Annotated in this window: 49 protein-coding genes (1 of these 49 running past the window's edge); 16 read left to right on the forward strand and 33 right to left on the reverse strand. The window is 72.5% G+C overall.

The genetic code is table 11. From position 1 onward, the window contains the following. The 3 genes from LEL83_RS07140 to LEL83_RS07150 all read right to left on the reverse strand — a co-directional run. Nucleotides 1–1,694: glycosyltransferase family protein (locus LEL83_RS07140; RefSeq protein ID WP_372454446.1), on the reverse strand; the 1,694-nt coding region annotated here is incomplete at its 3' end. A gap of 109 nt (nucleotides 1,695–1,803) precedes the next feature. Next, complete coding sequence (gene rfbA / locus LEL83_RS07145) at nucleotides 1,804–2,667, reverse strand: glucose-1-phosphate thymidylyltransferase RfbA (protein WP_225558291.1); 864 nt, start codon at nucleotides 2,665–2,667, stop codon at nucleotides 1,804–1,806. A gap of 10 nt (nucleotides 2,668–2,677) precedes the next feature. Then, on the reverse strand, nucleotides 2,678–3,286 hold the full coding sequence (locus tag LEL83_RS07150; protein ID WP_225558292.1) for a dTDP-4-dehydrorhamnose 3,5-epimerase family protein: 609 nt from the start codon (nucleotides 3,284–3,286) through the stop codon (nucleotides 2,678–2,680). 87 nt (nucleotides 3,287–3,373) lie between these two features. On the opposite strand from LEL83_RS07150, the gene LEL83_RS07155 reads away from it, so the two are divergent. The 6 genes from LEL83_RS07155 to LEL83_RS07180 all read left to right on the forward strand — a co-directional run bounded on the left by LEL83_RS07155 (nucleotide 3,374) and on the right by LEL83_RS07180 (nucleotide 10,876). Beyond that, the gene (locus LEL83_RS07155; RefSeq protein ID WP_198656256.1) at nucleotides 3,374–4,315 is read left to right on the forward strand and encodes a glycosyltransferase family 2 protein; all 942 of its coding nucleotides are present in this window, start codon (nucleotides 3,374–3,376) and stop codon (nucleotides 4,313–4,315) included. Nucleotides 4,316–4,379: 64 nt separating this feature from the next. After that, nucleotides 4,380–5,930: a glycosyltransferase family protein gene (locus tag LEL83_RS07160; RefSeq protein ID WP_225558293.1), complete on the forward strand. Its 1,551-nt coding sequence runs from the start codon at nucleotides 4,380–4,382 to the stop codon at nucleotides 5,928–5,930. Then, complete coding sequence (locus tag LEL83_RS07165) at nucleotides 5,927–7,696, forward strand: glycosyltransferase family 39 protein (protein WP_225558294.1); 1,770 nt, start codon at nucleotides 5,927–5,929, stop codon at nucleotides 7,694–7,696. Before LEL83_RS07160 ends, LEL83_RS07165 begins: the two co-directional genes overlap by 4 nt. After that, on the forward strand, nucleotides 7,693–8,679 hold the full coding sequence (gene rfbB / locus LEL83_RS07170) for a dTDP-glucose 4,6-dehydratase (RefSeq protein WP_198656259.1): 987 nt from the start codon (nucleotides 7,693–7,695) through the stop codon (nucleotides 8,677–8,679). Before LEL83_RS07165 ends, rfbB begins: the two co-directional genes overlap by 4 nt. 11 nt (nucleotides 8,680–8,690) lie before the next feature. Beyond that, the gene (gene rfbD, locus LEL83_RS07175; protein ID WP_225558295.1) at nucleotides 8,691–9,542 is read left to right on the forward strand and encodes a dTDP-4-dehydrorhamnose reductase; all 852 of its coding nucleotides are present in this window, start codon (nucleotides 8,691–8,693) and stop codon (nucleotides 9,540–9,542) included. A gap of 191 nt (nucleotides 9,543–9,733) precedes the next feature. Then, nucleotides 9,734–10,876, forward strand: a complete 1,143-nt coding sequence (locus LEL83_RS07180) for a glycosyltransferase family 4 protein (protein WP_198656261.1) — start codon at nucleotides 9,734–9,736, stop codon at nucleotides 10,874–10,876. 15 nt (nucleotides 10,877–10,891) lie between these two features. Here the strand turns inward: LEL83_RS07180 and LEL83_RS07185 are convergent, their stop codons facing one another. The 6 genes from LEL83_RS07185 to LEL83_RS07210 all read right to left on the reverse strand — a co-directional run bounded on the left by LEL83_RS07185 (nucleotide 10,892) and on the right by LEL83_RS07210 (nucleotide 16,930). Continuing rightward, nucleotides 10,892–11,647 (reverse strand): glycoside hydrolase family 16 protein, encoded by a 756-nt coding sequence (locus LEL83_RS07185; RefSeq protein ID WP_225558296.1) that lies wholly within the window; start codon nucleotides 11,645–11,647, stop codon nucleotides 10,892–10,894. Nucleotides 11,648–11,831: 184 nt separating this feature from the next. Continuing rightward, on the reverse strand, nucleotides 11,832–12,188 hold the full coding sequence (locus LEL83_RS07190) for a hypothetical protein (protein ID WP_225558297.1): 357 nt from the start codon (nucleotides 12,186–12,188) through the stop codon (nucleotides 11,832–11,834). Continuing rightward, nucleotides 12,185–12,652 carry a 5-(carboxyamino)imidazole ribonucleotide mutase gene (gene purE, locus LEL83_RS07195; RefSeq protein ID WP_225558342.1) on the reverse strand — a complete coding sequence of 156 codons (468 nt, stop codon included), beginning with the start codon at nucleotides 12,650–12,652 and terminating at the stop codon, nucleotides 12,185–12,187. The genes LEL83_RS07190 and purE overlap by 4 nt, the downstream gene beginning before the upstream one ends. A gap of 54 nt (nucleotides 12,653–12,706) precedes the next feature. Further along, on the reverse strand, nucleotides 12,707–13,804 hold the full coding sequence (locus tag LEL83_RS07200; protein ID WP_225558298.1) for a glycosyltransferase: 1,098 nt from the start codon (nucleotides 13,802–13,804) through the stop codon (nucleotides 12,707–12,709). A gap of 55 nt (nucleotides 13,805–13,859) precedes the next feature. Further along, nucleotides 13,860–15,545, reverse strand: a complete 1,686-nt coding sequence (locus LEL83_RS07205) for a glycoside hydrolase family 6 protein (protein WP_225558299.1) — start codon at nucleotides 15,543–15,545, stop codon at nucleotides 13,860–13,862. Between the two features lie 248 nt (nucleotides 15,546–15,793). Next, nucleotides 15,794–16,930, reverse strand: a complete 1,137-nt coding sequence (locus LEL83_RS07210; protein ID WP_225558300.1) for a 5-(carboxyamino)imidazole ribonucleotide synthase — start codon at nucleotides 16,928–16,930, stop codon at nucleotides 15,794–15,796. A 112-nt stretch (nucleotides 16,931–17,042) separates the two neighbouring features. Between LEL83_RS07210 and LEL83_RS07215 the strand changes: the two genes are divergently transcribed. Both LEL83_RS07215 and LEL83_RS07220 read left to right on the forward strand, forming a co-directional pair. Continuing rightward, nucleotides 17,043–17,546 (forward strand): GtrA family protein, encoded by a 504-nt coding sequence (locus tag LEL83_RS07215; RefSeq protein ID WP_198656267.1) that lies wholly within the window; start codon nucleotides 17,043–17,045, stop codon nucleotides 17,544–17,546. Between the two features lie 15 nt (nucleotides 17,547–17,561). Beyond that, nucleotides 17,562–19,124 (forward strand): DUF2142 domain-containing protein, encoded by a 1,563-nt coding sequence (locus LEL83_RS07220; RefSeq protein WP_225558301.1) that lies wholly within the window; start codon nucleotides 17,562–17,564, stop codon nucleotides 19,122–19,124. A gap of 96 nt (nucleotides 19,125–19,220) precedes the next feature. On the opposite strand, the gene LEL83_RS07225 is transcribed toward LEL83_RS07220, so the two are convergent. Together LEL83_RS07225 and LEL83_RS07230 are read right to left on the reverse strand one after the other, a co-directional pair. After that, a complete protein-coding gene (locus LEL83_RS07225; RefSeq protein ID WP_225558302.1) occupies nucleotides 19,221–20,252 on the reverse strand; it encodes a lysylphosphatidylglycerol synthase domain-containing protein in 1,032 nt (343 codons plus the stop codon). 84 nt (nucleotides 20,253–20,336) lie between these two features. Further along, complete coding sequence (locus tag LEL83_RS07230; RefSeq protein WP_225558303.1) at nucleotides 20,337–22,199, reverse strand: ArnT family glycosyltransferase; 1,863 nt, start codon at nucleotides 22,197–22,199, stop codon at nucleotides 20,337–20,339. Between the two features lie 116 nt (nucleotides 22,200–22,315). Between LEL83_RS07230 and LEL83_RS07235 the strand changes: the two genes are divergently transcribed. Both LEL83_RS07235 and LEL83_RS07240 read left to right on the forward strand, forming a co-directional pair. Continuing rightward, on the forward strand, nucleotides 22,316–23,668 hold the full coding sequence (locus tag LEL83_RS07235; RefSeq protein WP_198656271.1) for an acyltransferase family protein: 1,353 nt from the start codon (nucleotides 22,316–22,318) through the stop codon (nucleotides 23,666–23,668). A gap of 102 nt (nucleotides 23,669–23,770) precedes the next feature. After that, nucleotides 23,771–24,859: a GH25 family lysozyme gene (locus tag LEL83_RS07240; protein WP_225558304.1), complete on the forward strand. Its 1,089-nt coding sequence runs from the start codon at nucleotides 23,771–23,773 to the stop codon at nucleotides 24,857–24,859. Nucleotides 24,860–25,025: 166 nt separating this feature from the next. Here the strand turns inward: LEL83_RS07240 and LEL83_RS07245 are convergent, their stop codons facing one another. Then, nucleotides 25,026–26,249, reverse strand: coding sequence for a polysaccharide pyruvyl transferase family protein (locus LEL83_RS07245; RefSeq protein WP_225558305.1), 1,224 nt, complete (start codon nucleotides 26,247–26,249; stop codon nucleotides 25,026–25,028). A gap of 48 nt (nucleotides 26,250–26,297) precedes the next feature. Here LEL83_RS07245 and LEL83_RS07250 point away from each other — a divergent pair, with 48 nt between their 5' ends. Further along, nucleotides 26,298–27,500 carry a glycosyltransferase gene (locus tag LEL83_RS07250; protein ID WP_198656274.1) on the forward strand — a complete coding sequence of 401 codons (1,203 nt, stop codon included), beginning with the start codon at nucleotides 26,298–26,300 and terminating at the stop codon, nucleotides 27,498–27,500. Here the strand turns inward: LEL83_RS07250 and LEL83_RS07255 are convergent. The 4 genes from LEL83_RS07255 to LEL83_RS07270 all read right to left on the reverse strand — a co-directional run bounded on the left by LEL83_RS07255 (nucleotide 27,467) and on the right by LEL83_RS07270 (nucleotide 31,724). Further along, nucleotides 27,467–28,987, reverse strand: coding sequence for a hypothetical protein (locus tag LEL83_RS07255; RefSeq protein ID WP_225558306.1), 1,521 nt, complete (start codon nucleotides 28,985–28,987; stop codon nucleotides 27,467–27,469). The genes LEL83_RS07250 and LEL83_RS07255 overlap by 34 nt on opposite strands. A gap of 8 nt (nucleotides 28,988–28,995) precedes the next feature. Next, entirely contained in the window at nucleotides 28,996–30,303 is a 1,308-nt protein-coding gene (locus LEL83_RS07260) for a UDP-glucose dehydrogenase family protein (protein WP_225558307.1), read from the reverse strand. A gap of 70 nt (nucleotides 30,304–30,373) precedes the next feature. Then, complete coding sequence (locus LEL83_RS07265) at nucleotides 30,374–30,919, reverse strand: PH domain-containing protein (RefSeq protein WP_198656277.1); 546 nt, start codon at nucleotides 30,917–30,919, stop codon at nucleotides 30,374–30,376. A gap of 4 nt (nucleotides 30,920–30,923) precedes the next feature. Beyond that, the gene (locus LEL83_RS07270; RefSeq protein ID WP_225558308.1) at nucleotides 30,924–31,724 is read right to left on the reverse strand and encodes a biotin--[acetyl-CoA-carboxylase] ligase; all 801 of its coding nucleotides are present in this window, start codon (nucleotides 31,722–31,724) and stop codon (nucleotides 30,924–30,926) included. Between the two features lie 74 nt (nucleotides 31,725–31,798). On the opposite strand from LEL83_RS07270, the gene LEL83_RS07275 reads away from it, so the two are divergent. Both LEL83_RS07275 and LEL83_RS07280 read left to right on the forward strand, forming a co-directional pair. Continuing rightward, the gene (locus tag LEL83_RS07275) at nucleotides 31,799–33,394 is read left to right on the forward strand and encodes an acyl-CoA carboxylase subunit beta (protein WP_198656279.1); all 1,596 of its coding nucleotides are present in this window, start codon (nucleotides 31,799–31,801) and stop codon (nucleotides 33,392–33,394) included. A 28-nt stretch (nucleotides 33,395–33,422) separates the two neighbouring features. Further along, complete coding sequence (locus LEL83_RS07280) at nucleotides 33,423–33,677, forward strand: acyl-CoA carboxylase subunit epsilon (protein WP_198656280.1); 255 nt, start codon at nucleotides 33,423–33,425, stop codon at nucleotides 33,675–33,677. 726 nt (nucleotides 33,678–34,403) lie between these two features. On the opposite strand, the gene LEL83_RS07285 is transcribed toward LEL83_RS07280, so the two are convergent. The 4 genes from LEL83_RS07285 to LEL83_RS07300 form a co-directional block, all read right to left on the reverse strand. Further along, nucleotides 34,404–35,453, reverse strand: a complete 1,050-nt coding sequence (locus tag LEL83_RS07285) for a DUF8320 family protein (RefSeq protein WP_198656281.1) — start codon at nucleotides 35,451–35,453, stop codon at nucleotides 34,404–34,406. Continuing rightward, entirely contained in the window at nucleotides 35,450–36,703 is a 1,254-nt protein-coding gene (locus LEL83_RS07290; RefSeq protein ID WP_225558309.1) for a sensor histidine kinase, read from the reverse strand. The genes LEL83_RS07285 and LEL83_RS07290 overlap by 4 nt, the downstream gene beginning before the upstream one ends. Nucleotides 36,704–36,708: 5 nt before the next feature. Then, nucleotides 36,709–37,428, reverse strand: a complete 720-nt coding sequence (locus LEL83_RS07295; RefSeq protein ID WP_198656283.1) for a response regulator transcription factor — start codon at nucleotides 37,426–37,428, stop codon at nucleotides 36,709–36,711. Between the two features lie 220 nt (nucleotides 37,429–37,648). Beyond that, a complete protein-coding gene (locus LEL83_RS07300; RefSeq protein WP_225558310.1) occupies nucleotides 37,649–38,908 on the reverse strand; it encodes a class I SAM-dependent RNA methyltransferase in 1,260 nt (419 codons plus the stop codon). A 14-nt stretch (nucleotides 38,909–38,922) separates the two neighbouring features. On the opposite strand from LEL83_RS07300, the gene LEL83_RS07305 reads away from it, so the two are divergent. Then, entirely contained in the window at nucleotides 38,923–39,729 is an 807-nt protein-coding gene (locus LEL83_RS07305; protein ID WP_225558311.1) for a Maf family protein, read from the forward strand. A 79-nt stretch (nucleotides 39,730–39,808) separates the two neighbouring features. Then, on the forward strand, nucleotides 39,809–41,590 hold the full coding sequence (locus tag LEL83_RS07310) for an acetyl/propionyl/methylcrotonyl-CoA carboxylase subunit alpha (protein WP_225558312.1): 1,782 nt from the start codon (nucleotides 39,809–39,811) through the stop codon (nucleotides 41,588–41,590). Nucleotides 41,591–41,753: 163 nt separating this feature from the next. Here LEL83_RS07310 and LEL83_RS07315 read toward each other — a convergent pair whose 3' ends face one another. From LEL83_RS07315 to LEL83_RS07375, 13 genes are all read right to left on the reverse strand, one after another. Continuing rightward, entirely contained in the window at nucleotides 41,754–42,707 is a 954-nt protein-coding gene (locus tag LEL83_RS07315) for a hypothetical protein (RefSeq protein ID WP_225558313.1), read from the reverse strand. Between the two features lie 273 nt (nucleotides 42,708–42,980). Further along, nucleotides 42,981–44,669 (reverse strand): phospho-sugar mutase, encoded by a 1,689-nt coding sequence (locus LEL83_RS07320; RefSeq protein ID WP_225558343.1) that lies wholly within the window; start codon nucleotides 44,667–44,669, stop codon nucleotides 42,981–42,983. 113 nt (nucleotides 44,670–44,782) lie between these two features. Then, nucleotides 44,783–45,610, reverse strand: a complete 828-nt coding sequence (locus LEL83_RS07325) for a purine-nucleoside phosphorylase (RefSeq protein ID WP_198656288.1) — start codon at nucleotides 45,608–45,610, stop codon at nucleotides 44,783–44,785. 53 nt (nucleotides 45,611–45,663) lie between these two features. Continuing rightward, nucleotides 45,664–45,942 carry a PTS sugar transporter subunit IIB gene (locus LEL83_RS07330; protein WP_198656289.1) on the reverse strand — a complete coding sequence of 93 codons (279 nt, stop codon included), beginning with the start codon at nucleotides 45,940–45,942 and terminating at the stop codon, nucleotides 45,664–45,666. Next, the gene (locus LEL83_RS07335) at nucleotides 45,939–46,385 is read right to left on the reverse strand and encodes a PTS sugar transporter subunit IIA (RefSeq protein ID WP_198656290.1); all 447 of its coding nucleotides are present in this window, start codon (nucleotides 46,383–46,385) and stop codon (nucleotides 45,939–45,941) included. Before LEL83_RS07335 ends, LEL83_RS07330 begins: the two co-directional genes overlap by 4 nt. A 3-nt stretch (nucleotides 46,386–46,388) precedes the next feature. Then, on the reverse strand, nucleotides 46,389–47,501 hold the full coding sequence (locus tag LEL83_RS07340) for an adenosine deaminase (RefSeq protein ID WP_225558314.1): 1,113 nt from the start codon (nucleotides 47,499–47,501) through the stop codon (nucleotides 46,389–46,391). Nucleotides 47,502–47,788: 287 nt separating this feature from the next. Then, nucleotides 47,789–49,084: a thymidine phosphorylase gene (locus tag LEL83_RS07345; RefSeq protein ID WP_225558315.1), complete on the reverse strand. Its 1,296-nt coding sequence runs from the start codon at nucleotides 49,082–49,084 to the stop codon at nucleotides 47,789–47,791. Nucleotide 49,085: 1 nt separating this feature from the next. Beyond that, nucleotides 49,086–49,508 carry a cytidine deaminase gene (locus tag LEL83_RS07350; protein ID WP_225558344.1) on the reverse strand — a complete coding sequence of 141 codons (423 nt, stop codon included), beginning with the start codon at nucleotides 49,506–49,508 and terminating at the stop codon, nucleotides 49,086–49,088. A 130-nt stretch (nucleotides 49,509–49,638) separates the two neighbouring features. Beyond that, nucleotides 49,639–50,931, reverse strand: a complete 1,293-nt coding sequence (locus tag LEL83_RS07355) for an ABC transporter permease (protein WP_225558316.1) — start codon at nucleotides 50,929–50,931, stop codon at nucleotides 49,639–49,641. Then, entirely contained in the window at nucleotides 50,928–52,283 is a 1,356-nt protein-coding gene (locus LEL83_RS07360) for an ABC transporter permease (RefSeq protein ID WP_198656294.1), read from the reverse strand. Before LEL83_RS07360 ends, LEL83_RS07355 begins: the two co-directional genes overlap by 4 nt. Continuing rightward, nucleotides 52,280–53,800, reverse strand: coding sequence for an ABC transporter ATP-binding protein (locus tag LEL83_RS07365; RefSeq protein ID WP_225558317.1), 1,521 nt, complete (start codon nucleotides 53,798–53,800; stop codon nucleotides 52,280–52,282). Before LEL83_RS07365 ends, LEL83_RS07360 begins: the two co-directional genes overlap by 4 nt. Before the next feature lie 87 nt (nucleotides 53,801–53,887). Then, on the reverse strand, nucleotides 53,888–54,952 hold the full coding sequence (locus LEL83_RS07370; RefSeq protein ID WP_198656296.1) for a BMP family lipoprotein: 1,065 nt from the start codon (nucleotides 54,950–54,952) through the stop codon (nucleotides 53,888–53,890). A 200-nt stretch (nucleotides 54,953–55,152) separates the two neighbouring features. Continuing rightward, on the reverse strand, nucleotides 55,153–56,268 hold the full coding sequence (locus tag LEL83_RS07375; RefSeq protein ID WP_198656297.1) for a mannose-1-phosphate guanylyltransferase: 1,116 nt from the start codon (nucleotides 56,266–56,268) through the stop codon (nucleotides 55,153–55,155). A gap of 226 nt (nucleotides 56,269–56,494) precedes the next feature. On the opposite strand from LEL83_RS07375, the gene LEL83_RS07380 reads away from it, so the two are divergent. Further along, on the forward strand, nucleotides 56,495–57,671 hold the 5' portion of the coding sequence (locus LEL83_RS07380; protein WP_198656298.1) for a glycosyltransferase family 4 protein. Its footprint extends 71 nt past the window's final position; only the first 1,177 of its 1,248 coding nucleotides appear in the window; its start codon is at nucleotides 56,495–56,497; its stop codon lies off the right edge, out of view.

A 57,671-nucleotide genomic window follows, 5' to 3' on the forward strand; every position in this document is an offset into this window, starting at 1 on the left:
TGCAGGCGGGCGCGCTCGGCACGGGCCGCCGCGACGAGCACGGCGGCCCGGGCATCGAAGGAGTGCTCGGCGGCGATGCGTGCAGCCACCGACGCCCGCTCGGCAGCGGTGGGCCACGGGTGCGACGGGTCGAGCAGGACACCGAGCTCGTCGCGGGACCCCGCCACCGCCAGCGTCGGGACGTCGAGCACGTCGGACAGCCCGGCGACCGGGTCCGTCACGACGACGCCCCCGGACGCCAGCACGTCGAACACCCGGTTCGACACGAAGCCCCCGTCGGCCATGTCCGGCCAGTGGTCGTTCAGCACCACCCGAGCCGAGGCGTACGCCTGCGCGACGGCGTCCCGCGAGAGCGACGCTCCGCCGAGCGACTCCGGCGGCACGAGCTGCTCCCACCCGGGACCGTGCACCCGCAGGTCCGCGCCGAGTGCGACCGCGTCCGCCACCACCGGCCGTCGCGCGCCCCGGGTCGAGCCGACGAACACGACGCGGTCCGCATCGGCACTCGTGGCCGAGCGCGCCCCCGGGTGGAACACCGCGGGGTCGGTCGCCTGCAGCAGGGGACGCACGGGAACGCCCGCGCGCGCAGCAGCGGCCGTCGCCCACACCGGCCCGGCCGCGAAGGCCGCGTCGAAGGACCGCAGTTCGGTGTCGGACACGTCGTCGGGGTGGCTGATCACCCAGAGCAGGTTCACCGACGCGGGGTTCGGCGGCACCCGGTCGAGCCCGCGGATCACGAGCGTCACGTCGTCGGCGGCGTCGTCGTCCCGCACGTGGGCGTCCCGCCGATCGATCCGCACGCGCTGCCCGAGCCGCTCGAGTGCCCCGGCGAGCTCCGCGGCGAAGTGCACGTCGCCCCAGCCGTCGCCCTCTGCCCCGGCGGGCGCGGCGATCTTCAGCGACCAGGCGAGGTGGTCGTCCGTCGCAGCCGACCGGCGCGCGGGCCGCACCGGACGGGCGCCCCACGGTGGCAGGGGCGCGCCGGCGTCGACCCCGTCCCCGTCCGACTCGCGATCACGCCAGGCCGCGAACGCGTCGACGGTCGCGGCGTCGACCGTACGCCCGGCCTCGACCGAGCGCGTCGCCTCGCCGACCACGCGCACCGGTCCGCCGTCGACGTCGGCGACCGCGCGGCTCCAGGTCGTCAGGGTCATGCGTTCGTCGGGGAGGCCCGGTGCCGGCACCAGCGCCGCGCCCGGCACCGAGAGCACCGGCTGGTCCGCCGCGAAGACGGTGACAGCGTCGGTCGCGGTGTCCGCACGGTCGTCCGACCACGGCAGGGCGCCGGGGCGCAGCAGCCGGGCACCGCTCCGCAGCGTGCCGTCCGGCATCCGGACCCGAGCCTGCGCGACCGAGCCGGCCGCCGCGAGGGCGTGCAGCGTCGGTACCTCGACCGACACCGAGGTGTCGAGCACGACCAGCGTTCGACCGACGCCGCCGGCGACACCGGCGTTGATCGCCGGGCCGAGGCCGTCGACGGGCTCCGGGCGGACCCAGGGCAGCCGCCGGCCGAACGGGTCGATCGGCGAGGCGTCCGCCACGTAGCTCACCGCGCGGACGTCGACGCCACGGCCGAAGGCGCCGCGGGCGACCGACACGAGCCGAGCGACCTCGGCGTGCCGGTCCGAACGGGTCGTGACGAGCACCGTGACGTCGTGGTCCAGCCGCGGCAGCAGGTCCGCTGACCCGGTCACGGGGACGACGGACGCCGACGTCGGGGACGCGGGGCGGGCCTCCCGGGCGGCGTCGGGACCGGCCGTGTCGACACGGCGACGGCCACGACGGAAGAGGGCCACCGGCGGGTCAGGCGCCGAGGAGTCGCTGCAGGTAGACGCCGTAGCCGCCCTTGACCAGCGGCGCGGCGAGCTCGGCGAGCTGCGCGTCGTCGATCCAGCCGTTCCGCCAGGCGATCTCCTCGATGCAGCCGATCTTGAAGCCCTGTCGGTCCTCGATCACCTTGACGTACTCCGACGCCTGCATCATCGACTCGAACGTGCCGGTGTCGAGCCACGCGGTGCCGCGGTCGAGGACCTGGACGCCGAGTTCGCCGGCCTCGAGGTAACGCTCGTTGACCGTGGAGATCTCGAGCTCGCCGCGGGCGCTCGGCTCGATGGTCTTGGCGATCTCGATGACCTTGTTGTCGTAGAAGTACAGGCCCGGGACGGCGTAGTTCGACTTCGGCTCGGCCGGCTTCTCCTCGATGGAGACGGCGGTGAAGTCGTCGTCGAACTCCACGACGCCGTACGCCTTCGGGTCGGCCACGTGGTACGCGAAGATCGTGGCGCCCTGCACGTCGGTGTTCTTCCGCAGGTTCGTGCCGAGGCCGGTGCCGTGGAAGATGTTGTCGCCGAGGACGAGCGCGACGCTGTCGTCGCCGATGAAGTCCTCACCGATGACGAAGGCCTGCGCCAGGCCGTCCGGCGAGGGCTGCACGGCGTACTGGATCTCCATGCCGAGCGCCGAGCCGTCGCCGAGCAGGGCCTGGAACTGCTCGTTGTACTCCGGCGTCGTGATGACGAGGACCTCGCGGATGCCGGCCATCATGAGCGTCGACAGCGGGTAGTAGACCATCGGCTTGTCGTAGATCGGCATGAGCTGCTTGCTGATGCCCTTGGTGATCGGCCAGAGGCGCGTGCCGGACCCGCCGGCGAGGATGATGCCCTTCATCGCTTTCCCCTTACTTCTTCGTCCGGAGCGACTCGGTGTACGCGATGCACTCCTCGTAGGTCGGCAGCAGGCCCTGGGCCGCGGCCTCCTCGAGGGTCGGCGCGGTCGTGTCCTTCTCGGACAGCACCGGCTCGCCGATGCCCTCGGGGAGCTCGAGGCCGACGGTCGGGTCGAGGATCGTGATCCCCTTCTCGCGCTCGGGGTCGTAGTGCGCGCTGACCAGGTAGCTCACGGTCGACCGGTCCTCGAGCGCGACGATCGCGTGGCCGAGGCCCTCGGACAGGTAGACGGCCTTGCGGTCGACGTCGTCGATGCGGACCGCGTCCCACTGGCCGAACGTGGGCGAGCCGACGCGGATGTCGACGATGTAGTCGATGAACGCCCCGCGCACGGCGGTGACGTACTTCGCCTGGCTCGGCGCGACGAGGGCGTAGTGAATGCCGCGCGCGACCCCGGCGGCGGAGATCGACATGTTGACCTGGCGGAGGTCGAGCGGGTGCCCGACGGTCTCCTCGACCACGTCGGCGCGGTACGACTCGAGGAACGCTCCTCGTGCGTCGCCGTGCTGGACGGGCGTGAACTCCCACGCGCCAGGGATCTTCAGTTCGCGGATCTGCACCGGGGAATCCTAGCAAGGCACGAGTTCGCATAGGCTGTCATGGTTCTGCGCACAGCCGACTCCTGAACCGAGAGACCAAGCGAGCCCGTGAAGCTATTCGTCCAGATCCCCTGCCTCAACGAGGAGAACACCCTCGCCAGCGTCATCGACTCCATCCCGCGGGAGATCGACGGCATCGACGAGATCGAGATCCTGGTGATCAACGACGGCAGCACCGATCGCACCGTCGAGGTCGCCAAGGAGCACGGCGTCAAGCACTTCGTGCACCACAGCACGAACATGGGGCTCGCACGCTCGTTCCGCGACGGCGTCGACTACGCCCTGCTGCACGGTGCCGACATCGTCGTGAACACCGACGGCGACAACCAGTACCCGCAGGCGCAGATCGCCGAGCTGGTCCAGCCGATCCTGCGCAAGGAAGCCGAGATCGTCATCGGCGACCGGCAGACCCGGACGATCGAGCACTTCTCCGGCTTCAAGAAGCTCATGCAGCGCTTCGGCTCGTGGGTCGCCAGCCGTGCGGCCGGGCTCGACCTGCCGGATGCCGCGAGCGGGTTCCGCGCGTACTCGAAGTACTCGCTCATCCGCCTGAACATCGTGACGCGCTTCAGCTACTGCATGGAGACCATCGTGCAGGCCGGCTACAAGCGCCTGGCCATCGCCTCGGTGCCGATCACGACGAACCCGAAGACCCGCGAGTCCCGGCTGTTCAACAACATCTTCCAGCACATGTTCGAGTCCGGGTCGGCCATCGCCCGCGTCTACCTGATGTACCGCCCGATGGCGCTGTTCCTCTGGGTCGCCGCGGTGCTCGGCGCGCTCGGGCTCTGGCCGCTGGTGCGCTACCTGGTGCTGCTCGCCATGGACACGGGCGGGAACCACCTGCAGTCGATCATCCTCGGGGTGGTCCTGCTCATCACGGCGGTGCTCTCGATCGTCATCGGGGTCGTGGCCGACCTGACCCGTCTGAACCGCACGCTGGCCGAGGAGCAGCTCGACCTGCAGAAACTGCAGCGGTATGGCGACTGACACGGCCCCGGCCGTGTCGCGCTCCGCCGTCCACCCCCGGGTCGGACGCGCGGAGCGTTCGGTCGTGATCGCGCTGACGATCGCGTTCGCCGCCGTGCTGGCCGTGTGGGCCGTGGTCACCACGACCTACAAGGCGCCGGACGAGCCGACCCACGTCGACGCCGTGCTGCACCTGGCGATCGGCAACGAGTGGGCCGCGCCCGGTGAGCTGCACTACCTCGCCGCCACGCAGGCCTCGCTCGACGCGAACCTCGCCGAGCCCGCGTCCCGCCACCAGACGTGGGGCGCGCTCCTCGAGCAGTTCCCCGGGCTCACGGCGACGAGCATCGACCAGATGTCGCAGCACCCGCCGACGTACTACGCCATCGCGGCCGGGGTGCTGCACCTGGTGCACTTCGAGGACCTGCGGTGGGACCTCGGCGTCCTGGTGCTCCGACTCTTCGACGCCCTGCTCGTGCTGCCGATGCCGTTCCTGGCGTGGGCGACCGTGCGACGGCTGACCGGGTCCCCGCGGGCCGCACTGGTCGGCGGCGCGGCGATCATCGGGATCCCCGAGGTCGCCGCCATCGGTGCCTCGGTCACGAACGATGCCCTGATGCTGCCGCTCGCCGGCACCCTGGTGTACCTGGTCGTCCGGCTGCTCACCGGTGACCGCCGCGTGCGCACCACGATCTGGATCGGACTGCTGCTCGGTGCGATGCTCCTGGTGAAGGGCACCGCCCTGCCCGCCGTGCCCTTCGTCGGCATCGCCGTGCTGGCCGCCGGGTTGACCCGCACCACCGCCCTGCGGAACGCGCTCCGCGCCCTGTGGACCCTGGCGATCGCCGCGGTCGTCGGCGGGTGGTGGTGGCTCCGCAACATGATCGTGTACCACGACATCCAGCCGGACGGCCTGGCGAAGTACGCCCGTCCTCCGAAGCCGTTCCCGGCCGACACGGCCGCGAACCCCGAGGTCTTCCTCCGCGACTACTGGAACGGGGTCAGCCGGACGTTCTGGGGCAGCGTCGGTGGGCTGACGCAGTTCCAGATCGCACAGGTACTCATCGACGGGCTCACCGTGGTGTGCCTGCTCGGGATCATCGTGTGGGCGTTCCGCCGCGGACCGTCCCTGCGCCCCGCGATCGTGCTCGCGTCGTTCCCGGTCATCCTGATCGCCCTGCACATGCAGAGCGGCTGGAGCGGGTACATGAAGAACACGATCGTCGCGGGTACCCAGGGTCGCTACTACTACCCGACCCTGCTCGTCCTCATCGCGTTGAGCGCCCTGGCCTGGCGACGGGTGACGGTGACCGCCGCCGGCACGACCCGGTTGGCCGTCGGCATTTCGGTCGCGGCGACGGCGATGGGGCTCTACGGGGTCGTCTACGCGCTGCGGGCGTTCGGACAGGACGCCGCGTTCTGGATCGACGACGCCGTCGTGCAGCAGTTCGACCAGACCGGAGCGCTGGCGGCAGGGGGTGCGTTCACCCTGGCGTCCGTCGCGGCCGTGGCGCTCGTCGGCACCGCGGTCCTGCTCGTGCGGTTCATGCGGCGTCCCGAGTTCACCGCGGCCCGACCGACGGTCGACGAGTCCCAGCCGTCGGCCGCGGCGCCCCGACCGGAGGTCGAGGCATGAGCCGCCGTCCCGCCGCCCGCCGTCCCGCCGCCCGCCGCCCCGCGGCCCGCGGCCTCGCGGTCCCGCGCTCCGAGTGGGTCCTGCTCGGCACCGTGACCCTCGCCTGGTTCGCCTTCCTGCTCACCTTCGCCCTGGTCACCCCGGCCTTCGGCGCCCCCGACGAGCCGGCCCACGTCGACGCGGCGTTCCGGCTCGCCCTCGGTCTCGGCTGGCCCCCGGCCGGCGAGATGCACTACCTCGCCGCGGTCCGGCAGATCGTCGAGCACCCCGTGCCGAGCGTGGACCGTCCGACGGTCGACGCGCTCCTCGCCGCGGTGCCCGGCGACTCCCCCGCCGTCGACCCGATGTCCCAGAACCCGCCGACGTACTGGCTGGTCGCCGCGGGCATCCTGCGCCTCGTCCGGTTCGGCACGCACGACTGGGCGACCTCGGTGCTGGTGCTCCGCATCGCGGACGTCGTCGTCGTGACGGCCCTGCCGGTGCTCGTGTGGGCGACCGTCCGACGGGTGACCCGGTCGCCGAGGACGGCACTCGTCGCCCCGCTGCTCCTGTTCGCGGTGCCGCAGCTGGCACAGGTGACCTCGGGCGTGACCGTGTGGTCGCCCGTCGTCCTGCTCGGCGCGGTCCTGGTCTGGCTGAGCACCCGCGTGCTCACCGGCGACCGGTCCTGGTGGACCACCGCGGGCATCGCCGTCGCGGTGACCGGACTGTGTGCGCTGAACGCCGTCGGCCTGCTCGCGGTGCCGTTCGCCGTGCTCGTGCTGGCCCTGGCCCCCGGTCGGCCCTGGACGGGACGGGCCCTGCACGCGGGCGTCGTCGTCGTCGCGGCCGCTGCGGCGACCGGCTGGTGGTGGGTCCGCACGCTGCTGGCCAGCGGGACGCTCCTGCCGGACGCCCTGCGCGCGGTCACGACGGTGCAGCCGTACCCGGAGGGCGGCGCGAACCCCGGGGCGTTCGCCGGCCGGCAGTGGGACGGCCTGACGGCGTCGTTCTTCGGCGCGCTCGGCGCCAACCAGTGGCCGCTCCCGCCGACGGTGATCGACACGCTCGCCGTGGTCGGGCTCGCCGTGATCGCGTGGTCCTTCGCCCGCCGTGCACCGGGGCGGCGTGTGATGGTGGTCACCCTCGTCTGGCCGGCGCTCGTGCTGGTCGCCACGCTCGCGTACAACTGGCGGAACTACCTCGGCACGCACCAGGGGAACGGGCTGCAGGGCCGGTTCCTGTTCGTGGCGGTCGTCGCCCTCGTGCTGGCTCAGGCCGTCGCCTGGCGAGCGCTCGTGGTCCGTCCGGAGCTGCGCCGCCGACTCGCGCGGTCCGCCACGATCGGTGCACTCGCGATCGGCACGTACGGCGTCGGTCTGACGTACCGCGGCGGGTGGGAGAACGCCCAGTTCCGGGTCACCCCCGGCGGCCTGTCCGCGATGGCGGGTGCCGCGGTGACCGGTCCGCGTCCGATCCTGGCCGCCGTGGCGCTGTTCGCCGTCACGGCCGTCGCGACGGTGGTGCTGGTCTGGCGCGCCACGGCGACCGCGACGGCGACGGCGACGGCGACCGCGACGGCGACGGCGACGGCGACCGCCACTGCGACCGCGACCGCCCACGACGCCGACCCCGGGACCGGTACCGCGACCGCGCCCCCGACGGCCTCCGACACCGACGCCACCGCCGCCCTCCACAGGAGCGCGCGCCCCGGCCCCGACGACACCGGGGTCCCGCTAGAATCGCCGCCGACCCACGAACCGACCGTCAGGAAAGAGAACTCGTGAAGATCCTCGTCACCGGAGGGGCCGGCTTCATCGGCTCGAACTTCGTCCGCCGGACCCTGGAGGACGCGTACCCCGGCCTCGAGGGCGCCGAGGTCGTCGTCTACGACGCGCTGACCTACTCGGGCAACGAGGCGAACCTCGCTCCGGTCGCGGACTCGCCGCGCTACTCCTTCGTGCACGGCGACATCCGCGACGCCGCCAAGCTCGACGAGGTCGTCCCGACGGTCGACGCGATCGTGCACTTCGCCGCCGAGTCCCACGTCGACCGCTCGGTCCGCGACTCCGGCATCTTCGTCGAGACCAACGTCGTCGGCACCCAGCGCCTGCTCGACGCGGCCCTGCGCCACGGCACCGAGCGCTTCGTGCACGTCTCCACCGACGAGGTCTACGGCTCCATCAGCGAGGGCTCGTGGGACGAGGAGCGCCCGCTCGAGCCGAACTCGCCGTACTCGGCGTCGAAGGCCGGCAGCGACCTGCTCGCGCGCAGCTACCACCGCACGCACGGGCTGAACCTGTCGATCACCCGCTGCTCGAACAACTACGGGCCGTACCACTTCCCCGAGAAGGTCATCCCGCTGTTCGTCACGAACCTGATCGACGACGTGCACGTGCCGCTGTACGGCGAGGGCAACAACATCCGTGACTGGCTGCACGTCGACGACCACACCCGCGGCATCGCGATGGTCCTGACCCGTGGCCGCGCCGGCGAGATCTACAACATCGGCGGCGGCACCGAGCTCACCAACAAGGAGCTCACGCAGCTGCTGCTCGACGCCACCGGCAAGGACTGGTCGTACGTCGACCGCGTCGCCGACCGCCTCGGCCACGACCTGCGCTACTCGGTCGACATCTCGAAGATCCAGGCGGAGCTCGGCTACGAGCCGCTCGTGCCGTTCGAGCAGGGCCTGGCCGACGTCGTGCAGTGGTACCGCGACAACCGTTCCTGGTGGGAGCCGCTCAAGCAGCGTGCGGCCCTGAGCTGAGCGGGCACACCGTGACCAGGTACCTCATCACCGGCGCCGCCGGCATGCTCGGCCGTGACCTGCAGGCCGCGCTGGCCGGCCGTGACGTCACCGCGCTGTCGCGTGCCGACCTCGACATCACCGACCCGGCCGCGGTGGACGCCGCCGTCGCCGGGCACGACGTCGTCATCAACTCGGCCGCGTACACGAAGGTCGACGACGCCGAGGACCACGAGGACGACGCCTACGCGGTCAACGCGACCGGGCCGAAGCTCCTGGCCGAGGCCGCGGTCCGCCACGGGGCGAAGCTCGTGACCGTGTCGACGGACTACGTGTTCGACGGCAACGGCAGCGCCCCGTACGCGGAGGACGCTCCGACCGACCCGATCAACGCCTACGGCCGCACCAAGGCCGCCGGCGAGGCGTTCGTCCGTGCGATCGCCCCGGACACCTCGTACGTCGTCCGCACCGCGTGGATCTACGGCGCGCACGGGCCGAACTTCGCCGCGACGATGCTCCGCCTGGCCGGGTCGCACGACACCGTCAGCGTCGTCACCGACCAGGTCGGGCAGCCGACCTGGACCGGCGACCTCGCCGCCCGGATCGTCGAGCTCGTCGACGGGGATGCCCCCGCCGGCACCTACCACGGCACGAACGCCGGCCAGGGTTCCTGGTTCGACTTCACCCAGGCGATCTACCGCGAACTCGGGCTCGACCCGGAGCGCGTGCTGCCCACCGACAGCGCCGCCTTCGTCCGCCCGGCGCCGCGTCCGGCTTACAGCGTGCTCGGCCACGACGGCTGGTCGCGCGCCGGACTCGCGCCGATGCGCGACTGGCGCGACGCGCTGCACGCCGCCGTCGCCGCGGGCGCGCTGACCGCGTAGCCACGGCAGTCGGCCTGGAGGCGCGGGTCGGGTCACCGACGTCGGGAACCCGACCCGCGCCTCCCGGCCCGCGCCTGGCGACCCGTGCCTCCCGGCCCGCCCAGGGGGCGCCCCGATCGCCCTGCTAGGGTCGGGCAGCCGGGCGCCGGGCCGGCCCTCGGCCCCATCACCACGACGAGGAGACCAGCACCATGACCACCCTCCACGTCGTCGTCGACCAGATCGTCGCACCGGTGCCGGGCGGCATCGGTCGGTACGCCGAGGAACTGGCACGCCACCTGGTCGAGCAGGCCCCGAACGGCTGCGACGTCGTCGGCGTGGTCTCCGCGGTCGGCTCCGAGGACATGGCTCGCCTGCGCACCCTGCTGCCCGGACTGGCCGAGCTGCAGCGGCTCCCGCTCCCCCGTCGTGAGCTGTCGCTCGCATGGCAGGGCGGGATCGTCGGCGGGATCGCGAAGGGCATGGTGCACGCGCCGAGCGTGCTCGCGCCGCTCGTCAAGCACGACCGCTTCCAGGACCCCGGTCGGCAGACCGTCGTGACCGTGCACGACGTGGTGCCGTGGACCAACCCGGAGACGCTGACGCCGCGCGGTGTGCACTTCCACAAGGCGATGGTGAAGCGGGCGTGGAAGCACGCCGACGCCGTCGTGGTGCCCACGCACGCCGTCGCGAGCGCGCTGAACGAGATCCACCGCTTCGACGACCGGATCCGCGTGATCGGTGGCGCGCCGAGCGGACGGCTCCGGCTGCCCGTCGACGCCGACCTGCGCGCCGAACGGCTCGGTCTGCCGGACCGCTACGTGCTCGCGGTCGGCACGCTCGAGCCCCGCAAGGCGCTCTCGTCCCTGATCGAGGCGATGGCCCACCCGGACGCCCCCGCCGACATCCCGCTCGTGATCTCCGGGCCGGACGGCTGGGGCGACGTCGACGTGTACGGCACCGCGGAACGCGCCGGCCTGTCGCGCGAGCGGGTGAAGGTGCTCGGACGCATCGACGACGCCGACCTCGCGGTGGTCTACGACCGCGCGACGGTGTTCGTGTTCCCGAGCCTGGCCGAGGGGTTCGGCCTGCCGGTGATCGAGGCGATGAGCTTCGGCACCCCGGTGATCCACTCCGACGACCCCGCCGTGTCCGAGGTGGCGTCGGACGCCGGGGTCACCGTGGCTCGCGGCCCGCGCGAGTCCTACCCCGAACGGATCGCGCAGGCGGTGTACCAGGTCGTGAACGACCCGCTGCTGGCCTCCCAGCTGGCGGTGGCGGGGCCGGACCGAGCCCGCATGTACGACTGGTCCGACTCCGCCGCCGAGACCTGGCAGCTGCACGCCGACCTCTGACGGGCGGCGCCGGCGTCAGGGCCGGTACGCGTAGGTGCTGACCCAGTCGATGTACAGGTGGCCGGTTGCGCCCCAGTCGCCGACCTGGAACATGTAGCGGTGCGCCGTCTTCGGCACGTCCCAGGTCACGGTCTTGATGATCCGGCCGTCCACGCGGTACCGCACGGACTTGCCGGGGATCCACTCGATCGAGTACGTGTGCCACTGGCGCCACGAGACACCGGTTCCCATGCTCGTCGCGTTCGCTTCACGGCCGGGGGTCATCGAGTGGTGGTGGAGCATCGGCTCCTGGTCGAAGTTCGCCTCGGGGTAGTCGATCTCACCGTCCGCCCAGCGGTCCGACGAGGGCCAGAGCATGAAGGCGGCGCCGTTGCCGGCACCACCGGTCGCCTTGGCGCGGACGATGAACTTGCCGCCCTTGTGGCCCCAGGCACCGGTCGGGGTCCCGAAGGTGCCGGCCGCGCCGTGCTTGCCGTCGAGTCGCACGTCCATGTACCCGTCGTGCGAGCTGATCTGCGAGCCGGAGTAGTACATGCCGCCGGTGCCGTCCGGGTACGGCTGCCACGACTTCGCGTAGGTCTTGGCGAACTGGCCCTTGGCCGACGCGGCGGTGCTGAACTGCTCGCGGTACGTCTGCTTGAACGCGCCGACGTCACCCCGTGGTGCGGAGGTGGCGGATGCGGTGGTTCCCTGCCCGAACGGCCCGGCGACGAGTGCAGCTCCGAGGAGCACGACGGCGAGCGCCGCCCTCCTGGTGGAACGTTTCTGCATGGGGTCGGTCACTCCCTGACGTGACGGTTCGCACCCGTTCGGGTCGGGCGCCGGGCGACCGGATCTCGGTGGCCCGGCGTTCACGGTAGTTGCTGTCCGCAATTCCCGCGCGGGGGTTGACAAGACCTCGCACCCCCACTTCTCGGGGGTTGCGGGACGGCGCTCCGGCTGCAGGAAGCCCCGGTCAGACCGAATGTCGCGGGGTGTCGGCACCCGGGACCACGTGACTGTCGTGCCGGGCGCGCCGGCGGGCGGCGAGCACGACGGCGACGATCGAGACCACCGCTGCGACGGCTGCGGTCACCGCCGAGACCACGATGCGCGAACGCGCCGCGAGCATCGTCTCGTACTGGGACTTCGTGGACACGAAGCCGCCGGTCGTACTGCCCTGCCCCGGCAGCCGGGGCGCGAGCGGGCCCGCCTGCTGGAAGGCGAGGACGCAGACGACGGTCGCGGCGACGACCACGACGGCGGCGACCACGGCCACGACGACCAGCAGCCCGCCCGGGATCGCCCGCCCGCGACGCGGTGCGTGGTTCACAGCGAGTCGCGCAGCCGCGCGGCCTTCTCCTCGACCAGGCGCTCGAGCCCCTCGGCGTACTCGACGAGGCGCGCCGCGACGGCAGGCTCGGAGGACCCGATGATCCGTGCGGCGAGCAGCCCGGCGTTCGCGGCGCCGTTGATCGCCATCGTCGCCACCGGGATCCCCGCCGGCATCTGCACGATCGACAGCAGCGAGTCGAGCCCGTCCAGGCGGGCGAGCTGCACCGGGACGCCGATCACCGGCAACGTCGTCATCGAGGCCACCATGCCCGGCAGGTGCGCCGCGCCACCGGCACCGGCGATCACGACGCGCACGCCGCGACCGGCTGCTCCGCGGGCGAACCGCGTCATCTTGTCGGGGGTGCGGTGCGCCGACACGACGTCGGCCTCGAACGGGATGCCGAGTTCGGCGAGGATGTCCGCCGCGGCCCGCATCGTCGGCCAGTCGGAGTCCGACCCCATGATGATCGAGACGAGCGGCTGTGCGGGCGCGGCGGAGTCGGTCACGGGACGAGCCTAGCCGAGCAGCACGCGGCGCCAGGCGTCACCGTCCCGACCGATCGTGCGTTCCTCTGCGACCCAGCGCGCGGCTCGTGCGTCCGGCGCTCCCCGGTCGACGGCGGCCCGGACGGCCGTGCGCCAGGCGTCGGTGTCGTCGGGCACCGCGACCGCACCGTGCGTCCGGGCCACCGCGTACGACGGGCGGTCGGAGACGACGGCGGGCAGGCCGAGCGCGGTGTACTCCAGGAACTTCAGGTCGCTCTTCGCGCGGTTGAACGGCTCGTCGCGCAGCGGGGCGACCCCGGCGCTCCAGCGCTCGCGGTGTGCCACGAGCCACCGGGAGAACGCCGGGTAGTGCCCGTCCGGCACCTCGACGCGGCGGAACCAGTCGGAATCGCCGTCCTCGGTGACGCCGATCACCTCGAGCCGGATCGGCGTGCCGTCCTCGGCGGCGAGGTCGACGAAGACGTCGTGCAGCAGCTCGAGGTCCGCCGCGTGGGTGAGCGTGCCCATGTACAGCACGCGGTGCTCGTCACGGGGTCGCTCGTCGTCGTCCTCGGCGGCGCCGGCGGTCCAGAGCGCGGGGTCCAGGGCGTTCGGCACGATCGTCACGGCCCGCGCGACGGGTCGGACGACGTCGGCGAGCTCGGGCGTGCTCACCACCACGGTGTCGGCGCCGCGCACCAGTGCGTCGATCGAGGCGAGCCGGTCCGGGTCGTACTCGGCGCGGGCCAGTCTGCTGCGGCCCGACTCGGTGAAGAAGTCGTCGTCGACCTCGGCCACCACGCGGATCCCCCGGGCCGCAGCCGCGTCGAGGAACGGCTGCACGGCGTCGAGCGGCAGGATGTCGCGCTGCACCAGGAGCGCCGCGTACGGGGTCGTGTCGGTGCCCTCCAGGAACGCCGCGGGGTCGACCTGACGCGCCTCGGCCACACCGCTCGCTGCCAGGTGCTCGGTCCGGCGCACGACGCGGACGTGCGCCGAGGCGGGGTGCGCTCCCCCGGCACCGGCGACGACGTACCCGAGGACGGGCAGGGGCGCCGGCTGCGGAGGGGTGCCGGCGACCGTCCGGCGCAGGCGGCTGGCGGCACGGCGGAGGAGATCACGCGGCATGCGCCCATCCTCTCGCACCGCACAGCACCGCGGCGTGCCCGCCCGGCCCGGTGCGTCAGCGCCGAGCGACCGTCACCGTCCGGCAGGGACTCGCCTTCCGGTCCGTCCCGGCCCCGGTGTTCCGAGCGACGGCGCAGACGGTGTGCTCGCCGGCACGCACCCGCACCGTGGCCGCGAAGCCGTGCGTCGCACCGGACCCCCAGGTCTCGTCGACGTCGGCACGCTTCCGGTCGGCGGACACCGTCGTCACCCGCTTGCCGTCCACCGTCACCGCCACGCGGCTCGCCGATCCCGCGGCGTCGCCGTCGAACGCCCAGCCGCGCACGCGGATGCCACCGGTGGTGGCCTTCGCCGAGTCGAGGCGCACGTAGGGATCGTGCCGGTAGGAGCGGACGGTCGCGCACCCGAGCAGCCGGTCCGAGCCGGCGCCGATGTTCTCCGCGGTGACGCACACGCGTCGGGGTCCGGCCGAGGCGGCGAGCACGGCGTCGAATCCGTGGGTCGCGCCGACCCCGGCTGCGCGGTCCACGTCGGGCCGGTCGAGCACCGCGGGCGCGCTGCCCGCGGACCGTCCGTCGACCGTGGCGCGCACCCGCACCGCCTGGGTCGGGTCGTCCTCGTCGTACGCCCACCCGGACACCCGGACGCCGCCGCCGGTCCCGGCGACGACCTCGAGCAAGCCGCGGGGCGCCGCGTCGACGGCCGGGGCGCCGAGCTGCGCGTTGGCGACCAGCGCGCGGGCGTAGGGGGACCACCACTTGCCGGCAGCCGGTGCGCCGTCGCAGGTGCCGTCGCTCGCCCCGGGGGTCTTCACCCAGAGCAGCGCGTCGAGCGCCGTGCCGTCCGACACCACGCGGGGCGACGTGCCCAGTCCGGCGCCGGGCCCGTTGCACCAGGTGCCCCGCCAGCCCTGCCCGTTCCGCGAGGTGTCGATGACGTAGTGCGAGCCGCCGGTCGCGGCGGACACCTTCTGCGCGTACGCCTGCTCCTGGGCGGTCGGGTAGTAGTTGGCCACGTTCGTGAAGAAGCCGCGCGCCTGCCGGACGCCCGCGCGGTCGAGCCGCTGCGCCATGACCGCGGGCTGCACCCAGTTCGAGTTGCCGGCGTCGAGGTACGACGGCACCCCCGCCGCGGTCAGGCCGGAGACGGTGCGCGACAGGATGCGGAAGCGCTGCTCGTCGAGGCTGTCGCTGCACTTCGCGTTGCTGAGCATCGCGAGCGAGTCCGGTTCGACGACCACGGCCGCACGGTGCCCGGCGAGTGCCGCGGTCACCTGGTCGACCCAGGCGTCGTACGAGCGTTCGTCGAACCCGCCCGCCGAGTAGCCGCCGCAGTCACGGTCCGGGATCGCGTAGAGCACGAACACCGGAGTGGTACCGGCCTGCTCGGCGCCGCTCAGGGCGGTGGTGATGGTCTTGGAGAGCTGCGTGCCCTGCGTCCAGTCACCGAGCCAGGTCGCGACCGGGTAGCGGGCGATGGTGCCCGCGGCGGTCGCCCCCGCGGGGTCGGTGGCGGCGAGTGCGGCCTGGGCCTTCGCCGCCTCGCTCGTGGGCGACCGGTACGGCCCCGCCCCGTACAGCGAGGCGGACGTCGCGGACCGGATCCCCGTCGCCGTCGTTGCCATCGTGGTCGACGGCGCCGCCTCCGCAGCGGTCGCCGCGGTCGCGGGCAGCAGCCCGACGACGGAGGCGACGAGGACGACGGCAGCACAGACGGCGGCACGGCGCTGGCGGCGGCGCATGGGGGCTCCCCTGGTCGATCGGCACGGAAGGTCCCAGGGGAACACGCGCTGTGCCGCCGCGACCAGTCTCCCGACCGGGTGCCACCCGAGGGGGTGTCGGCGGTCCGGCGGACACGCGACGCCGGTGGCGCCGCGGCCGCAGTGGCGGACGGGAGGCCCGTGGCGGCGTCTCCACGGGCCTCCCGTCCGACTCGACCGGACCGGCACCGGCGCACCGGGCCGTCACCCGTCGCGTCGGGCGCGCGGGGTCAGTCGTCGAAGTGCGCGGCGGCGGCGCGGGCGCGGTAGACGACGTCGTCGACGTCCTCGCCGAGCACCGTGACGTGGCCGATCTTGCGGCCGGGTCGCGGCGACTTGCCGTAGAAGTGGTACTTCGCCTCGGGGAACGCCTCGAGCGCCGCGGGGTACCGGGCCGCGAGGTCGCCGTCCGCGGGCCCTCCGAGCACGTTGACCATGACCGCGGCCGGGGCGAAGGCGCCCGTCGCACCGAGGGGCAGGTCGAGCACGGCGCGCAAGTGCTGCTCGAACTGGCTCGTGGTCGCACCGTCGATGGACCAGTGCCCGGTGTTGTGCGGGCGCATCGCGAGCTCGTTGATGAGGATGCGCTCGTCGTCGGTCTGGAACAGCTCGACCGCCAGGACCCCCGTGACGCCGAGCTCCTCGGCGATCCGGACCGCGATCGACTCCGCCAGGTCGGCGATGCGGCCCGCGCTGGCCGGGGCCGGGGCGATGACCTCGGCGCACACGCCGTCACGCTGCACGGTCTCGACGAGCGGCCAGGCGACGACCTGCCCGGAGGGGCGACGCGCCACGGACTGCGCGAGCTCGCGGGTGAAGGGGACGAGTTCCTCGACCAGGAGCGCCTGGTCGCCGCCCGCCTCGGCCACCGCGATGAACCAGTCGTCGACGTCCGAGGCGTCCGAGACGACCCGGACCCCCTTGCCGTCGTAGCCGCCTCGGGGCGTCTTCACGACGGCACGGCCACCGTGGTCGTCCAGGAACGCGCGGAGTTCGTCGGCGTCGTGCACCGCGGCCCAGTCCGGCACCGGCAGGCCGAGCGCGCTGAGCCGCGAGCGCATCGTCAGCTTGTCCTGGGCGACGGCGAGCGCGTCGGGCCCGGGGTGGACCGCCACCCCGGCCTCGACCAGGGCGCGCAGGACGTCCTGCGGCACGTGCTCGTGGTCGAAGGTCACGACGTCGACCTGGCGGGCGAACTCGAGCACCGTGGCGGCGTCGTGGTAGTCGCCCTCGGCGGTCGCGGCGATCGCGGCGGACATGTCCGGCCCCTCGGCGAGGACCCGGATGTCGATCCCCAGCTCGATCGCCGCCGGCACCATCATCCGTGCCAGCTGTCCCCCACCGACGACCCCGACGCGCAACGTCATGCTGTGTGATCCTTCCGGCGTTCACACCGGGCGGTGCGGACGCGTTGTCTAGAATGGCTGATCGGTCGCGTGGTGCGCGGCCGTTCCCAACTCTACGGATCCTGGAGGCCACGTGCGGCGCCTCATCGCCCAGCTGGCACGCTTCGGCGTCGTCGGCGCCGTGGGCTTCGTCGTGGACACCACGGTGTTCAACCTGCTGCGGCTCACCGTCCTCGACCCCGAGCAGATCCACTCGGGTCCGTTCTGGGCGAAGGTCGTCTCGACGGCGGTGGCGATCTTCGTCAACTGGATGGGCAACCGGTACTGGACCTTCCGCGAGCAGCGCCGGTCGGTCGCGACGCGCGAGGGCATCGAGTTCGTCATCGTGTCGATCGGCGGCATGGTCATCGCGCTCGCCTGCCTCGGGGTGTCGCACTACGCGCTGGGGCTGACCTCGGTGCTCGCCGACAACGTCGCGAACATCGTCGGCCTCGTGCTCGGTGCCGTGTTCCGCTTCTGGCTGTACAAGGTGTGGGTGTACCACCCGGAACGGACCGCCGCGCGGACGGACCCCGCCGAGGACCCGGCGTCCGGCCGACCGACGTCCGGCCAGCCCCGGGTCCGCCACGACGCCTGACCTAGGATCGGTGGCGTGACGGCCCACGAGACCACCACCCCCGCTCCGCTCCGCGCCGCCCGCTGGGAACGTGTCGCGATCGCGGTGATCACGGCGACCTTCGGCCTGTGGTTGGTGGCGTGGGCGTTCATCGTGCCGGCGTTCGAGGCTCCGGACGAGACCGCGCACGTCGACGCCGCCGTCCATCTGGCCCTCGGCGATCCGTGGGCAGATCCCGGCGAGCTCTTCGTCACGAACGCCGTGCAGGCCGCGAAGGTCGAGCAGGCCACGAAGCCGTCCGACGAGTGGTCGACGGTGAGCGCGCTGCTGCAGGACGCTCCGGGTCCCTCGGCGACGGTCAACCAGATGACCCAGCACCCGCCGACCGCGTACCTGGCCGGTGCGGCCGTCCTGCGCGCGGTCGACTACGGCGACCTGCGCTGGGACCACGCCGTCGTCGCACTGCGCCTGGCCGACGTCCTCGCGGTGACCGCCCTGCCGCTGCTCGCCTGGGCGTCGGTGCGTCGGGTGACCCGGAGTCCGCGCGCCGCGCTGGTCGGTGGGCTCGCCGTCTTCGCGACGCCGGAGCTCGCGTCGATCGCGTCGTCGTTCTCGAACGACGCCCCGGTGCTGCTGGTCGCCGGTGTCGTCGTCTGGCTCGCGACCCGGCTGCTCACCGGCGACACCAGGTGGCGGACGACCATCGCGCTCGCGGTGACGCTCGGGGCCCTGGTCTGGATCAAGGGGACCGGGCTGCCCGCGGTGCCGTTCGTGGCGGTCGTCGTGCTGTTCGCCGGCGCGGGTCTGCTGACCCTGCGGCAGCGGATCGTCCGCACCGTCGTCGCGATGGCGGTCTCGGGCGGCATCGGCGCCTGGTGGTGGCTGCACAACGTCGTCGCCTACGGCCGGGTCCAGCCGAACGGCTACACGGCGATGCGCCCGCCCAAGGACTTCCCGCCGGGCGAGGAACCGACCCTCGGGCACTTCCTCGACGTCAGTTGGGGCACGCTCGCCCGCACCTTCTGGGGCAGCTTCGGCGGTCGCGCGCAGGTCAGCATGGGCGACCTGCTCACCGCCGTCCTGACGGTGATCGCGCTCGTCGTGCTCGTCGGCTGGGCGTTCCGTCGCGGCCCCGACCTGCGTGTCGCGCTGTGCCTGGCGGTGTTCCCGGCCCTGCTCATCGGCATTCAGAACCGCACGAGCGCGCACTCGTACCTCACCACCACCGAGGTCGCCGCGACCCAGGGCCGCTACTACTTCCCGGCGATCGTCTGCCTCATCGTGCTCAGTGCGATGGCGTGGCGACGCCTGGTGCCTGCTGGCCGTACCCGGCGCTGGGCGGCCGTCGCCCTGGCCGTGCTGCTGCCGGCCGTCGGTGTGTACGGGTTCGCGGTGGCGTCGGCGTGGTTCTGGAACGCCGCGGTCTTCCCGGTGACCGGCCGTGGGCTGCTGCGGTACTCCGAGATCGGGCCCGTGCCACCCGCGGTGCTCGTGGTCGTCGTGGCGCTCGTCGCGGTGGGCCTGGTGGTGTCCGTCGTGCAGGTCGCGCGCGCCGACCGGCACGCGGCGCGGCTCCCGGCGACGGTCCCCGTCCCCTGACCCGTCCGTCTGCGGGTGCGTCACGCGCCCCCACCGTGAGCAGGAATGGTCGAGTCCGGCATCCGGACTCGACCATTCCTGCTCACGAAGGGCGGGTCAGGCGGCGGGGACGCCACCCTCGACCGAGGCGGGGTCGTCCGTCGGGCGGTTGCGCCGGAACCACGTCGGGACGGCGGCGCACAGCAGGAAGAGCCCGTCGACCGCCAGGCTCCAGACGCGGGTGACGACGACCACCACGAGGGCGATCGGTGCCGGCATCACGATCGCGAGCAGCAGGGCCTGCACGCCCTCGCGCACGCCGAGCCCGCCGGGGGCGAAGACGGCGAGCATGCTGATCGCGGAGGCCATGCTCGCGGCGCCGATCACGAAGGCTGCGTCGGTGATCTCCAGCGACGGGTACACGGCCAGCGTGATGAAGTAGTAGGCCGTCCCGGAGAGCACCGCACCGGCGACGTACAGGCCCGCGCCGCCGAGCACCGTGCCGAGGTTCGGGCGGACGTCGGCCTCGAGCGGCTTGCGGCGCAGGATCTTCAGCGCGATGCCGATCAGGAACACGAACACGCGCGGGATCAGGCACACGACGCAGCCGACGAACGCCGCGATCATGAGCACGATGAGCCACGGGTCGAGCTCGTGCGTCCGCGGGTCGATGAGCAGCAGCACGAGGGCCAGGGCGAGCGTCGCCGCGATCTGCAGGGCGCCTTCGAGCAGGCCGCTCACGCCGAGCCGGGCCTTGGAGACCCCGTGCTTCGAGGCGAAGTACACCTTGCCGATGATCCAGGTGGCGGCCCCCGGGATGTAGCGGCCCATCCAGGACTTCGCGTACACGTAGGTCAGGGTCACGCCGCTGCCCTTGAGCCCCGTCGCACCCAGTCGGCGCAGCAGGTAGAACCAGATGCCGACACCCCAGTACCGGAAGCCCAGGCTGATCAGCGTCGCGACGACGACCCACGACCACTGCCAGTCGAGCCCGGCGAGCTGCCCCCAGTCGACGCTGCGCACGTACAGCACGAGGAAGACGGCGAGCAGGACGTAGAAGACGATCGGGATCGCCTTGCCCAGGAACCGTCGCCAGGTGAACGGACGCTTTCCCTCGGCTGCGGGGCGGTCGGTGGCGCTGTCGGACAAACGGGACTCCTGCTCGGGTGACGGGCTCAGGTCATGGTAGACGGTGGTCCGCGTCGCTCCCTGCGGTGCGGACGCCGTCCGCCGCTACGGGGCGAGCCGGACGATCTGGACGCGGCAGGGGACCTCCGGGTCGGTGGACCGGTCGGCACTGCAGGCGATCGTCGCGTTGTACGTGCCGACGAGCTTGCCGGCGACGGAGTAGTCGCGCGCCGGCGCGTTCGCGGGGTCGAACTGCACGAAGTACTGCACGCCCTGGTCGATGAACAGGTTGCGCATCGCGTCGGAGTGGTACGTGTAGCCCTGACCTGAGCGACCGTACACACGGGTGTCCGTCAGGAACGCGAGCGAGGACAGCGACCGGTAGTTCGAGCCGATCACCGTGGCGTCCTCGGGCAGCGCGCCGCTCGCCCGGATCTGGTCGGCGAGCCGGACGATCTCCGGTACCTCGGTGGGGCCGAACACCCGCAGGGGCTCGGTGCGGTTGACCGAGGGGTAGAACGGCGCCGGCGAACCGAGCCAGTTCTGCGTGTACGACGCCACCGGCACGACCGCGATCGCCAGGCAGGCCACCACGGTACGCACCACCCCGCGGCGACGCACGAGCCGCCAGATCGCCGGCAGCATGAGCGCGCCGATCATCGCCGTCAGGTAGAAGAGCGGCCAGTAGTAGCGGGCGTTGCCACCGCCGCTCGACGACGACGTGATCATGCCGTAGCCGACGAAGTACACCAGGGTGGTCGCGGCGACGATGCAGGTGAACGCGTAGCGGCGGAACCGCACGACGCCGATGACGAGCGCGGCCGCGAAGAGCAGGGCGATCGGCGCGGCGAACGGGGCGAACGTGCTGATCTTCTGCAGGTAGTACGGCAGGGCGAGCATGCGCTCGTGCAGGTAGTAGCCGGCGCGGGCCGCGATGCCCGACTCCTTCGTGACCCTCGGGGCGGTGTCCTCGGTCGTCGACGCCGCGGGGGGCGGGACGACCTCGGGGTCCGGGTTCTCCATCGGGCCCTGCTTGTAGACCGACGGGGTGAAGTCCTCGTTCGGCGAGAACGCGTGGTCGTTCGGCGGCACCGGCAGGAACGGCCAGTCGGTGGCGCGCCCGCCGTCGTCGAACTTCGAGCCGATGTTCACGGACAGCGACGAACCGAGGGTGACCGTGCCGTACTTGACGGTCAGGGCGCCGACCCACGGGGCGATGACGACGGCGAACACGACGATCGTCGCGACCGGGGCCGTCCACCAGTGCCGCACGGGCTCACCGCGGCGGCGGGCGGACCAGACGCGCAGCAGCAGCCACAGGATCACGGCGCCGACGGCGACCGGCAGCAGGAAGAGCTTGGTGAAGTAGCCGAGGGCGGCCACGACGCCGAGCACCGCCCCGGAGACGAGCCGGGCACGCCTCGAGCCGTGCAGCGCCTGGTCGGCCCAGCGGAGTGCCCACAGGAACCCGACGACCCACGCGACGACCAGCAGGTCCGGGGTCTGCACCGAGACCGCGCTCATCAACGCGGGGATCGCGGTGACCATGAAGAGCACGGCGGGGACGATGCGGTGGTTCTGCGACCAGACGAGCCAACCGCCGATGCCGAGCACCACGGCCACGGCGAAGCAGTTCACGATCGCGAAGGCCGTCTGCAGGCCGAGGCCCGCCGCGACGAACGGCGCCATCATCCACGACACCATCGGCGACCAGTAGGCGTTGATCGCGTCGGGCAGCCAGCCATTGGCGTACTCGCGGGCGATGCCCATGTACGAGATGCCGTCGACGTTCGTCACGCCGAGGCGGTTGTGGTACGCCACGGCGGCGCTCAGGGCGACCCCGACGACCACGAGTACGGCGAGGATCAACGGCGCGATGACGTGCCGGTACCCGCGCGGAACCACCCGTGAGTGCCGTCGCGGGACGTCGTGGGCGATCTGCGGTGCTTCGGGCGTCGTCACGGTCACGTGCTTCATCATGACATCCGTTCGCGTGTCGGACCGCACCGACGAGGATCGCGTGCCCCCGCTCGGCGTGTGGGAGACTGCCGGGGACCCCGCTCCGACCACCTCGAGGACGTTCGTTGGCCACCGAAACCCGCGCAGCCGAATCCGCAGCCGAACCGACGGCCGCCGCTCCCCGCGCCGGGGGCCGGATCGAGTTCCCGTACCTCGACGGGCTCCGCGGCCTCGCTGCCCTGGCGGTCGTGCTCTACCACGCCTACCTGTTCACCGGGATGCGCGGCACCGGCCCGGCCGAGCTGCCGTGGCTCCGTCCGATCGTCGGGTGGGGCTACCTCGGTGTCCCGCTGTTCATCGTGCTGTCCGGGTACGTGCTCATGCTGCCCGTCGTCACCCGCTTCGACCGCTACCGGTTGCCCGGTGGCTTCTGGAAGTTCATCTGGCGCCGTGCCCGACGGATCCTGCCGCCGTACTGGGCGTCGCTCATCGTCTTCGCCCTGGTCATCCTGTTCGTGCCGGTCATGGCGCAGCCGGGCGGCACCCAGTGGGACACCAAGCTCCCGATGGGCTGGGGCACGTTCCTGACCCACCTGTTCCTGGTGCACGACTTCTTCCCGCAGTACATCGGCAAGATCAACGGACCGATGTGGACGGTCGCCGTCGAGTGGCAGATCTACTTCCTCATGCCGCTGGTCATCCTGCCGCTGTGGAAGGTCTTCGGCGGCTGGGCGACGGCGTCGTCGCTGGTCCTCATCGGCATGTGGATGGGCGCCGAGAGCCGGTACTCGTGGATGCACCCGTGGTTCGTCGGCCTGTTCGCGGTGGGCATGCTCGCCGCCGAGCTCACGGTCAAGGCGCGCGACGAGCACCTGACCGGCACGCTGAACGCCTCGAAGCTGGGCGGGTCGCGCCGACAGGGTGGCATCTTCGTCGCCGCGTTGTTCATCGGCATGCTCCTGGTGTTCTTCCGCAACCGCGACTACTGGCAGCACCAGACCTGGCCGTCCGAGGTCGTGCTCGGGATCTTCGCGGGCGTCCTGCTGACGTGGATGGGCCGTCGCGCCGTCACCGGACAGCACACCTGGCTCGCCCGGTTCTTCGCCTGGAAGCCCTTCGTGCTCGCGGGGTTGGTCTCGTACACGATCTACCTGTTCCACAGCCCCCTGCTCGGACTCGGCAACCTGCTGCTCCTGCCGATGGGGCTGACCCCGAAGTACCAGTTCCTGATGATGGTGTTCGTCGTGATCCCGGTCACCCTGGCGATCTGCGTCGGCTTCTGGTGGCTCGTGGAACGCAACTTCCTGAACCGCCGGCAGAAGCACGCCACCCGCGAGGTCTCCTCGCGCGGCCGCCTGCCCGAGGTCGAGACGGTCGACGCCCCGGTCGCCACGACGAGCGCCGCAGACCCGCGGGCCGCGGCGGACAGGGACGAGGACGCACCGGGCACGGAGACGCGGCGGCGCACCCGGCGTTGATGCTGCGCCTGGCGGACATCGGCGTCTCTGCCGGTTAGCATGCTCGGACCGCGGCGTGGGAGATCAGGCCCCACGGCATCTCGACAGGGAAGACGAGACCACATGCGCGCACCCATCAGCAGGCTCCTCGGACTCGGCACCGCTGCCGTCGTCGCCGGGGCGATCACCTTCGGCAGCGGCCCGGCGGTCGGCGTGACCGCGACCAACCCGGGCACCGCGTCACCGACCCCGTCGGCTGCGGCGCCGTCGTCCCCGACCCAGCCGGCGACGACGGCCACCACCGCGCCGGGCACCACGGCACCGGAGACCGCAGCGGAGCCGCCCGCGCCCGAGTCGACGGACCCCGCTGCGGCCCCGTCCGGTGTCGACCAGCTCTCCATCGCCGAGATGGACCGCACCGGCAACCACACCATGGGTGCCGGGATCGCCGCCCACGCCGGCGCCTCGCACGTCACCACCGCCTCGCCCGACGCCCTGGCCGTCGGCGGCGCGAGCGCACAGGCCTTCAGCGCCGCCTCCGCAGCACGGGCCGGTGGCCCGCCCCCCGGACGCGTGCAGGGCTTCGACATCAGCGCTTGGCAGCCCAGCGTCAACTTCCTGCAGGCGTACCGCAACGGCGCCCGCTTCGTGTACGTCAAGGCCACCGAGGGCACGTCGTACGTCAGCTCGACGTACAAGCAGCAGTACGCCACCGCGAAGCAGCGCAACCTGTACCGCGGCGGCTACGTCTACGCCCAGCCGAGCCAGGCCAGCGGCGCCGCGACGGCGAACTACTTCTTCAAGCACGGCGGCCAGTGGAGCAAGGACGGCAAGACCCTGCCCCCGCTGCTCGACATCGAGTACGGCAGCGCCGCCCAGGGCACCTGCTACGGCAAGTCGTGGTCGTCCATGCGCAGCTGGATCAAGGACTTCAACCGGACCGTCGTCGCCAAGACCGGGCGGTACCCCGCGATCTACACCACGACCGACTGGTGGAAGCGCTGCACGAACAACAGCAACCAGTTCTCGAAGAACCCGCTGTTCGTCGCGATCTACCCGGTGAAGAACTTCACCACCCCCGGCACCCTCGGACGCAGCTGGTCGAAGTGGACCTTCTGGCAGTGGGCGGCCAGCGGCACGCTCCCCGGTGACCAGGACGTCTACCGCAACGACATCACGTACCTCAAGCGCTTCGCGTCCCGGACGAGCTGACGGCGGCGGTGACGCCGCCGGCGATGGTGAGGGCGCGACGTTCGGTCATGGCGTGAGCCTCCCACAGGGCGTCACCACGAACGGACGGGAGGCCCGTGGCGGCGTCGCCACGGGCCTCCCGTCCGTCAGGGGCGAGCGTCCGCGCCCGCCGTGTCGGTCTCCGACGTCAGCGCACGTCGCGCACGGCCTCGGCGAAGTCGGCGTCGAGCGCCGTCGCCATCGTCGCGACACCAGCGGCCAGCTGCGCGCGGACCGCGTCGCGGTCCGCGTCGAGCGCCTCGAGCTGCGCTGTGACGTCGTCGACGAAGGTGGGCTCGAGTGCCGCCTCGATCGGCTTCGAGTAGGCCTGCTGGCCCATCTGCTCGAAGAACAGCCGACCCTTGTCGACGTAGTAGAGCACCGCGGCGGGGACCCCGGCGATGGTCGCGACGATCGCGGAGTGCAGGCGGCTCGCCAGGAACAGGCGGCTGCGGGACATCAGCCCGGCGTACTCGGAGGGCGAGAACTCGTCGGCCTCGACCACGTGGGTGCGGTCGGCGTGCCGCATCAGGGCGATGACCTCGCGGGCGAACGCGGCGTCGCCCTCGGACGCCTCCATGTGCATCGGGTAGAACACCACGTCGGCGTCCCAGCGGTCGATGACCCGGTCGGCCAGGTCGGCGACGGCCTGCCGGTACGTCACGAGCTTGTCGCTGTCGACGCCCGTCTGGCGGAAGCGCTTCGGCAGGAACCGGAACGGGATCCAGCCGCTGCGCTTGTAGTGGAACCAGCGGCGGACGCCGAAGCCGATCGAGCCCTCGAGCCGCTCGGCGCTCAGGCCCGTGGTGCGCTCGAGCCGCTCGAGCACGTCGGCGTCGGGCGCGGTGACCGTCCCGACGACGGCGGGGTCGAAGGACGACACGACCGGCGTCCTGACCCCCCACGACAGGAGCTTGTCGCGGGACTCGTCGTCACGGACCGCGAAGGAGCGGCACAGGTCGACGGTGGCGCGGATGAGGCGCTTGCTGACCCCGGCGGTGGTCGGGCCGATGCCCTGGAACGCCCCGACGAGGTTCTTGTTGACCGCGCGGACGAGCAGCATCTTGCCGAACCAGTACACGAGGCCGAGCTTGTTCGTGTAGTCCTTGAGGATCTCGCCGCCGCCCCACAGCACCACGTCGGCGCCCCGCACGGCACGGAGCAGGGCGAACAGGTCGCCGATCCCGGTGCTGTACGGCGACACGGGCAGGAAGCGGATCCCGAACCACGCGGCGTCCCGCTCGGGGTACTGCGACAGGGACACGATCTCGGCGTCCGGCCACCGCCGGCGGACGAGCTCGATGTTGCCGGCGAGGATCGCCCGGTCCCCGCGGTTGTGGGGGGAATCGCTATTGTGGATCAGTACGCGCACGGGTGGAGAGCCTACCGGACCGTCCACCGCCAGCCCCGGAAAGGCACGATGTCCCGCAGCACCCGCTCCGCCCGTCCCCACGCTCCCCGGCCCCGCCTGCTGGTGCTCGGATCGACCTTCCCGGCCCGTCCGGACGACGGTGTGCCCGCGTTCGTGCTCGACCTCGCCCACCAGGAGGCGACCGAGTTCGACACGATGGTGCTGACCCCGCGTGTGCCGGGCGGCGCCACCACGGAGCGCATCGGCGAGGTCGGCGTCCGGCGGTTCCCGTACTTCCCGAAGGCGTTCGAGGACCTGGCCGACGGCGCGATCCTCGACAACCTCAAGGAGAAGCGCTCCCGCATCGTGCAGGTGCCGGCGCTCGTCCTCGCGCAGTACCTGGCCGTCCGACGCGTTGTCCGCTCCGCCCGACCGGACGTCATCCACGCACACTGGGCGATCCCGCAGGCCCTGGTCGCCACGCTCGCCGCCCCCGGGGTGCCGATCGTGGTCACCACGCACGGCGGCGACATCTACGCCCTCCGAGCCGCACCGCTCGTGCGGCTCAAGCGATGGGTCTTCGGGCGGTCCGCCCACGTCACCACCGTCAACTCCGAGATGCGCGAACGCCTGACGGAGTGGGGCGTGCCCGAGTCGCGGTCGACGGTGATCCCGATGGGCGTCGACCTGGGCCCCGCGCGCGACACCCGCTCCCGCGTGCCCGCGCAGGAGCACCACGTGGTGGCCGTGGGCCGCCTGGTCGAGAAGAAGGGCTTCGGCAACCTGATCGAGGCGCTGCGCGGACTCGGCGACGACGTGCCGTGGCGGCTGACGGTGGTCGGGGACGGCCCGTACCGCGCCCAGCTGGAACAGCAGGCGTCCGGTCTGCCGGTGACCTTCCTGGGGCAGCGCGGTCGCACCGAGGTGCTCGAGACGCTCGCGTCGGCCACGGTCGTCGCGGTGCCGTCGATCCCCGCGGCGAACGGCGACCAGGAGGGCCTGCCGGTCACCCTGCTCGAGGCCGCCGCGGTCGGTGCCGCCATCGTGGCGAGCGACCTGCCCGGCATCCGCGACGTCGTGCAGGACGACGTGTCCGGCGTGCTCGTGCCCCCGGGTGACGTCCCGGCGCTCCGTGCGGCGCTCCGGCGGGTGCTCACCGACGACGCGGCACGGACGCGCTACCAGGAACAGGCCGTCGTCTCGGCGGCGGAGTTCTCCACCGAGCGGATCGGCGCGCGCTACCGCTCGGTGCTGCGCGCAGCGATCGGCTGATCCTCGGCGGGGTCCGCCGCCGGCTCGACGTCGCTGCGGCGGATCGCGCGGACCTCGCCGAGCACGAACAGCACGAGCGTCACGAGCGTCAGCAGTCCGGCCACGACCGTCGCGCCGAGCACCAGGGTCGCCGCGTGCGGGACCAGCGTCGCCCCCTCGGGGTGCAGCAGGGTCGACATCGGCACGAGTGCCAGGAGCACCCACGCCGGCACGAGCACGACGGCGGCGTACCGCGACACCCGGAGCCCGGCGGCGATCGCCAGCGCGAGCGGGACCCAGACGGTCAGCGTGTACCGGTTGATCGGCGCACCGCCGCCCGCCATGTAGCGGATCTCGACGAGGACGAACAGCACGGTGACCGTGGCGAGCATCGCGACGACGAGCGCCCGCGGCCAGGCCTCGGACGGTCCGACCGGCTCGACCGGGGCCGCTCCGGACCGACGCCGGACGACGCCACGGCCGACGAGCACCAGGGCGAACACCACCGCGAGCAGCAGCGGCACCAGGAACAGGGTCCACGGCACGGGGTCGCGCAGGTCGAGCGCCCCGCGGTACAGGGCGAACAGCTGCTTCCAGAACGACGGCATCGTGACGACCTCGCCGTCGGTGAAGTGGGGACGGGGCACCCACCCCGGCCACGGCTTCGGACGACCGCTGAACGAACCGGCGACGATCGAGTTGCGGATCCAGAACCACCCGGAGGCCGCGGCGGCCGCGACCACCGGCACGAGGGCGACGAGCAGGCGTGCCCACACCCCGTGGAGCCGACCGACCCGCACCGTCCGGGCCAGCAGGAAGGCGACCGCGATCGCGACGAGCCACAGGGCGAACGACAGGCGCGTCGTCATGCCGGCCGCGGCGACGAGTGCTCCGCCGACGAGCAGGCGCGGACCGACCCCGGTCCGCAACGCGGCTCCGGCGACGCCGCAGGCCAGGGCACCGAGCAGCGCCGCGAGGGAGTCGTTGTACACGACGCCGGCCTGCACGACGAGGACGGCGGTGAACGCGGACACGACCGCCACGGTCGCGGGCAGCCGGCGTGCCTCGGGGAAGCAGCGCGAGGCCGCCCACGCCGCGGCGGGCACGATGCCCGCGACGACGACCGCGTTCACCAGCCGCGCGGCGACGACCGCCTGCACCGGGTGCCCGGAGTCGACGAGCGGCCCGACGAGCGGCGCGAGCAGGACGTAGTAGAGCGGCGGGTGCTGCGCCACCCACTGCACCGGCGGGGTGTGACCGAAGCCGGGCCGGAAGCGGACGCCGTCCAGCAGCACGGGCAGCTGGCCGTGCCACACCCGGAGCGCGTAGTCCACGTGGGCGGACTCGTCGGTGCTGCTCAGCGGCTCCGTCGAGGCGATCCGTGCGACCGCCGCGACGAGCAGGAAGAGCGTGGCGGCGAGGACGACCGGGGTCGCCCACGACCGACCCCGGATGCCGCCGAGGTCGCGGAGGCTGTCGAGCAGCCGCTGTCCGGGTCGGTCCGCCACCGTCGGGGTCAGCGCCCCATGCCCCGGTACGTGAAGCCGGCGGCCGTCCAGGCGTCGCGATCCAGGCAGTTGCGACCGTCGATGACGACCGGCGACGCCACGAGTGCGGCGGCCGCCGCTGCGTCGAGCTCGCGGAACTCGGTCCACTCGGTGAGCACGAGCACCAGCTCGGCGCCGCCCAGTGCCTCGGCGGCGCTCTCGACGTAGTCGAGCTCCGGGTGCACGCGGCGCGCGGTCACGACGGCCTCGGGGTCGTACGCCGACACCACGGCACCGAGCTCGTGCAGACGGGCCGCGATGTCGAGGGCCGGCGAGTCGCGGACGTCGTCGGAGTTCGGCTTGAAGGCCAGGCCGAGCACCGCGACGCGCTTGCCGCTGACGACGCCGTCGAGCAGCTCCTGCGCCAGCTCGACCACGTGCGCGCGGCGCCGCAGGTTCGTGGCGTCGACGTCGGCCAGGAACGCCAGGGACTCCCCCACGCCCAGCTCGTTCGCGCGGGCCTGGAAGGCGCGGATGTCCTTCGGCAGGCAGCCGCCGCCGAAGCCGAGCCCGGCGTTCAGGAACCGGCGGCCGATGCGGGCGTCGTGGCCGATCGCGTCGGCGAGCGCGGTGACGTCGGCACCGGCGACCTCGGCGATCTCGGCCATCGAGTTGATGAACGAGATCTTCGTGGCGAGGAACGCGTTCGCGCTGATCTTCACGAGCTCGGCGGTGGGCAGGTTGACCACGAGCCGGGGCGTGCCGGTGGCGAGTGCCTCCGCGTAGACCTCGTCGAGCACCGCGACGGCCTGCTCGCCGGCGTCGCCGTCCGGGACGCCGTAGACGAAGCGGTCGGGCGCGATGGTGTCCTGCACGGCGAAGCCCTCGCGCAGGAACTCGGGGTTCCAGACGAGCGTGGCACCGGGGACGGCCTCGCTGACCTCGGCGGCCAGACGTGCGGCGGTACCGACGGGCACGGTCGACTTGCCGACGACGAACTCGCCGGCGGACAGGTGCGGGGTGAGCGCGGCGACGGCGGCGTCCACGTAGGTCAGGTCCGCGGCACCGGTGGGCCCCTGCGGGGTGCCGACGGCGAGGAAGTGCACGCGGGACCCGGCCACCTCGGCCATGTCGGTGGTGAAGCGGATCCGACCGGACTCCAGGGCCTCGGTCAGGATCTCGGGCAGCCCGGGCTCGAAGAAGGGGGCCTCGCCCGCGGCGAGCCGCTCGATCTTGGCAGGGTCGACGTCCACAGCGACGACCTCGTGTCCGAGTTTGGCCATGGAGGCGGCGTGCACGGCACCGAGGTAGCCGCAGCCGATGACAGAGATACGCACGGGACGACGGTACCGGTTTCTCGCCGAAGTCTCACGACGGCCCCCGCAGGGGGTGTCGCGGCGGCCGTCGTCAGGCCCGCACGTCGCCCCACGGCGGGCGGTCCGGGCCGCCCACGATCTCGTCCCAGTCGGGCTCGCGGTGTCGGCGTCGGGCCTCGTACGCCTCGACCAGGTCGTGCAGCACGGCCACCACGAGGTCGGCGTGCGCCACGTCGGCGAGCACCACGGCCGGGTCGTCGCCGGGGAACACGAGCACGTCGCCGGAGCGGAACAGTCCCTGCAGGCCACGGCGTCGCACCGTGACGTCGTACCCCCGGGAGTGCAGGAGCTCGCGCCGGGTCCGGGTGCCGAGGCCGTGCACCACGACCAGGCGCCGGGTCGTGACGACGTAGCGCTCGGACATCCACCGGAACAGCGGGACCGCCCCGCCGAGCACGACGAGCACCACGACGACGAGCGCGACGACGGCGTTCAACCAGGCGAGCTGCGCCCGGAACACCCCGAAGCCGAAGCCGCCGGCCGCGGTGACGAGCACGACGAAGACCGCCGGCCGCACCAGCCGACGCGCGTGCGGCCGCAGCCGTGCGACGACGCGTTCGGGCGGGGGCTCGGTCATGCCGTCATGCATACCGCAGGTGGGTGACGTCCCCCACCGCGACGCCCCTGGTGCTGCCCGCTCGGTCCCGGATCGTGATGCGACCGGCGTCGTCGATCCCGGTGGCGTCGGCCTCCTCGACGGTGCCGTCGGGGAGTTCGAGCCGGATGCGGCGACCGATCGTGCCGCACGCCGTCCGGACGTGGGACCGGACCGTCTCGGCGGCGGGACCACCAGCGGCCAGGCCGGCCACGGCCTCCAGGACGGCGGCGTGGAAGACCGACAGCACCGCGTCGGCCAGGGCGGGTGCGTCGTCGGCTGCGCCGGCGAGCAGCAGCGAGGTGGACGTCGGGGTGGGCAGTCGGTCGGCGGGGATGGTGAGGTTCACGCCGGCGCCGACCACGACGCTGCCGTCGGCGGCGACCTGGCACAGGATGCCGCACACCTTGTCGCCGGCGACCTGCACGTCGTTCGGCCACTTCACGGTGACGTCGGTGCCGTCGGGCAGCACCGTCACGACCGCGTCGCGCATCGCAGCGCCGGCGACCAGGGGCAGCCAGCCGCGGTCCCGGTCGTCCAGGTCGGCGCGGACGAGCACGCTCGCGGCGAGGGCCTGCCCGCTCGGGGCGGTCCAGGTGCGGTCGAGGCGGCCCCGCCCGGCGGTCTGGTGCAGGGTCGCGATGACACTGCCGTGCTCCTGCCCGGGGGCCACGGCGAGCAGGTCGGCGTTCGTCGAGCCCGTCTCGGCCGGGGTGGTGATCGTCGCGCCCGCCGCCGCGACCGCTGCGCTGGTGGCGGGGAACGACGGCGACGGGGATGTGGACATGCACGCAAATGTACGGGCAGGAACCGTGGGGGTCCTCCAACCGGCCCCGTCGTGCCCGCCGGTAGGGTGAGCGGGTGACTTCAGGAGACACCCCCGATCTGTCGACGACGGCCGGCCGCCTGGCCGACCTCCGCGACCGGTACCACGAGGCCGTGACCGCCGCGGGCGAATCCGCGATCGCCAAGCAGCACGCGAAGGGCAAGGGCACCGCGCGCGAACGCATCGAGCAGCTGCTCGACGAGAACTCCTTCGTGGAGTTCGACGAGTTCGTGCGGCACCGCACCACGTCGTTCGGCATGGACGCCAAGCGGCCCTACGGCGACGCGGTCGTCACCGGCGTGGGCACGATCCACGGTCGGAACGTCGCCGTGTACGCGCAGGACTTCACCGTGTTCGGCGGGTCCCTCGGCGAGGTCGCCGGCGAGAAGATCATCAAGGTCATGCAGCACGCGCTGAAGACGGGCGTGCCGATCATCGGCATCCTCGACTCGGGCGGCGCCCGCATCCAGGAGGGCGTGGTCGCGCTGGGCAAGTACGGCGAGATCTTCCGCCTGAACACCCAGGCCTCCGGCGTCATCCCGCAGCTCTCCATCGTCATGGGCCCGGCGGCCGGCGGCGCGGTGTACTCCCCCGCCCTGACCGACTTCGTGATCATGGTCGACAAGACCAGCCACATGTTCGTCACCGGCCCCGACGTCATCAAGACCGTCACCGGCGAGGACGTCGGCTTCGAGGAGCTCGGCGGCGCCCAGACCCACAACGCGGTCTCCGGCGTGGCCCACTACCTGGCCGAGGACGAGACCGACGCGCTCGACTACGCGCGCTCGCTCATCGGGTTCCTGCCGGACAACAACCTGTCCGACCCGCCCGCGTACGACGTCGCACCCGAGCTCGAGACCACCGACGCCGACCACGAGCTCGACGTCGTGATCCCGGACTCGACGAACCAGCCCTACGACGTCACCACGATCATCGAGCACATCGTCGACGACGGCGAGTTCCTCGAGGTCCAGCCGCTGTTCGCGCCGAACATCCTGATCGGGTTCGGTCGGGTCGAGGGCCGCACGGTCGGCATCATCGCGAACCAGCCGCAGGCGATGGCCGGCACGCTGAACATCGACGCCGGCGAGAAGGCCGCGCGCTTCGTGCGGTTCTGCGACGCCTTCGGCATCCCGATCCTGACCCTCGTCGACGTGCCCGGCTACCTGCCCGGCACCGACCAGGAGTGGACCGGGGTCATCCGCCGTGGCGCGAAGCTGCTCTACGCCTACGCCGAGGCCACCGTGCCGCTCGTCACCGTCATCACCCGCAAGGCCTACGGCGGCGCGTACATCGTGATGGGCTCGAAGCAGCTCGGTGCCGACATCAACCTGGCCTGGCCGACCGCCGAGATCGCGGTCATGGGCGGCCAGGGCGCCGTGAACATCCTGTACCGCGCCGAGATCAAGCGCGCCGAGGAGTCCGGCGAGGACGTCGCCGCGGTCCGGACGAAGCTCGCGAACGAGTACACGTACAACGTCGCGTCGCCGTACCTGGCGGCCGAGCGCGGTGAGCTCGACGGCATCATCCAGCCGCACGCCACCCGCGTGGCCGTGATCAAGTCGCTCCGCTCCCTGCGGGGCAAGCGCGCCTCGCTGCCGCCGAAGAAGCACGGGAACATCCCGCTGTGACCGGACACGCACCGACGGGCGGCCGCTGATGGGTCGCCACGCCGCCCCCGTGCCGGCCGACGAGCCGACCGCGGTGGCCGACGTCCGGGTCGTCTCCGGCGAGCCGACGCCCGAGGAGCTCGCGGCCGTCGTCGCCGTGCTGCAGCGCCAGGCCGACGAGGCCGCCGCTGCCGGACGCGCCGAGGTCGTCGACCAGCCACGCGCCGGCTGGGACGCATCGGCGCGCGGCGTGCGTCGCCCGCTCGAGCACGGGCCGGGAGCCTGGGGCCGCTCGCTGCGCTGATGTACCCCTGCCCGGACGACGTCCCGGGTGGGTGCAGCGGGCACATCCCGGTCGGTATCCCCCTGAACGGGGGGCCAAGAACTGCGCGTCCCCAGCGGAACTGCCAGGATTGTCCCCCATAATGACGACTGACACGCCACACGTGCCTCGGCATAGTTGTTGGTGTTCGGTGTCCTTCGACAGAAGACATCGCAGGTCGGTGGCCGACTAGGGTACGACGCCACCGTCCGGAGCGAGGCAGGGCGACATTCGGGTTGCCGCTCAGCCTCGGGTCGTGAACGGGCCGGTCGCATCGACCGGCCCGTTCCCCCGTTTCCGGGGTGTGGTCGGCCCGCGGTGCGGGTTCCGGCTCGGGTTCCGGCCTCGACGTCGCACGACGGTGTCGACGTCGTACGACACCGACATCGTCGTCCCGGCAGGCGCGTGCCACCCGCACGACGGTGTCGACGTCGTGCGACACCGACATGGTCGCCCCGGCAGGCGCGCGCCAGCCCGACGCGACCACGCGGCGGCCGGGAGGCCCGTGGGGACGCCGCCACGTGCCTCCCGTCCGTCCCCCGGCGGGTGCAGACGCCGGACGACACCGTCGCTGTCGCACGACATCGACATCGTCGCCCCGGCACGCGCGCGCCAGCCCGACGCGACCACGCGGCGGCCGGGAGGCCCGTGGGGACGCCGCCACGCGCCTCCCGTCCGTCCCCCGCCGCGCCGCGCGCGGCACGGGCGTCAGGCGGGCTCGTGCCGCGGGATCTCGAGCCAGAGCGCGACCGAGTCGTCCTCGTCGCCGTCGTCGTCGTCCAGCCCCGCCCCGAGGGCGGCGGACTCGCTCGCAGCGCCGTCCAGCCGCAGGCCCACGACGGTCACGGCCGAGTCGGACCCCTCGGCGACGGTCCGCACGATCACGTTGTCGGCGTCCCGGGCCTGCCGGAGGGCATCGGCGACGTGGGCGTGGATCCGGCGGATGTCCGGTGCGTCGAGTTCGTCGAGCCCGCCGTCGTCGTGCAGCTGCACGGTGGCGCCCCGACGACGCAGGCGCATTACCTCGTCGCGGACGTCGTCCGACAGCAGCGAACGGCCGCGGATCTCGTCGCGGATGGCCTGTTCCAGGTGCAGGCACTCGGCACGGTCGGCCTCGTCGAGGTCGCCGCACGAGTCGATGATCCGCTGCAGCATCGGCAGGGCCATCCGCGTCGTCTGGCTCAGGCGGAACTGGCGCTCGAACACGTGCGCGTCCTGGGCGGCCTGCCAGTCGGCGGTCTCCTGCTCGGCACGCACGAGTTCGCGGGTGTTCCGGATGGCGCGACTCATCGCCGCCGCGAAGACCGTGGCGATGGCGACCCAGGCGACGCTGCCGAGCACACCGAGTTCACCGAGCGCGCCGAGCCCGGCCCAGGCGACCGTGTAGACGGCGAGGAACAGCACGCCCGCCCAGGCGAACAGCCCGCGCCCGCGCACGACGAGCACCACCATGAGCGTGCCGACCGCGGCGATCCACCACGTGGAGGAGCCGGGGCCGGTACCGGTCTCGACGACCGGAGCGGCGATCACCGGCATCACCACCGCGGTCGCGAGCGCGAAGCAGGCGGTCCACACCGGGACGACCCGACCGGGCACGAACAGCGCGAGACCGGTCGCCGCCGCGTAGAGCACCATGCACGCGACGATCGGGGCGACCTGGTCCACGCGCGGCAGCGTCGCGACGGCGAGCACCAGGTGGTAGACGGAGAACAGCGACGCGAGTCCGACGGCGATGCTGGCCGGCAGCGAGACCTTCACGCGCTCGTCTCCGTCGTCGGGGTCCAGGTCAGCACCACGCGGGTGCCCTCGCCGGGTGCGGTGCGGACCTGCGCCTCGCCACCGACGGTCGCGACGCGCTCGACGATGGAGCGTCGGACGCCCAGCCGCTCGGCGGGGATCGCGGACACGTCGAAGCCGCGGCCGTCGTCACCCACCTCGACGAGCACGCCGTCGTCCTGCTGCTCGACGCGCACCCACCGGGTGACGTCGGGGCCGCCCGCGTGCTGGACGCTGTTCACGGCGGCCTGCAGCGCCGCCGAGGCCAGCGCGTCGGCGACGGCCGCGGGCAGCCGTGCCGGTCCGTCCGGGGCCGGGACGAGCCGGACCGGTGCGGTCAGTGCGCCGACGGCGTCGCCGATCCGGGTCCGGAGCTCCGCGAGGGAGACCGGGGTCCGGTCACCGGGGCCGTCCGACGCCGCGGCCTCGAGGTGGTCGATCGCGTTCCGGGCCATCCGCGCCGCCAGCGTCTTCGCCTCGAGCGTGTCCGCCCGCGCGGCGGAGAGCAGCGTGGTGAGGACGCTGTCGTGCACGATGGCGTCGACCTGCACGCGCTCGACCTCGGTGGCGTGCTCGCGGATGGCGAGCGAGTACCGGCGGACCGCGGTGGCCTGCGCGGTGTCGACCGCCGTGGCCGCCCGCCGCAGGACCACCGCGATGACGAGCACCGCGCCGCTGAGCAGCGCCGTGTACACCCCGTCCAGCAGCGCCCGCACGAGCCCGACGTCGCCGCCGACCGGGCTGAGCCGGACGACCACGTACACGGCGGGCACGAGCGCGGTGTAGACCGTCGCACGCCACGCCGCGAAGCCCATCGCCGCAGCGGTGCAGCCGACGGTGCAGAACCACCACGGCCACGGCTGCTGCGTGTCCGGGATCGCGTCCTGCACCGTCACCGGCCAGGTCACGAGCGCGACGAGGAAGAGCAGCGCGCACACGATCTGCGCGAGCTGGGCGATCCGCTGCACGAACGCCGAGACGCCGACGAGCACGAACGACGCCGCGAGCGCGAGCGCCACGACCGGCCCCCAGAACGGGTGCAGGTGCGGCAGCTGCTGCAGCACCGCCGGGGCGTCGACGATGCCGAGGCCGACCGCGGCCATCGCGAGGAGGATCGCGAAGGCGCGCTCGACCGAGGCCTGCGTGATCGAGGTGCGGACGCTCCGCGCGGGGTCGGCGCCGAACGGGGTCGGCTCGACGGCCGTCCGCACCGACTCAGCCGCGGTCGCCATCCGTGTCAGCGACCGTCGCCGTCGGGGTCGATGCCCGAGTCGAGCCCGGGCAGGATGCCGTCCTCGACCGCACGACGCAGCAGGTCGACCTTCGTCGGCGCCGGGCGACCGACCTCGACGTACTTGACCCGGATGCGGTCGAGGTACTCGCGGGCGGTGGAGTAGCCGATGCCGAGCTGCTGAGCGGCGAGCTTGAGCGGCAGCCCCGATGCGTACAGGTGCAGGATCTCGCGCTCGCGTCGGCCGAGCTGCGCCTTGGCGAAGTCACGGTCGGCGTCGATGGCGCTCGCCCACTCGAGGTTGTTGAGGACGTCACCGCGGGCGACGGTCGCGACCGCCGCCATCACGGTCTTGGTGGCGGAGGACTTCGGGATGACGCCGGCAGCCCCTGCTGCGAGCGCCTCGCGGACGTTGGCGACGCGGTCGGCGATCGAGTGCACGAGCACCGCGGATCCGGTGCCCTGGACGCCCTTGACGTTCTCGGTCACGGTCGAGCCGTCACCGAGGGACAGGTCGAGGACGACGACGTCGACCTCACGCCCGTCGAGGTGCTGGACGTACTCGGGGACGCTGGCGGCGGTGAGCACCACCTCGAACCCCTCGTTCTGGCACGCCGCCTGGATCCCGAGTCGGACGGACTCGTGGTCGTCGACGATCGCGACCCGGACGGGCCTCGCGGCCGCCCCGGACGTCTCGGTGCTGGTGGTTGTCGTTCCTGCTGCCACAGTGGCCTCTCGTTCCGATGTGCGACGCCGGCCCCTGAAACCGGTGTGCCATCAACGACTCAGGATACCCAGCCCGGACTCAGGTGCGGGGGTTCTCGGCCACGGCGCGCAGACGGGTCCACCGAAGAGCGGACACGGCTGCGCACGGGCCGGTCCACCGAAGCGCGGACACGTCGACACGACGGCCCCGTCGGGCGTGCGCCGACGGGGCCGCGTGCGGTCAGCGCGCGGGCACCAGGCGCGCGACGGCCTCCATGTGGTGCGTGTGCGGGAACAGGTCGAACGCCCGCAGCGCCTCGAGCCGGTACCCGAGGTCGGCGAAGGTGGCGACGTCGCGGGCGAGCGCGACCGGGTCGCACGCCACGTAGACGACCTGCTCCGGCTGCAGCGCCGCGATCTGCACGACCACGTCACGACCGGCACCGGCGCGCGGCGGGTCGAGGACGATCGTGCCGGCCCGGAAGCGGTCCTTCTCGGCCCGCGAGGCGTTCGCCACCGTGTTCGTCAGCCAGCGGTCGACCCGTCCGGTCTCGGCGCGCGCACCGATCCACTCGGACAGGTTCTCCTGCGCGTGCTCGGTCGCGCGGCCGGCGCTCTCGACGCTCGTGATGCGCGCCTTCGGGCCGACCAGGTCGCCGAGCGCCGCGGCGAGCAGGCCGACGCCGCCGTACAGGTCCAGGTGCGTGCCCTCGGGGTCGAGCCGGTCGCGGTCGACCAGGTCCTGCACGGCCTCGGTCAGCACGGAGGCCGCCGCCCGGTGCACCTGCCAGAAGCCGTTGTCGTCGACCTGGAACGTCCGCTCCCCCACGACCTCGGTGACGACGGTGGGCTTCTGGTCGTCGATGACGAGCCGCGCCCCCTCGGAGCCGCTCGGCGCGAGGACGTCGATCACCGACGACCCGGGCACCGCGCCCCGGCCGAGCGGGGCGCTCTGCTGCACGACCGCGGTCGCGAGCGGCAGGCCGGTGACCGGGATGACCGAGTGCGAGCGGGCCGCGAACGGACCGGCGGTGCCCTGCTCGTCGACGTGCAGGCGGACGCGGGTGCGCCAGCCGAGGCCGTTCGCCGCGTCGTCACCGGGAGCGGGCTCGACGACGACGTCGTGTCCGAGCACCTCGGTGAGGTCGACGCGCGCGAACCGCGCGAACGAGTCGACGAGGACGTCGTGCTTGAGCGTGCGCTGGTGCGGCAGGGCGATGTGCCCGAACTCGGCGCCACCCGGGCGCGTCTCGGGGTCGCGGTCGAGCGCGGCCTCGGCCCAGACGTGGTCCACGCGGTGCTCGCTCGGCGTGACGACGCTGACCGTGTCGGCGCGCCAGAAGGACTTCTTGCGGTCCTCGGTCACCCGGGCGACGACGCGCTCACCGGGGATCGCGTCCGAGACGAACACCACCCGCCCTTCGTGCCGTGCCACCGAGATGCCGCCGTGGGCGATCCCGGTGACGTCGAGTTCGAGCAGCGTGCCGACGGATTCACCCATGGTGAGATGGTCCCATGCGTCTGTACCTCGCGAGTACATCCCCCGCCCGCCGTGCACTCCTGGCCCAGTCCGGGATCGAACCCGTGCTCGTCGCGCCCGGGGTGGACGAGGACGCCGTCGGCGCCGCCGCGGCCGCGTCCCTCGGCCGCGCCCTGACCGGCCCGGAGCTCGTCTCGCTGCTCGCCGTCGCCAAGGCGTCGGCCGTCGCGGACTCGGCGGTCGCCGGCGCTCCCGTGGACGGCGTGGTGTTCGGCGGCGACTCCGCGTTCGAGGTCGACGGGCAGCTGTACGGCAAGCCGCACGACCCGGTGGTCGCCCGCGAGCGCTGGCGACGGATGCTCGCCGCCGGCGGCGGCACGCTGTGGAGCGGGCACTGCGTTGTTGACCGGCGCCGGGACGTGGACCCGGCCACGGATCGGACGGGAGGCGCGGCTGCGGCCCGCCCCGCGCCTCCCGTCCGACCGGTGGACGCGCCGGGCGGCGGGCCGCTGGGGCTGGCTGGGTCGCTCGCCGACGTCGCGCCCGGCGGGTCGGCCATCGTCGTCGACGGCGACCGCGTGGTCGCGGTCGACAGCGCGGTGCTGACCTTCGCCGACGACGTGTCCGTCGACGAGATCGACGCGTACGTCGCGACGGGCGAGCCCCTCGAGGTCGCGGGGGCCTTCACCATCGACGGGCGGGCCGCGGCCTACATCACGCGCATCGACGGCGCACCGTCCGCGGTGATCGGGATGTCACTCCCGATGCTCCGGACGATGCTCCTCCGGGGCTTCGGCATCGCGTGGCACGACCTCTGGGGACACCAGACGCGCGCACTGTAGACATCCGCACCTGTTGGACACAGTTCTTTGTGGATGCCGGTCAATTCCCGCTCCCGCGGCGCGAATACGCTGACTTACCATGCCCCGTATCAGCAAGGTCCTCATCGCGAACCGCGGCGAGATCGCCGTCCGCATCATCCGCGCGGCCCGCGACGCAGGCAAGGCATCGGTCGCCGTCTACGCCGACCAGGACCGTGACGCCCTCCACGCCCGCCTCGCTGACGAGGCCTACGCGCTGAACGGCAGCACGAGCGCCGACACCTACCTCGTCATCGACAAGATCATCTCGGTCGCCCGCCGCTCCGGCGCGGACGCCGTGCACCCGGGCTACGGGTTCCTCGCCGAGAACGCCGACTTCGCCCGTGCCGTCATCGACGCCGGGCTCGTCTGGATCGGCCCCTCGCCGGAGTCGATCGAGCGCCTCGGCGACAAGGTCTCCGCGCGGCACGTCGCCGAGAAGGTCGGCGCCCCCCTCGCCCCCGGCACGATCGAGCCCGTCTCGGACGCGGCAGAGGTCATCGCGTTCGCCGACGAGGTCGGGCTCCCGGTCGCCATCAAGGCGGCGTTCGGCGGCGGCGGGCGTGGCCTGAAGGTCGCTCGCACGCGCGACGAGGTCGCCGCGCAGTTCGAGTCGGCGACGCGCGAAGCGATCGCCGCCTTCGGTCGCGGCGAGTGCTTCGTCGAGAAGTACCTGGACAAGCCGCGCCACGTCGAGACCCAGTGCCTCGCCGACGAGCACGGCAACGTGGTCGTCGTCTCGACGCGCGACTGCTCGCTGCAGCGTCGACACCAGAAGCTCGTCGAGGAGGCGCCCGCGCCGTACCTGTCCGACGCGCAGCAGGAGCGCCTGTACGAGTCGTCGAAGGCGATCCTGCGCGAGGTCGGCTACGTCGGCGCCGGCACGTGCGAGTTCCTCATCGGAGCCGACGGCACCGTGTCGTTCCTCGAGGTGAACACCCGTCTGCAGGTCGAGCACTGCGTCTCGGAGGAGGTCACCGGCATCGACCTCGTGCGTGAGCAGTTCCGCATCGCCGAGGGTGGCGTGCTCGACTACTCCGACCCGGAGCCGCGCGGGCACTCCTTCGAGTTCCGCATCAACGGCGAGGACCCGGGCCGCAACTTCTTCCCCGCGCCCGGCCCCGTGCACGCGTTCAACGCGCCGTCCGGCCCCGGCGTCCGTGTCGACTCGGGTGTCGTCTCCGGCGACGTCGTGTCCGGTTCGTTCGACTCGATGCTCGCGAAGCTCGTCGTCACCGGTGCCACGCGCTCCGAGGCCCTGGAACGTTCGCGCCGGGCACTCGCCGAGTTCGAGGTCACCGGCCTGCCGACCGTGCTGCCGTTCCACCGTGCGGTCGTGTCGGACCCGGCGTTCGCCACCCCCGACGACGAGCCGTTCAGCATCTACACGCAGTGGATCGAGACCGACTTCGTCAACGACATCCCGGCGTGGAGCGGCTCCCCCGAGGAACTGCCGGCGCCGACCTCGCGCGACACCGTCGTGGTCGAGGTGCAGGGCAAGCGCATCGAGGTCACCATGCCGTCGATCGTCGGCGGCGGGTCCGTCGGCGCCGCGGGTCGTCGTCCGGCCGGTCCCTCCGCTCCCCAGAAGCGCCGCTCGTCGGCGGTGCGCGGGGGCATGGCGAAGTCGGGCGGAGCCGTCGCATCGCCGATGCAGGCCACCGTCGTCAAGCTCGCCGTCGCCGAGGGTGACACCGTGGTGAAGGGCGACCTGCTCGTCGTGCTCGAGGCCATGAAGATGGAGCAGCCCGTGCAGGCGCACAAGGACGGCGTCGTGACCGGCCTGAACGCCCCGGTCGGCCAGACGATCTCCTCCGGCCACGTCCTGCTCGAGCTCGCGTAGGCGCGGGTGCGCGTGGGTCGCGTACGCGGCCGGGTCTGTCCGGCCCGTCGCCTCCCGCTCCCCCGGCGCGAACGCGCTTCGCACAACCAAAGTCACCTCGAACCGCCCAATGGTCTGGTTCGAGGTGACTTTGGTTGTGCGGTCGACACTCGAGCGCACCCGCTCACCGGATGTGGTGGAACGCGCGGACGTCCGTCGGGACCCCGACGGCGTGCAGGACAGCGCGCAGGGCCTCGGCGTCGTTCGCCTCGGGCCAGCCGAACCGCCCGAAGCCGCGGACATCTCCGTGCCGACGGAGCCGGTCCTCCCGCCGTTTCTCGTCCGCCACGACGTCGGCTGCTGAACGCCCCGCTGCTCGGAGCGCGGGGTCGCCGTACTTCGCGCGCCCGTCGAACTCCAGGACCACACCCTGCTCCGGGAACCAGAAGTCGACCCGTCCGATGAACCCGGCGGCGTCGTGGAACGCTCGCTGCAGGACCGGCCGAGGAGCGCCGACCTCGTCCAGAGCGACCCTCGCGACGGACTCCCCCGGTGAACCGGTCGCCGGACCGGCCAGGTCGAGCGCGACGGCTGCTCGATGCCGTCCGTGCGCCGCGGTCCGACGTTCGAGTTCGTCACGGAGCGCCTGGTCGCTGACGCCACGCTGCAGGGCGACGTCGAGGGCGGGAACCGCGAGGCGGAGGTCGTGTGAGATCGCCACGTCGACGGCTGTCGTGACCAGGTCGGTCAACCGTCGTCCGTTCGCGACCATGACCTGGGTCCGGAGCTCGCGCCCCTTCCCCGGACGCTTGCGGACGTGGGTGAGCGACTGGGAGGTGCTCCGGAGCGGGTCGATCACCTCGACCACGTCCGGGAACTCGCCCCGCCAGGGCAGCCCGTGGAGCGCAGCCGCCGAAGCGTGGGAGACGACGAGCCGCTCGGCGATGCCGTCGTGCACGGCTTTGATCCGCGCGATGTGTCGTTCTCCCGGCGTCGCCCGGCGCCACTCGTCGGCGTCGACGAAGCGCCCCGGTACCAGCCGGACGAGGCGACCGGTGTCGGCGTCCTTCCGTTGCGCTCGTCCTGTCCGTCCGCTCGTGTCCGCCGAGCCACCGCGGATGATCGTGAGTCGTGCCATGTCCACACGGTGTCGCAGTGAGTGTCTACCCTGGCCGCCCGGGCGCCTCCCTGTGGAGACCGCGCGCGACGGAGCCCCTGTGGAGGGGCCGGCGTCGCACACCTGGGCACAACCAAAGTGCCTCCGAGCCGCGTGTTGTCGCGGTTCGGAGACACTTTGGTTGTGCGAGCGGTTGCAGCGCCGGGGGCGCGGACCAGCGGCGCGAATGAGCGGCGCTGCGCCGGCGGACCGCCGGCGGAGCGCCAGCGGACCGGCGGCCCGCGCAGCGCGCCCCTAGGACACCAGGGGGCGCACGGACTCGGCGAGGGCGTCGACCAGGCGCCGGGCCTCGGTCGGGGTGTCGGCGACGGTGTCGATGTAGACCTTCACCTTGGGCTCGGTGCCGCTCGGCCGCACGATGACCCGGGCGTCACCGGCCAGGTCGTAGCGCAGGATGTCCGAGGGCGGGAAGCCGTCGGCGCCGTCCACGTAGTCGGTCACGTTCTGCACGGTCAACCCACCGAGCGACGTCGGCGGCGTGGAACGCAGTGCCGCCATGACCTCGCCGATGCGCGACAGGTCGTCCACGCGGGTCGCGACCTGGCCCGAAGCGAAGGCCCCGAACTCGGCGGCGAAGGCCTCGAGCTGGCCCGCGATCGACGAGCCCGACGCCGCGAGCTCGTCGGCCAGGGACAGCAGTTCGAGCGCGGCGGAGATGCCGTCCTTGTCGCGGACGACCGTCGGGTCGACCAGGTAGCCGAGTGCTTCCTCGTAGCCGAACAGCAGCCCGGGTACCCGTGAGACCCACTTGAAGCCGGTCAGGGTGTCGCGGTACTCCAGGCCGTGCCGGGCGGCGACACGGGCCAGGGCGGGCGACGAGACGATCGACGCGGCGAGCGTACCGGTCGTCCCCGCGGCGGCGGCCCGTGCGGCGGCACGCCACCCGAGCAGCCAGCCGACCTCGTTGCCGGACAGCCGACGGTAGCCGGGAGCCCCCGCGTCGGCGACGACCGGGATCGCGAGCGCGAGCCGGTCGGCGTCGGGGTCGTTCGCGATCACCAGGTCCGCGCCGACCTCGAGCCCGCGGGCGATCGCCAGGTCCATGGCGCCCGGCTCCTCCGGGTTCGGGAACGACACCGTCGGGAACGCCCCGTCCGGTTCGATCTGCTCCGGCACGACGGCCGGCTCCGCGAAGCCGGCTGCGGCGAAGACCGCGCGTGCCGTCTCCCACCCCACGCCGTGCATGGCCGTGTAGACGACGGTCGGCTGGTCGTCGACCGGGAGGCCCGGGGCCGGCACCGTCGCGGCCGTCGCGGCCACGTACGCCTCGACCAGGTCGGACCCCGCCACCGTGTAGTCCGTCGCGCGGACGAGGTCGTGCACGTCGCCGGCGGCGACGGCGTCGATCGCCGCGGCGATCTCGCCGTCGACCGGCGGCACGATCTGCGATCCGTCGTCGTCCTGGCCGAGGTAGACCTTGTAGCCGTTGTCCCGCGGCGGGTTGTGGCTCGCGGTGACCATGACCCCGGCACCGACGTCGAGGTGCCGGACAGCGAACGCGAGCACGGGCGTCGGCAGGGCCGAGGGCAGCAGCGTGACCTCGAGCCCGAGGCCGCGCATGACCTCGGCGGAGTCCCGCGCGAAGACGTCCGAGTTGACCCGGCCGTCGTAGCCGATCACGACGCTGCGCGCGCGCCCGGTGTCGATGAGGAAGCGGGCCAGCCCGGCGGCTGCCTGCGTCACGACGACGCGGTTCATCCGCTGTGGTCCGGCGCCGAGCTCGGCGCGGAGGCCGGCGGTGCCGAAGGTCAGACGGCCGGAGAAGCGCTCGCGCAACGAGGCGACCGCGTCCGCCGACTCGGCGGACGCGCCCGAGGCGGACGCGCCCGAGGCGGCGGTGACGAGCGCGTCGAGCTCGGCACGGGTCTCGTCGTCGGGATCCTGGGCCGACCAGGACCTGGCGGCGGCGAACAGCGCCTCCAGACCGGCGTCCTGCGCCGTGCCGGCGTCGTACGCTGCGCTGGCGTCCTGCGCAGCGCCGCCGTCGCCCAGGTCGCCGTCCGCGATCGCGCCGTCGGACGCGCCCTCGTGGCGGGTCACAGCGCCGCCACCACGCGGGCCAGCAGGTCCGCGATCACCGGCTCGGCCTGCTTGCCGGCCTCGAGGACCTCGGTGTGCGACAGCGGCGTCGTCTGGATGCCCGCGGCGAGGTTCGTGATGAGCGAGAAGCCGAGCACCTCCATGCCCGCCTGCCGGGCGGCGATCGCCTCGAGCGCGGTGGACATGCCGACGATGTGCCCGCCGATGGTCTTGGCCATCTGGACCTCGGCCGGGGTCTCGTAGTGCGGCCCGCGGAACTGCGTGTAGACGCCCTCGTCGAGCGACGGGTCGACGGACTTCGCCACGGCGCGCAGTCGGGCCGAGTACAGGTCGGTCAGGTCGATGAAGGTCGCGCCCTCGAGCGGGCTGTCCGCCGTCAGGTTGATGTGGTCGCTGATGAGCACGGGGGTGCCGGGCGTCCAGTGCTCCTTGATGCCACCGGCACCGTTCGTCAGGACCATGACCGTCGCGCCGGTCGCCGCGGCGGTGCGGACGCTGTGCACGACACGACGGACGCCGTGGCCCTCGTAGTAGTGCGTGCGGGCGCCGATGACGAGCGCGTGCCGACCGTCGGGCAGCCGGATCGACCGGATCGTGCCGGAGTGCCCGGGCACAGCCGAGGCGCTGAAGCCGGGGACCTGGTCCGCGGGGATCTCGGACACGGTCTCGCCGATGATGTCGGCGGCCTTCCCCCAGCCCGACCCGAGGGTCAGGGCGATGTCGTGCCGGTCGATCCCGGACTTCGACGCGATGACGGCGGCGGCGTCCCGCGCGACCTCGAACGGGTCGGCAGCGGGGTCGTTCAGCGGGTTCTCGGTGCTCATGTCCCCATGCTAGAGCGCACAGCCGACGCACCGTGCGACGCGCGCGACCCGCCTCAGTGCTCGCCGAGCGCCCGGTCGACGGCGGCCGTGATCTCGCCCTGGTCGAAGTGGTTCCGGATGACGATGACCTCGGCGTAGGTGTCCCCGATCGCCTCGACGAACTCCTGACTCGTCAGGATCACGTTCGCGTCGTCGGAGACGTCACGGACCGAGGCGACGTCGGCCGCCACCACCTCTGCCGAGAGCCCGAGGGCGACGAGCGCCTTCTCGGCGTTCACCTTGAGGATCCCGCTCGCGCCGATGCCCGCGCCGCAGATCGTCACGATCTTCACGCGGAGACCCCCGTGATCGCCCGGACCTCGTCCGCCGTGGTCGCCGCCGCGATCCGCCCGGTCACCGTCGCGTCGTCGAACAGGTTCGCGATCTCGCCGATGGACTCCAGGTGCGTGCCGACCTCGGCCACCGCGAGTCCGAGCACCACGCGCACGGGGTCGTTGTGCGGGTGCCCGAACGCCACCGGGGACGCGAGGGTCACGATCGCCAGGCCGTCGCGCAGGACCGCACCGCCGGGCCGGGCGTGCGCGAACGCCAGCCCGGGCGAGATGACGATGTACGGCCCGTGCTCCTCGACCATGCCGATCATGGCGTCGGTGTAGTCGTCGGTGGTGGCGCCGGACGCGACGAGCGCTCCGCCGACCAGCCGCATCGCGTCACGCCACGTGGGCGCGTCCGCTCCGAGGAGGACGGCGGTGTCCGGCAGCGGTGGGAGTGGCATGCGTCAGGCCTCCTGGTACCCGGCCGTGATGGTGGCGATGATCTCCTCGCGGTCCTCGAGCGGCAGGAAGGACCCGAGCGCCGCGTTGATCTGGAACGCTGCCAGGTCGTCGAGGTCGTAGCCGAAGGTGCCGGCGAGCAGCGCGAGCTCCCGCGACAGCGAGGTCCCGCTCATCAAGCGGTTGTCAGTGTTCACCGTGACACGGAACCCGAGCTGGTAGAGCACGTCGAAGGGGTGGTCTGCCAGGTCGTCACCCCACGCGGCGATGGCCCCGGTCTGCAGGTTCGACGACGGCGCGACCTCGAGCGGGATCTCGCGGTCCCGCACCCACGACGCGACCTCGCCCAGGCTGGCGAGGGTCGAGCCGTCACCGGCGTCGGAGAGGGCGACGTCCTCGAAGATGCGCACGCCGTGCCCGAGGCGGAGCGCCCGACCGTCGACCAGCGCGGAGCGGATCGAGGCGAGCCCGTCGGCCTCGCCGGCGTGCACGGTGACGGGGAACAGCTCGGACGCCAGGTACTCGAACGCGGCCCGGTGGTTCGCGGGCGGGAACCCGGCCTCGGCCCCGGCGATGTCGAACCCGACAACCCCGGCATCACGGTGTCGCACGGCGAGCTCCGCGATCTCGAGCGACCGGTCCGCGTGGCGCATCGCCGTGACGAGCTGGCCGACGCGGATGCGCCCACCGGCGGCGTCGACGGCTTCCTCGATGCCGGCCTGCACGGCCTCCACCGCCTGGTCGAGCGTGAGCCCGCCCTGCAGGTGCTGCTCCGGGGCCCAGCGGATCTCGCCGTACACGACGCCGTCGGCGACGAGGTCCTCGACGAACTCCTTCGCGACGCGGTGCAGCTGCGGCGCCGTCTGCATGACCGACGTGGTGACGTCGAACGTCTTCAGGTACTCGACGAGCGACCCGGAGTTCGACTGGTCGGCGAACCACTGGCCGAGCTCCGCCGGGTCGGTGGTCGGGAGCGTCACACCGGCCTCGGCCGCGAGCTCCACGATCGTCGCGGGACGCAGCCCACCGTCCAGGTGGTCGTGCAGCGAGACCTTCGGCAGGTCGTTGATGACCGCTCCGGCGTCGGGCAGGCGGTAGGTCGGGGCGTCGGCGCTCATGCGCACCAGGCTATCGGTGGTCACCGACGACGCGCAGGCACCTGTGCACGACACACCGCGAGGCGGGCGGGAGGCTCCCCCGGCCCGACGACGCGCGTCGGCCCCGCCCGGTGGCGGTACGTGTGCACGTGCGAGCGCCGGCCACGCCAGCTGACGGTCCGCGCCCGCGTACGGGCATCGCGCCCCGGTGTGTCGGGGCGCGATGCCCGTACGGGGGCGCGCAACGCAGACGCGAGCACGAACCACGCAACGCACGAGCAACGCGCGCCCGTGCCCCGCCCCGGACGTCAGCCCGTGATGCGCTCCCGCACGATCGGACCGCGCTCGACCACGGCGTCGGGAGCGCCGATCGCCCAGGCCCCCTCGAGCGAATCGAGCGCCCGGTCGAACCGCGCCGGCTCGTCGGTGTGCAGCGTCCAGAGGGGCTGGCCCTCGGTCACGGTGTCGCCCGGCTTGACGTGCAGCTCGATGCCGGCGCCCGCCTGCACCGGGTCCTGCGCGCGGGCACGACCGGCACCGAGGCGCCAGGCGGACACGCCGAACGGCAGCGCGTCCTGCTGCACGAGCACCCCGGACGACGGCGCGGTGACGACGTGCTGCTCCCGGGCGACCGGCAGTGCGGCGGACGGGTCACCGCCCTGTGCCTCGATCATCCGGCGCCAGGTGTCCATCGCGCGGCCGTCGGCCAGTGCCGCGGCCGGGTCGGCGTCGGGCAGGCCGGCGAGCGTGAGCATCTCGGTCGCCAGCGCCACGGTCAGCGCGACGACGTCGGCGGGCCCGCCGCCCTCGAGGACCGAAACCGACTCCCGTACCTCGAGCGCGTTGCCGATCGTCAGCCCGAGCGGGACCTCCATGTCGGTCAGCAGTGCCGAGGTCGCGACCCCGGCGTCGTTGCCGAGGTCGACCATGGTCTGCGCGAGCTCCCGGGACGCCTCGTAGGTCGGCATGAACGCGCCGGACCCGAACTTCACGTCGAGCACGAGTGCGCCGGTGCCCTCGGCGATCTTCTTCGACATGATGCTCGACGCGATGAGCGGGATGCACTCCACCGTGCCGGTGATGTCGCGCAGGGCGTAGAGCTTCTTGTCCGCGGGGGCCAGGCCGGAACCCGCCGCGCAGATGACCGCGCCGACGTCCTGCAGCACCTGCATCATGCGGTCGTTCGAGATGGACGCCTGCCACCCCGGGATCGACTCGAGCTTGTCGAGCGTGCCGCCGGTGTGGCCGAGACCGCGGCCGGACAGCTGCGGCACGGCGACCCCGAACGAGGCGACCAACGGCGCGAGCGGCAGCGTGATCTTGTCGCCGACCCCGCCGGTGGAGTGCTTGTCGACGGTCGTCTTGCCGAGCGAGCCGAACGACATCCGCTCCCCCGACGCGATCATCGCGAGCGTGAGGTCCTTGATCTCCCGCCGTTCCATCCCGTTCAGGAAGATCGCCATCGCCATCGCCGCCATCTGCGGGTCCTCGACGTACCCGCGCGTGTAGGCGTCGACGAGCCAGTCGACCTCGGCGGTGCTCAGGACTCCGCCGGAGCGCTTGGTGCGGATGAGGTCGACGGTGTCGAACGGCTCGACGGCCATGTCAGTGCTCCTGCTGGTAGGTGGCGAGGGTGCGCGGTCCGAAGGCGTCCGGCAGGACCTCGTCCATGGTGCGGATGCCCGAGACCGTCTCGAGCAGCATGCCCTCGGACGAGTGCTCGAACAGCAGCTGGCGGCAGCGCCCGCACGGCATCAGGGTCGCCCCGTCGCCGTCGACGCACGTGAAGGCCACGAGCTTGCCGCCGCCGGTCATGTGCAGCTGCGACACGAGCGAGCACTCGGCGCAGAGCGTCACGCCGTAGGACGCGTTCTCGACGTTGCAGCCGGAGACGATCCGACCGTCGTCGGTGAGCGCAGCGGCCCCCACCGGGAACGACGAGTACGGCACGTAGGCGTGCCGCATCGCGGCCGTGGCGGCGTCCCGCAGGGCGCTCCAGTCCACGTCGTCGGTCGGGAGGCTCCCCACCGGCACGGCCGGAGCGCCGCCGGTCGCGCCCAGGGCCGTGGCCGGGTCCGTCCAGGCCGTCGCGTCGGTGGTCGCGGGGGTCTCGTCGCCCGCAGCGTGCGTGTCGGTCATGTGCCGTGCCTCCTGGCCGTCAGCTCTTGATGTAGGGCTTGCCGGACGCGGCGGGACCGCGCGACTGACCGACCAGGCCGGCCACGGCGAGGATCGTCACCACGTACGGCAGCATGAGCAGGAACTCGCTCGGCACCGGCGAGTTCGGGATCACGCCGAGCGCGTTCTGCAGGTTCGACGCGAAGCCGAACAGCAGCGCCGCGAGCGTCGCCTTGATCGGGTCCCAGCGGCCGAAGATCACGGCGGCCAGGGCGATGTAGCCCGCGCCGGCGGTCATGTCCTTGGTGAACGGCCCGACCGCGTCGAGCGTGAAGTACGCACCGCCCAGACCGGCGATCGCCCCGGCGAGCGAGACGTTCCAGAACCGCGTGCTCGTGACGTTGATGCCCACCGTGTCGGCGGCCTGCGGGTGCTCGCCGACCGCGCGGAGGCGCAGGCCCCAGCGGGTCTTGAACAGACCGAAGGTGACGACCGCGACGGCCACGTAGGCCAGGTAGACCACGACCGTCTGCTCGAACAGCACCGGTCCGATGATCGGGATCTGGTGCAGCAGCGGGATCTCGAGCCGCGGGAAGCGCACGCCGATGTTCAGCGTCTGCTCGTTCGGTGACAGCACCTGCGAGTACAGGAAGCCGGTCAGGCCGGAGACGAACGCGTTGATGACGACACCGACGATGACCTGGTCGACCAGGTACTTGATGCTGAAGGCCGCGAGGATGAACGACACGAGCACACCCGCGACGAGCGCACCGACCAGGCCGACCCACGGCGACCCGGTGATCGAGGCGATGAGTGCCGAGGTGAACGCCCCGGCGAGGAACTGGCCCTCGATGGCGATGTTCACGACGCCGACGCGCTCCGAGATGACGCCGCCCAGGGCACCGAACACGAGCGGGACGCTCAGGCTCAGCGCGCCGAGGAGCAGACCCGGGATGGCCAGCGACGCACCCGCGGCGGACCACGCGAGGAAGCCGATCACGAACACCACGGCGAAGACCGTCGTGACCCAGAGCGGGACCCGGCGGTACGAGCGGGTCTCGACCACGGCGTAGACCGTCAGCATCGCGAGCAGCACGATGACGACGATGCCGGTGGCCGTCGCCGGCAGCGGGACGTCCGGCAGCGCGAAGAAGTCACCGCCGTTCGCCAGGCGGAACGTGGTCGTCCCGGAACGCGGCAGCAGGCCGAACAGGACGATCGCGACGAGCGTGAAGACGCCGTACCCGATCGCGAGCTTCCAGCTGCGGGTGGTCTCGACCGGACGGCCGGCGAGCGGCGACGCGGGGGCCGCGGTGGGGCTGAGGGTGCTCATGCTGCGACCGCCTTCTTGCTGTTCTTGCTCGTCTTCGCGCGACCGCGGGCACCCGGCTGCGGGATCCGGAAGATCGCGCGGACGAGCGGCGGCGCCGCGATGAAGAGGACGATGAGGGCCTGGATCACGCCGACGATGTCGATCGGGATGCCGTTGGCGGCCTGCATGGCGTAGCCGCCGTTCTTCAGCACGCCGAACAGGATCGCCGCCCAGAACACGCCGAACGGCTTCGACCGGCCGAGGAGCGCGACCGTGATCGCGTCGAAGCCGATGCCGGCGTCGATGCCCGACGTGAAGCCGGAGGTCACCGCGCCCTGCACCTGGTACGCCCCGGCGATGCCGACGAGCGCACCGGAGATGACGAGCACCCAGATGGTCAGGGACGGCACGCTCATGCCGGCGACGCGGGCCGCGCGGGGGTTCTCGCCGATGGTGCGGAACCGGAAGCCGAGCGACGACTTGTTGACGAGCCACCACACCACGACGACGGCGATGATCGCCACGACGAAGCCGAGGTCGACGCCGTACCGCGGGCCGAACAGCGCCGGGAGCAGGGCGCTGTCCTTCGTCGCCGGCGAGATCGGGTTGCTGCTGCCCGGGGCCTGCAGCAGGCCGGGGGTGCGGAGCAGGTAGCTCACCAGGTACAGCGCGATGTAGTTGAGCATGATCGTGACGATCACCTCGTGCGCACCGGTGCGGGCCTTGAGCACGCCGACGATGCCGCCCCAGACCGCGCCGCCGACGATGCCGGCGACGATGGTCAGGGGGATGTGGACCGCGGCGGGCAGGTCGAACGAGAACCCGACCCACCCGGCGGCCGCGGCGCCGATCAGGATCTGTCCCTGACCGCCGATGTTGAACAGGCCGGCGCGGAACGCGAGCGCGACGCCGAGGCCGGCCGCGACGAGCGGGACCGCGTAGTCGACCGAACGCGTGAGCGGGGCGATCGCCTGCTGGAACGAGTCGGCGCCGAAGTTGACGACCGAGCCCTGGAACAGCGAGGAGTACGCGCCGCCGACCGCGGTGCCGACGGCCTGCAGCATGTCCGTCGGTCGGGCGAAGAAGTACCCGGCCGTGGTGCGGACGGTCTCGTCCGTCAGGGCGATGAGCACGCCGCACGCCACGAGGGCGAGCACGACGGCGAGGACGGTGACGAGCACCGAGCCGTTCAGCACGCTGTGCAGGGCCGCCTGCCAACGGTCGCTGCCGTCGGCGCCGTCGCGACGCTCGGAGTCGTCGGCCGAGTCGGTCATCAGGTGCGGGGTGGACTCGACCTCCTGCAGGCGGTCGTCGGTGACGGGCGCCTCGGGGGTCGCGGGCTGCTGCGCGTCGTCTGGCCGTGGGGTGGTCACGCTGCCAGCTCCGTTCCTTCTGGGACCTCCCCGGCCATCATGAGGCCGAGGACGTCGCGGGGGGTGGTCGCGGGGACGATGCCGACGATGCCGCCGCGGTACATCACCGCGATGCGGTCGGCCAGCGCCACGACCTCGTCGAGCTCGGTGGAGACGACGATGACGGGCACACCGGTGTCGCGGGTGGCGACGATGCGCTTGTGCACGAACTCGATCGAGCCGACGTCGATGCCACGCGTGGGCTGGGCGGCGACGAAGAGCCGCAGGTCACGGCTCAGCTCGCGGGCGAGCACGATCTTCTGCTGGTTGCCGCCGGACAGCCGACCGGCAGCGGTCGTGCGGGCCGGCGTGCGGATGTCGAACTCGGCGATCTTCTCGTCGGCGAAGGCGTCGCGCTCGGCCGACCGGATCGTGCCGGCGCGGACGAACTCGGCGTGGTCGGCGCGGTCGAGCATGAGGTTCTCGGCGATCGTGAACTCGCCGACCAGGCCGTCCTCCTTGCGGTCCTCGGGCACGAACCCGACGCCGGCGTCGAGCACCTGCTTGACGCTGCGACCGGTGAGCTCCTTGCCGTCGAGCGTGATCCGCCCGGCGTGTGCGGGTTCGAGGCCGATGATCGCCTCGGTGAGCTCGGTCTGGCCGTTGCCCTGCACCCCGGCGATCGCGAGCACCTCGCCACGGCGCACCGTGAACGAGACGTCGTCGACGAGCACGATGCCGGACGGGTCGGTCACCGTCAGGTTCTCGACGACCAGGGCGTCCGCCCCGCCCGTCGACGGCTCCTTGTCGACCACCAGGGACACCGCACGGCCGACCATGAGCGCGGCGAGCTCGTTGTTCGTCGCGGTCGGTGCGGCCTCGCCGACGACCTTGCCCAGGCGGATGACCGTGATGCGGTCGGCGACCTCGCGGACCTCGCGCAGCTTGTGGGTGATGAAGACGATCGCGGTGCCGGCCTCGCGGAGCTGGCGCATGATGCCCATCAGCTCGTCGGTCTCCTGCGGCGTGAGGACGGCCGTCGGCTCGTCGAACACCAGCACGGAGGCGTCACGGGACAGCGCCTTGATGATCTCGACGCGCTGCTGCACGCCGACGGGCAGGTCCTCGACCTTGGCGTCGGGGTCGACGTCGAACCCGAAGCGGTCGGAGATCTCCTGCACGCGGCGGCGGGCGCCGGCGAGGTCGAGGCGACCGCCGAAGGTGGTCTGCTCCTGGCCGAGCATGACGTTCTCGGCCACCGTGAACACGGGCACGAGCATGAAGTGCTGGTGCACCATGCCGATCCCGGCGCGCATGGCGTCACCGGGGCCGCCGAAGTCCTGCACCACGTCGTCGAGGAGGATCTCGCCCTCGTCGGCCTCGTACAGGCCGTACAGGACGTTCATCAGGGTGGACTTGCCGGCACCGTTCTCGCCCAGCAGGCAGTGGACCTCACCCGGCTCGACGGTGAGCGAGATGTGGTCGTTGGCCACGAGGGCGCCGAACCGCTTGGTGATGCCGCGGAGTTCGAGCTTCATGTCGGGAGTCTATTTCTGTCTCGCGTGCGCCACGCGGGCACACGAGAACGCGGGCGAGGGATTCCTCCCCCGCCCGCGTCCAACGGGTTAGGACTGCGTCTTGACCTTGATCGAGCCGTCGATGATGCCGGCCTTCACGTCGTCGAGCTCGCCCTGCAGGCCCTTGTCGACCTTGGACTCGAAGTCGTGGAACGGGGCGATGCCGACGCCGTCGTTCTCGAGGGTGCCCACGTACGGGTCCTTCGAGAACTTGTCGTCAGCCGCCTGCTCGACGACGTCCTTCACGGCCGGGCGCATGCCCTTCTCGACCGAGGTGAAGGCGATGTCCTTGTAGCGGGGGTCGGCCTCGTAGAGGTCGCTGTCCGCACCGATCAGCACGGAGCCGTTGTCGGCGTCCTTGATGGCCTCGGCAGCGGACTGGTAGATCGGACCACCGACGGGCAGGATGACGTCGGCGTCCTGGTCGAGGAGCGTCTGCGCAACCGACTTGGCCTGCGTGCCGGCCTCGAAGCCACCGGTGAAGGAACCCTTGCCGGTGTCGACGTTCCAGCCGACGACCTTGACGTCCTCGTCCTTCTGCTCGTTGTAGTACTTCACACCGTCCGCGAAGCCGTCCATGAAGATGGTGACGGTCGGGATCTGCATGCCACCGAAGGTGCCGACGACGCCGGTCTTCGAGTAGGACGCCGCCGCGTAGCCGGCGAGGAACGCCGCCTGCGAGGTGTCGAACGTGATCGGCTTGACGTTGTCCGCGTCGATCGAGTTGTCGTCGATGATCGCGAAGTTCGTGTCGGGGTTCGCCGCGGCCTGCTTCTTCGTGGCGTCGGCCAGGTTGAAGCCGACGGTCACGACGAGGTTGCAGTTCTGGCTGATGAGCTGCTCGATGTTGGCGTCGTAGACGGTCGCGTCCTTCGACTCGGCCTCCTTGACGGTCGCGCCGATCTCCTCGGCGGCGTCCTTCATGCCCTCGTAGCCGAGCTGGTTGAACGACTTGTCGTCGAAGCCTCCGGCGTCGGAGACCATGCAGGGCTGGAAGTCGGTCTTCTTGGCGGTCGTCGACTCGGAAGGCGCCGATGCGCATCCAGCGAGGACGGCGACGGTGCCGGCGAGCGCGAGGCCGCTGAGGACGACCTGTCGGGTACGAGATGTCACGGGTGTGTTCCTCCGGGGAGCGGTGCCCGGACCACGTGCGTTCCGGGCGATCGTGGCGACAGTACACGACCGTCGAGCCGGTACAGGACCCGTTGCGGGGGTCCCGGACATCGGTTACGGGATCGCGACCCCGCCGAAACGCGCCCGTAACGCGGGGTCACCCACGGACCCCCCAGTTCGAGGGGGGTGTCGATGGAGCGCTACAGGACGTCGCCGCGGCCGCTGATCTTCAGTGCGTCCACCACACCCTTGACCCGCTGCGCGTTCGCGCTGGTGGTCACGAGCAGGGCGTCCGGGGTGTCGACGACCACGATGTCCTCGACGCCGATGAGCGAGATGAGGCGCTGGCTGTGCGACACCACGATGCCGCTCGACGAGTCGGCGAGGATGCGGGCACCGTCCCCCAGCACGGCGAGGTTGTTCGGCCGACCGCCGGACTGCAGCTTGGCGAGCGAGGCGAAGTCGCCGACGTCGTCCCAGTCGAAGTCACCCGGGACGACCGCCATGCGACCGGCCGCCGCCGCGGGTTCCGCGACGGTGTAGTCGATCGCGATCTTCTCGAGCCCGGGCCAGACGGCGTCGACGACGGCGCCACGGGCCGAGGTGTCCCAGGCGTCCGCCAGTTCCTCGATGCCGGCGAGCAGCTCCGGCTTGGTCCGACCGATCTCGGCGAGCAGCACGTCGGCGCGGGCGATGAACATGCCCGCGTTCCACAGGTAGGTGCCCTGCTCGACGTAGGACCGGGCGGTGTCCAGGTCGGGCTTCTCGACGAAGGAGCGGACGGCGTGCGCGGTCGGTGCGCCCTCGATGCCGAGCGTGTCGCCGTGCGCGTGGATGTAGCCGAAGCCGATGGCCGGCTCGGTCGGCGTGATGCCGATGGTGGTGACGTAGCCGGCCCGGGCGGCGGCGACCGCCTCGCGCACCGACCGACGGAAGCCCCTGGCGTCGCCGATGACGTGGTCGGCGGCGAACGACCCGATCACGACGTCGGGTTCGCGCCGCACGAGGATCGCCGCGGCGAGGCCGATGGCGGCGGTGGAGTCCTTCGGCTCGCTCTCGAGCACGACGTTGTGGTCCTCGACGCCGGGCAGCTGCGACTCGACGGCCACCCGGTGCGCGCGTCCGGTCACGACCATGATGCGTTGGTCGCCGGCGAGCGGCGCGAGGCGGTCCCACGTCTGCCGCAGCAGCGAGGTGCCGGAGCCGGTCAGGTCGTGCAGGAACTTGGGTGCGTCGGCGCGCGACAACGGCCACAGTCGCGATCCGATGCCCCCGGCGGGGATGATCGCGTAGAAGTCCTCGAGTGCGTCTGCCACGTGCTCACCGTACCGGTGCTGCCGGGCGGCACCTGGGTGCTTCCCGCACGCTTCCCGCACGTGCGGTGCGGGAGCCCGCACACGTGCGCCGCGACCCGCCCGCCGGGCGCGGACCGTGCCTCCAGTGCGCCCACCGACCGCCTGCCCGTCCGCCGCCCGCTTGTTCACCGCCTGCGTGCTCGGCGTTCACGTCGGCGGCCCCACGACGACACACCGTGCGCGGAACATGGCCATCGCCATGAACGCACGCAGCGTGGAGCGCGGCACGTCCCCCCGGACCGTCGCCGTCGTGACCGAGAGCTTCCTGCCCACCCTCAACGGCGTGACCACCAGCGTCCTGGCGGTCCTCGACCACCTGGAACGACGTGGTCACCGCGCGGTCGTCATCGCGCCGGACACCCCCGGACTCGCGCAGTTCCGGTCCCGCAGCGCCGTCGAGCGCTACCGCTCCTTCGACGTCCACCGCGTCCCCGCGGTCGCGTACCGGCAGTTCCCGGTGGCGCTCCCCCACCCGGTGCTCGACACGATCCTCGCCGCCTCCGGCGCCGACGTGCTGCACGCGGCGAGTCCGTTCCTGCTGGGTGGGCGCGCCATCACGGCGGCCGGGAGGCTCGGCATCCCCTCCGTCGCCGTCTTCCAGACCGACGTGGCCGGGTTCGCCCGCCGCAACGGTCTGACCGCGACCGTCCCGTTGGTGCGGAAGATCCTCGGTCGCATCCACGCCGGCGCCTCGCTGACGCTCGCGCCGTCGAGCGCGACCGCCGCGATGCTCGCCGAGGACGGCGTGCCCCGCGTCGCCCGCTGGGGCCGCGGGGTCGACACCGAACTGTTCCACCCCGCACGCCGCACGTCCGGGCACGTCCGGGCGCTCCGTCGCCGTCTCGCCCCGAACGGCGAGACCATCGTCGGCTACGTCGGCCGCCTGGCACCGGAGAAGGAGGTCGAGCGGCTGGCCGGACTCGGCGGCATCCCGGGCATCCGCGTGGTGGTCGCCGGCGGTGGACCGTCGCGGGCGGTGCTCGAACGCCGCCTCCGGCACCTCGACGTGACGTTCACCGGTCCGCTGCGCGGTGCCGCGCTGGCCGACGCGTACGCGGCGCTCGACGTCTTCGTGCACACCGGTCCCGCCGAGACCTTCGGACAGACGCTGCAGGAGGCGCACGCCTCGGGGCTCCCGGTCGTCGCCCCGGCGTCCGGTGGTCCGCTCGACCTCGTCGCGCCCGGACTCGACGGCGAGCTCTACGACGCCGACGAGCCGCAGGGGTTGCGGCAGGCGGTCCTGCGGCTGCACCACGACCGCGGCCTCGCCGAGCGCATGGGGTCCGCGGGTCGACTGCGCGTCGAGGACACCACCTGGGAGGCCGTCGGCGACCAGCTCCTGGCGCACCACGACACGGCACGGA

The sequence above is a fragment of the Curtobacterium oceanosedimentum genome (assembly GCF_020297365.1).
Lineage (GTDB): Bacteria > Actinomycetota > Actinomycetes > Actinomycetales > Microbacteriaceae > Curtobacterium.

Coding starts and splice junctions, on each gene's coding strand:
- rfbA (WP_225558291.1), bottom strand. CDS start 2,667: ATGAAGGGCATCATCCTCGCCGGCGGGTCCGGCACGCGCCTCTGGCCG.
- LEL83_RS07165 (WP_225558294.1), top strand. CDS start 5,927: ATGAGCCGCCGTCCCGCCGCCCGCCGTCCCGCCGCCCGCCGCCCCGCG.
- LEL83_RS07180 (WP_198656261.1), top strand. CDS start 9,734: ATGACCACCCTCCACGTCGTCGTCGACCAGATCGTCGCACCGGTGCCG.
- LEL83_RS07185 (WP_225558296.1), bottom strand. CDS start 11,647: ATGCAGAAACGTTCCACCAGGAGGGCGGCGCTCGCCGTCGTGCTCCTC.
- purE (WP_225558342.1), bottom strand. CDS start 12,652: ATGGGGTCGGACTCCGACTGGCCGACGATGCGGGCCGCGGCGGACATC.
- LEL83_RS07200 (WP_225558298.1), bottom strand. CDS start 13,804: ATGCCGCGTGATCTCCTCCGCCGTGCCGCCAGCCGCCTGCGCCGGACG.
- LEL83_RS07205 (WP_225558299.1), bottom strand. CDS start 15,545: ATGCGCCGCCGCCAGCGCCGTGCCGCCGTCTGTGCTGCCGTCGTCCTC.
- LEL83_RS07210 (WP_225558300.1), bottom strand. CDS start 16,930: ATGACGTTGCGCGTCGGGGTCGTCGGTGGGGGACAGCTGGCACGGATG.
- LEL83_RS07240 (WP_225558304.1), top strand. CDS start 23,771: ATGCGCGCACCCATCAGCAGGCTCCTCGGACTCGGCACCGCTGCCGTC.
- LEL83_RS07250 (WP_198656274.1), top strand. CDS start 26,298: ATGTCCCGCAGCACCCGCTCCGCCCGTCCCCACGCTCCCCGGCCCCGC.
- LEL83_RS07265 (WP_198656277.1), bottom strand. CDS start 30,919: ATGACCGAGCCCCCGCCCGAACGCGTCGTCGCACGGCTGCGGCCGCAC.
- LEL83_RS07270 (WP_225558308.1), bottom strand. CDS start 31,724: ATGTCCACATCCCCGTCGCCGTCGTTCCCCGCCACCAGCGCAGCGGTC.
- LEL83_RS07280 (WP_198656280.1), top strand. CDS start 33,423: ATGGGTCGCCACGCCGCCCCCGTGCCGGCCGACGAGCCGACCGCGGTG.
- LEL83_RS07290 (WP_225558309.1), bottom strand. CDS start 36,703: ATGGCGACCGCGGCTGAGTCGGTGCGGACGGCCGTCGAGCCGACCCCG.
- LEL83_RS07300 (WP_225558310.1), bottom strand. CDS start 38,908: ATGGGTGAATCCGTCGGCACGCTGCTCGAACTCGACGTCACCGGGATC.
- LEL83_RS07305 (WP_225558311.1), top strand. CDS start 38,923: ATGCGTCTGTACCTCGCGAGTACATCCCCCGCCCGCCGTGCACTCCTG.
- LEL83_RS07310 (WP_225558312.1), top strand. CDS start 39,809: ATGCCCCGTATCAGCAAGGTCCTCATCGCGAACCGCGGCGAGATCGCC.
- LEL83_RS07315 (WP_225558313.1), bottom strand. CDS start 42,707: ATGGCACGACTCACGATCATCCGCGGTGGCTCGGCGGACACGAGCGGA.
- LEL83_RS07325 (WP_198656288.1), bottom strand. CDS start 45,610: ATGAGCACCGAGAACCCGCTGAACGACCCCGCTGCCGACCCGTTCGAG.
- LEL83_RS07335 (WP_198656290.1), bottom strand. CDS start 46,385: ATGCCACTCCCACCGCTGCCGGACACCGCCGTCCTCCTCGGAGCGGAC.
- LEL83_RS07340 (WP_225558314.1), bottom strand. CDS start 47,501: ATGAGCGCCGACGCCCCGACCTACCGCCTGCCCGACGCCGGAGCGGTC.
- LEL83_RS07345 (WP_225558315.1), bottom strand. CDS start 49,084: ATGGCCGTCGAGCCGTTCGACACCGTCGACCTCATCCGCACCAAGCGC.
- LEL83_RS07355 (WP_225558316.1), bottom strand. CDS start 50,931: ATGAGCACCCTCAGCCCCACCGCGGCCCCCGCGTCGCCGCTCGCCGGC.
- LEL83_RS07365 (WP_225558317.1), bottom strand. CDS start 53,800: ATGAAGCTCGAACTCCGCGGCATCACCAAGCGGTTCGGCGCCCTCGTG.